The organism is Sphingomonas sp. GW821-FHT10F11 (assembly GCF_058809095.1).
The window spans coordinates 171213-228883 of record NZ_JBXASH010000005.1 but is presented as its reverse complement, the minus strand read 5'-3'; the positions used below and the strand labels follow the sequence as shown (position 1 = coordinate 228883).

At 65.0% G+C, this 57671-nt stretch carries 43 protein-coding genes, 1 tRNA gene and 2 pseudogenes (2 of these 46 cut by a window edge); 19 read left to right on the top strand and 27 right to left on the bottom strand.

What is annotated here, in order from left to right; all coding sequences use genetic code 11:
* From AC1RT8_RS16340 to AC1RT8_RS16330, 3 genes are all read left to right on the top strand, one after another.
* Positions 1-50, top strand: the end of a protein-coding gene (locus AC1RT8_RS16340) for a DSD1 family PLP-dependent enzyme (RefSeq protein WP_493076708.1). 1093 nt of this gene lie to the left of the window's left edge; the window shows 50 of its 1143 coding nt (coding positions 1094-1143); its start codon lies off the left edge, out of view; it ends in the stop codon at positions 48-50.
* Positions 51-194: 144 nt separating this feature from the next.
* Positions 195-1319, top strand: a complete 1125-nt coding sequence (locus tag AC1RT8_RS16335; protein ID WP_493076707.1) for a hypothetical protein — start codon at positions 195-197, stop codon at positions 1317-1319.
* Positions 1316-1951 carry a TetR/AcrR family transcriptional regulator gene (locus AC1RT8_RS16330; protein ID WP_493076706.1) on the top strand — a complete coding sequence of 212 codons (636 nt, stop codon included), beginning with the start codon at positions 1316-1318 and terminating at the stop codon, positions 1949-1951. The genes AC1RT8_RS16335 and AC1RT8_RS16330 overlap by 4 nt, the downstream gene beginning before the upstream one ends.
* Positions 1952-2154: 203 nt before the next feature.
* On the opposite strand, the gene rpoC is transcribed toward AC1RT8_RS16330, so the two are convergent.
* Together rpoC and rpoB are read right to left on the bottom strand one after the other, a co-directional pair.
* Positions 2155-6423: a DNA-directed RNA polymerase subunit beta' gene (gene rpoC, locus AC1RT8_RS16325; protein WP_493076705.1), complete on the bottom strand. Its 4269-nt coding sequence runs from the start codon at positions 6421-6423 to the stop codon at positions 2155-2157.
* Positions 6424-6500: 77 nt separating this feature from the next.
* Positions 6501-10652: a DNA-directed RNA polymerase subunit beta gene (gene rpoB, locus AC1RT8_RS16320; RefSeq protein ID WP_493076704.1), complete on the bottom strand. Its 4152-nt coding sequence runs from the start codon at positions 10650-10652 to the stop codon at positions 6501-6503.
* Positions 10653-10977: 325 nt separating this feature from the next.
* Here rpoB and AC1RT8_RS16315 point away from each other — a divergent pair, with 325 nt between their 5' ends.
* Positions 10978-12258 carry a hypothetical protein gene (locus AC1RT8_RS16315; RefSeq protein ID WP_493076703.1) on the top strand — a complete coding sequence of 427 codons (1281 nt, stop codon included), beginning with the start codon at positions 10978-10980 and terminating at the stop codon, positions 12256-12258.
* Positions 12259-12399: 141 nt separating this feature from the next.
* Positions 12400-13881, top strand: coding sequence for a hypothetical protein (locus AC1RT8_RS16310; protein ID WP_493076702.1), 1482 nt, complete (start codon positions 12400-12402; stop codon positions 13879-13881).
* A gap of 96 nt (positions 13882-13977) precedes the next feature.
* Here the strand turns inward: AC1RT8_RS16310 and AC1RT8_RS16305 are convergent, their stop codons facing one another.
* From AC1RT8_RS16305 to rplJ, 3 genes are all read right to left on the bottom strand, one after another.
* Entirely contained in the window at positions 13978-14943 is a 966-nt protein-coding gene (locus AC1RT8_RS16305) for a right-handed parallel beta-helix repeat-containing protein (protein ID WP_493076701.1), read from the bottom strand.
* A gap of 310 nt (positions 14944-15253) precedes the next feature.
* Entirely contained in the window at positions 15254-15634 is a 381-nt protein-coding gene (gene rplL, locus AC1RT8_RS16300) for a 50S ribosomal protein L7/L12 (RefSeq protein ID WP_493076700.1), read from the bottom strand.
* A gap of 66 nt (positions 15635-15700) precedes the next feature.
* On the bottom strand, positions 15701-16222 hold the full coding sequence (gene rplJ, locus AC1RT8_RS16295) for a 50S ribosomal protein L10 (RefSeq protein ID WP_493076699.1): 522 nt from the start codon (positions 16220-16222) through the stop codon (positions 15701-15703).
* Between the two features lie 439 nt (positions 16223-16661).
* Here rplJ and AC1RT8_RS16290 point away from each other — a divergent pair, with 439 nt between their 5' ends.
* A complete protein-coding gene (locus tag AC1RT8_RS16290; RefSeq protein WP_493076698.1) occupies positions 16662-19121 on the top strand; it encodes a PhoX family protein in 2460 nt (819 codons plus the stop codon).
* Between the two features lie 55 nt (positions 19122-19176).
* Here the strand turns inward: AC1RT8_RS16290 and AC1RT8_RS16285 are convergent, their stop codons facing one another.
* Complete coding sequence (locus AC1RT8_RS16285; protein ID WP_493076697.1) at positions 19177-20901, bottom strand: VanW family protein; 1725 nt, start codon at positions 20899-20901, stop codon at positions 19177-19179.
* Between the two features lie 145 nt (positions 20902-21046).
* Between AC1RT8_RS16285 and AC1RT8_RS16280 the strand changes: the two genes are divergently transcribed.
* Positions 21047-21550 (top strand): nuclear transport factor 2 family protein, encoded by a 504-nt coding sequence (locus AC1RT8_RS16280; RefSeq protein WP_493076696.1) that lies wholly within the window; start codon positions 21047-21049, stop codon positions 21548-21550.
* 54 nt (positions 21551-21604) lie between these two features.
* Here AC1RT8_RS16280 and rplA read toward each other — a convergent pair whose 3' ends face one another.
* The 4 genes from rplA to secE all read right to left on the bottom strand — a co-directional run bounded on the left by rplA (position 21605) and on the right by secE (position 23662).
* Complete coding sequence (gene rplA / locus AC1RT8_RS16275) at positions 21605-22303, bottom strand: 50S ribosomal protein L1 (RefSeq protein ID WP_493076695.1); 699 nt, start codon at positions 22301-22303, stop codon at positions 21605-21607.
* A 4-nt stretch (positions 22304-22307) separates the two neighbouring features.
* Positions 22308-22739 carry a 50S ribosomal protein L11 gene (gene rplK, locus AC1RT8_RS16270; RefSeq protein ID WP_493076694.1) on the bottom strand — a complete coding sequence of 144 codons (432 nt, stop codon included), beginning with the start codon at positions 22737-22739 and terminating at the stop codon, positions 22308-22310.
* Between the two features lie 174 nt (positions 22740-22913).
* A complete protein-coding gene (gene nusG / locus AC1RT8_RS16265) occupies positions 22914-23450 on the bottom strand; it encodes a transcription termination/antitermination protein NusG (protein WP_493076693.1) in 537 nt (178 codons plus the stop codon).
* Positions 23451-23464: 14 nt separating this feature from the next.
* The gene (gene secE, locus AC1RT8_RS16260) at positions 23465-23662 is read right to left on the bottom strand and encodes a preprotein translocase subunit SecE (protein WP_493076692.1); all 198 of its coding nucleotides are present in this window, start codon (positions 23660-23662) and stop codon (positions 23465-23467) included.
* Between the two features lie 288 nt (positions 23663-23950).
* Between secE and AC1RT8_RS16255 the strand changes: the two genes are divergently transcribed.
* Entirely contained in the window at positions 23951-25561 is a 1611-nt protein-coding gene (locus AC1RT8_RS16255) for an ATP-binding protein (protein WP_493076691.1), read from the top strand.
* Positions 25562-25581: 20 nt separating this feature from the next.
* Here the strand turns inward: AC1RT8_RS16255 and AC1RT8_RS16250 are convergent.
* Positions 25582-25658: transfer RNA gene (locus tag AC1RT8_RS16250), tRNA-Trp, on the bottom strand.
* A 45-nt stretch (positions 25659-25703) separates the two neighbouring features.
* A complete protein-coding gene (locus AC1RT8_RS16245) occupies positions 25704-28061 on the bottom strand; it encodes a putative bifunctional diguanylate cyclase/phosphodiesterase (RefSeq protein WP_493076690.1) in 2358 nt (785 codons plus the stop codon).
* A 331-nt stretch (positions 28062-28392) separates the two neighbouring features.
* On the opposite strand from AC1RT8_RS16245, the gene AC1RT8_RS16240 reads away from it, so the two are divergent.
* Positions 28393-31401 (top strand): TonB-dependent receptor plug domain-containing protein, encoded by a 3009-nt coding sequence (locus AC1RT8_RS16240; protein ID WP_493076689.1) that lies wholly within the window; start codon positions 28393-28395, stop codon positions 31399-31401.
* 1041 nt (positions 31402-32442) lie between these two features.
* Here the strand turns inward: AC1RT8_RS16240 and AC1RT8_RS16235 are convergent.
* Positions 32443-34212 (bottom strand): fatty acyl-AMP ligase, encoded by a 1770-nt coding sequence (locus tag AC1RT8_RS16235; RefSeq protein WP_493076688.1) that lies wholly within the window; start codon positions 34210-34212, stop codon positions 32443-32445.
* A 118-nt stretch (positions 34213-34330) separates the two neighbouring features.
* On the opposite strand from AC1RT8_RS16235, the gene AC1RT8_RS16230 reads away from it, so the two are divergent.
* From AC1RT8_RS16230 to AC1RT8_RS16210, 5 genes and pseudogenes are all read left to right on the top strand, one after another.
* Positions 34331-34870, top strand: a complete 540-nt coding sequence (locus tag AC1RT8_RS16230; RefSeq protein ID WP_493076687.1) for a regulatory protein RecX — start codon at positions 34331-34333, stop codon at positions 34868-34870.
* Positions 34871-34942: 72 nt separating this feature from the next.
* Positions 34943-35533 (top strand): cold-shock protein, encoded by a 591-nt coding sequence (locus tag AC1RT8_RS16225; RefSeq protein ID WP_493076686.1) that lies wholly within the window; start codon positions 34943-34945, stop codon positions 35531-35533.
* Between the two features lie 10 nt (positions 35534-35543).
* Positions 35544-36041 (top strand): DUF192 domain-containing protein, encoded by a 498-nt coding sequence (locus tag AC1RT8_RS16220; RefSeq protein ID WP_493076833.1) that lies wholly within the window; start codon positions 35544-35546, stop codon positions 36039-36041.
* A 60-nt stretch (positions 36042-36101) separates the two neighbouring features.
* Positions 36102-36491: an NADH:ubiquinone oxidoreductase subunit NDUFA12 gene (locus tag AC1RT8_RS16215; protein WP_493076685.1), complete on the top strand. Its 390-nt coding sequence runs from the start codon at positions 36102-36104 to the stop codon at positions 36489-36491.
* Positions 36491-36910 (top strand): annotated as a pseudogene (locus AC1RT8_RS16210) (DUF2155 domain-containing protein); the annotation flags it as partial. The gene AC1RT8_RS16215 and the pseudogene AC1RT8_RS16210, both read left to right, overlap by 1 nt.
* A 35-nt stretch (positions 36911-36945) precedes the next feature.
* Here AC1RT8_RS16210 and aat read toward each other — a convergent pair.
* The 7 genes from aat to AC1RT8_RS16175 form a co-directional block, all read right to left on the bottom strand.
* Positions 36946-37707, bottom strand: coding sequence for a leucyl/phenylalanyl-tRNA--protein transferase (aat, locus tag AC1RT8_RS16205; protein ID WP_493076684.1), 762 nt, complete (start codon positions 37705-37707; stop codon positions 36946-36948).
* Positions 37708-37717: 10 nt separating this feature from the next.
* The gene (locus AC1RT8_RS16200) at positions 37718-38431 is read right to left on the bottom strand and encodes a ParA family protein (RefSeq protein WP_493076683.1); all 714 of its coding nucleotides are present in this window, start codon (positions 38429-38431) and stop codon (positions 37718-37720) included.
* 105 nt (positions 38432-38536) lie between these two features.
* Positions 38537-38917 (bottom strand): hypothetical protein, encoded by a 381-nt coding sequence (locus tag AC1RT8_RS16195; RefSeq protein WP_493076832.1) that lies wholly within the window; start codon positions 38915-38917, stop codon positions 38537-38539.
* Positions 38918-39043: 126 nt separating this feature from the next.
* Positions 39044-40357 carry a Y-family DNA polymerase gene (locus AC1RT8_RS16190; protein WP_493076682.1) on the bottom strand — a complete coding sequence of 438 codons (1314 nt, stop codon included), beginning with the start codon at positions 40355-40357 and terminating at the stop codon, positions 39044-39046.
* 28 nt (positions 40358-40385) lie between these two features.
* Positions 40386-42029 (bottom strand): asparagine synthase-related protein, encoded by a 1644-nt coding sequence (locus AC1RT8_RS16185; RefSeq protein WP_493076681.1) that lies wholly within the window; start codon positions 42027-42029, stop codon positions 40386-40388.
* Between the two features lie 17 nt (positions 42030-42046).
* The gene (locus AC1RT8_RS16180; RefSeq protein ID WP_493076680.1) at positions 42047-42280 is read right to left on the bottom strand and encodes a hypothetical protein; all 234 of its coding nucleotides are present in this window, start codon (positions 42278-42280) and stop codon (positions 42047-42049) included.
* A 103-nt stretch (positions 42281-42383) separates the two neighbouring features.
* The gene (locus tag AC1RT8_RS16175) at positions 42384-42887 is read right to left on the bottom strand and encodes a DNA-deoxyinosine glycosylase (protein ID WP_493076679.1); all 504 of its coding nucleotides are present in this window, start codon (positions 42885-42887) and stop codon (positions 42384-42386) included.
* Positions 42888-43451: 564 nt separating this feature from the next.
* Between AC1RT8_RS16175 and AC1RT8_RS16170 the strand changes: the two genes are divergently transcribed.
* Both AC1RT8_RS16170 and AC1RT8_RS16165 read left to right on the top strand, forming a co-directional pair.
* Positions 43452-43832, top strand: coding sequence for a DUF7668 domain-containing protein (locus AC1RT8_RS16170; RefSeq protein WP_493076678.1), 381 nt, complete (start codon positions 43452-43454; stop codon positions 43830-43832).
* Between the two features lie 448 nt (positions 43833-44280).
* The gene (locus tag AC1RT8_RS16165) at positions 44281-45249 is read left to right on the top strand and encodes an alpha/beta fold hydrolase (RefSeq protein WP_493076677.1); all 969 of its coding nucleotides are present in this window, start codon (positions 44281-44283) and stop codon (positions 45247-45249) included.
* Between the two features lie 21 nt (positions 45250-45270).
* Here the strand turns inward: AC1RT8_RS16165 and AC1RT8_RS16160 are convergent, their stop codons facing one another.
* From AC1RT8_RS16160 to AC1RT8_RS16140, 5 genes are all read right to left on the bottom strand, one after another.
* Positions 45271-45663: a hypothetical protein gene (locus tag AC1RT8_RS16160; protein WP_493076676.1), complete on the bottom strand. Its 393-nt coding sequence runs from the start codon at positions 45661-45663 to the stop codon at positions 45271-45273.
* Positions 45663-46169: a DUF1993 domain-containing protein gene (locus tag AC1RT8_RS16155; RefSeq protein WP_493076675.1), complete on the bottom strand. Its 507-nt coding sequence runs from the start codon at positions 46167-46169 to the stop codon at positions 45663-45665. Before AC1RT8_RS16155 ends, AC1RT8_RS16160 begins: the two co-directional genes overlap by 1 nt.
* A gap of 140 nt (positions 46170-46309) precedes the next feature.
* Complete coding sequence (locus AC1RT8_RS16150) at positions 46310-47755, bottom strand: hypothetical protein (protein ID WP_493076674.1); 1446 nt, start codon at positions 47753-47755, stop codon at positions 46310-46312.
* The gene (locus tag AC1RT8_RS16145) at positions 47752-48921 is read right to left on the bottom strand and encodes an AAA family ATPase (protein WP_493076673.1); all 1170 of its coding nucleotides are present in this window, start codon (positions 48919-48921) and stop codon (positions 47752-47754) included. The genes AC1RT8_RS16150 and AC1RT8_RS16145 overlap by 4 nt, the downstream gene beginning before the upstream one ends.
* The gene (locus AC1RT8_RS16140) at positions 48921-50324 is read right to left on the bottom strand and encodes a protein kinase domain-containing protein (RefSeq protein ID WP_493076672.1); all 1404 of its coding nucleotides are present in this window, start codon (positions 50322-50324) and stop codon (positions 48921-48923) included. The genes AC1RT8_RS16145 and AC1RT8_RS16140 overlap by 1 nt, the downstream gene beginning before the upstream one ends.
* A gap of 375 nt (positions 50325-50699) precedes the next feature.
* Here AC1RT8_RS16140 and AC1RT8_RS16135 point away from each other — a divergent pair, with 375 nt between their 5' ends.
* The 3 genes and pseudogenes from AC1RT8_RS16135 to AC1RT8_RS16125 all read left to right on the top strand — a co-directional run bounded on the left by AC1RT8_RS16135 (position 50700) and on the right by AC1RT8_RS16125 (position 52408).
* Positions 50700-51317, top strand: a complete 618-nt coding sequence (locus AC1RT8_RS16135) for a hypothetical protein (protein ID WP_493076671.1) — start codon at positions 50700-50702, stop codon at positions 51315-51317.
* A gap of 2 nt (positions 51318-51319) precedes the next feature.
* Positions 51320-51490: pseudogene (locus AC1RT8_RS16130) on the top strand (helix-turn-helix domain-containing protein); the annotation flags it as partial.
* Positions 51491-51568: 78 nt separating this feature from the next.
* Positions 51569-52408, top strand: a complete 840-nt coding sequence (locus AC1RT8_RS16125; RefSeq protein ID WP_493076831.1) for an ImmA/IrrE family metallo-endopeptidase — start codon at positions 51569-51571, stop codon at positions 52406-52408.
* Between the two features lie 78 nt (positions 52409-52486).
* On the opposite strand, the gene AC1RT8_RS16120 is transcribed toward AC1RT8_RS16125, so the two are convergent.
* Positions 52487-55333, bottom strand: a complete 2847-nt coding sequence (locus AC1RT8_RS16120; RefSeq protein WP_493076670.1) for a TonB-dependent receptor domain-containing protein — start codon at positions 55331-55333, stop codon at positions 52487-52489.
* A 523-nt stretch (positions 55334-55856) separates the two neighbouring features.
* Positions 55857-57671: the end of a hypothetical protein gene (locus AC1RT8_RS16115; RefSeq protein ID WP_493076669.1), read on the bottom strand. The gene runs 6654 nt beyond the window's last position; 1815 of the gene's 8469 nt are visible here — the last part of the coding sequence; its start codon lies off the right edge, out of view; its stop codon occupies positions 55857-55859.

Below are 57671 nucleotides of genomic sequence, written 5' to 3'. Positions count from 1 at the left end.
ATACGTTGATGGAGATATGGCCGGTCAGCGCGAGGGGGCGGGCCAGGTGACTCCATAATGCTGCGACAGGGGTTTTCTTGTGTCCCCGCGAAGGCGGGAACCCAGTCTGGGCTCCCGCCTTCGCGGGAGCACAAGGAAGCAGATGGTGCCGCTTTGTGGATGTCTACGGCTCACTCGAACGGGATAAGCATCCGATGAATCTCTCCGCCGATCGCGTGCTGGCGATATTCGTCATCGGGGTGATCGGCGTGCTGATCCCGGGGCTTCAGCCGCAACTGCTCGGCGCGCTGGCGGCTGAGGGGCGGCTGTCGGTCGCGGCGCTCGGCATCCTTGCCACGGTCGAATTGCTGGCGATGGGGATCGCGGCCGGCGCCTCCGGCTTCGTCCTTCCAGTGACCCGGCTCCGTACGATTGCCGGCGCCGCCTTGCTGGTGACCGCTGGCGCCGACCTGCTGACCCCGTTGCTCGGCACCGGGTCGCTGTTCGGCGCCCGGATCATGGCCGGGCTGGGGGAGGGGGTGCTGATCTGGATCGCGATCGGCTTCATCATCCGCACCGATCGGCCCGAGCGCTGGTCGGGCATCTATCTGGCGGTGCAGACCCTGGCGCAGTTCGCCCTGGCCAGCGCGATCGGCTATGTCGCGGCGACCAGCGGCGGCGGGTTCACCACTCTTGGGGCCGTCACCCTGGCTGGCCTGCTGGCACTGCCCTGGCTGCCCCACGCCTATCCGCCCCTGGCGGCGAGCGACGACACGGGCGGTCTGCCGTCGCTGCCCGGCCTCGTCGCGTTGGGCGGTGTCGTGCTCTACCTCGCCTTCATCGTCGCGGTCTGGGTCTATATCGAGCCGCTCGGGCTCGAGCGGGGCGTCTCCCAGGCGACGATCCATCTCGTCGCGCCGCTTTCGCTCGGCATGCAGGTGCTGGGGGCGGGCGCCGCGACCCTGCTTGCCGGGCGCCTGCCGGCGCGGGGGACGATCATGGTGATCGGGTTGATCAATCTCGGCCTGCTGGCGATCATGGGAGCGCCGCCCTCGGCCGAAGCGTTCGTGGCGGCGACGGCGGCGTTCGGCTTCCTCTGGTTGTTCGCCCTGCCGTTCCAGATCCCGATCGCCATCGCCGCCGACCCCAGCCGGCGCTCGGCGCTGCTGATCGGCGGCGCTCAATTGACCGGATCGAGCCTCGGCCCCTTGTTCGCGGGCGTGCTGATCGGGGACGGGGATGTCGCGCATGTGTTGTGGTTCGGCGCGGTTTGCGCGATTGCCGGAATAACGGCGCTGATCGGCGCCGTTTTCATGCGGAGGACGATAGGAGAGCTGTGACGATATCCGGGCTCGCCAGCGAGAAGCGTCCGCGCCCCAAGCAGGAGCGCTCCCAGCAGACCTATGAGTTGCTGCTTGACGTCGCCGGGAATCTTCTTGCCGAGGTCGGCATCGATCGCATCTCGACCAACATGATCTGTTCGCGCGCAGGCCTGACGCCGCCGGCGCTCTATCGGTACTTCAAGGACAAGTACGATGTGCTGGAGGCGCTCGGCCTGCGCCTGATGGCACGGCAGAATATCGTGCTCGAGCAGTGGATCGCGCGCCATGTCGATAAGGGGATCGATGCGCTGCGCGGCGGTATCGAGGAATTGCTGCGCGAAACCGCCGCGGTGACGCAGAGCGAGCCGGGCGCGGTGTGGATCCTGCGCGCGCTGCACGCGTCGCCGCGGCTGGTGCATGTCCGGCTGGAATCGCACCGCTACGTCACCGACAAGCTGGTCGACGCCTATATGCGCTGGCTGCCCGACGCCGATCGTGAAGCGCTGTGGCAGGAAGTGCGGCTGTCGGTCGAACTCGGCTTCGCGGCGGACGAGATGCTGCAGGAAGAGACGCGGGTTTCGGCCGACGCGGTGTTCAGCCGGGTCGCGCGAATCCTGCAGGCGGATAGTGCGGTTCGGGCTGCGGACTAGGCATTTCTCCCCGTTCGTTTCGAGCGAAGTCGAGAAACCTTGCTTGGCGCCCGATCAATGTTTCTCGACTTCGCTCGAAACGAACGGATGGGGTGGCTCTGATTTTACGCTCGATGCGCTAGCGCGACCTCAACGCACAAAGAAAAACCGCCGCCCGGGCAACCCCGGACGGCGGTAATTCATGTCAGCGCTGAACGACTGGATCAGTTGTTCAGATACTCGCCGGCATCCTCGTCGGTGCCGGTGCCCGAGGTCGTGACCGACGCCAGGGCATCGCTGCCCGTGTCGTCGCGCACGTCGCGCTGCAACTCGGCCGCACGCTCTTCCGCCGCCGAATTCGGGGCGATGAGCACTTCCTGCAGACGACGCTGCTGGACGCGGAGCGCTGCGTCGCGGCTGGAGGCCGCGACCCGCAGGCGGTTCATGCCCGCGCCGGTACCCGCCGGGATCAGGCGGCCGACGATGACGTTTTCCTTCAGGCCGATCAGCGTGTCCTGCTTGCCCTGGACCGCCGCCTCGGTGAGGACGCGGGTGGTTTCCTGGAACGACGCCGCCGAGATGAAGCTGCGGGTCTGCAGCGACGCCTTGGTGATGCCGAGCAGAACCGGCTTGCCCTGTGCAGGGGTCTGGTTCTTGGCGATCTTCGAGTTGATGTCGTCCATCTCGTCGCGATCGACCTGCTCGCCGGCCAGCAGCGTGGTGTCGCCGCCATCGGTGATCTCGACCTTCTGCAGCATCTGGCGAACGATCACCTCGATGTGCTTGTCGTTGATCTTCACGCCCTGGAGACGATAGACCTCCTGGATCTCCGACACGAGATATTCAGCGAGCGGCTCGATGCCGAGCACCTCGAGAATGTCGTGCGGATCGGGCGAGCCGCCGATCAAATTGTCGCCACGCTTGACGTAATCGCCTTCCTGGACGTCGATCACCTTCGACTTCGGCACCAGATACTCAACGACCTCGCTGCCATCGTCCGGCTGGATACCGATCTTGCGCTTGGCCTTGTAGTCCTTGCCGAACACGACGCGGCCCGAGACCTTCGCGATGATCGCGTTTTCCTTGGGCTTGCGCGCCTCGAACAGCTCGGCGACGCGCGGCAGACCGCCGGTGATGTCGCGCGTCTTCGCGGCTTCGCGAGAGACACGCGCCAGAACGTCGCCGCCCTGGACCTGCGCACCGTCCTCGACCGAGAGCGTTGCGCCCGGTGCGAGCATGTAGCGGCCGGCCTCGCCCGAACCTTCGTCGAGCAGGGTAAGGCGCGGACGCAGATCCTCCTTCGACTTGGTCGCGGCACGATATTCGGTGACGACACGCTGCGAGATGCCGGTCGCTTCGTCTGCCTGCTCGGTCAGGGTCTTGCCCTCGACCAGGTCGACATACTTCACGATGCCGGGGTTTTCCGTGATCACCGGCATGGTGAACGGATCCCATTCCGCCATCCGGTCGCCCTTCGAGACGATATGGCCGTCGTCGAACATCACGTACGCGCCGTACGGGATGCGATGCACCGCACGCTCGCGGCCATCCATGTCGACGATCGCGACTTCGCCCGAACGGCTCAGCACGACGCGGCGGCCGCGCTGGTCCATGATGATGCGAAGGTCGCGATATTCCATCGTGCCGTCGGCAACCGCTTCGAGGTTCGACTGCTCGTTGAGCTGCGCCGCGCCGCCGATGTGGAAGGTACGCATCGTCAGCTGGGTGCCCGGCTCACCGATCGACTGAGCGGCGATGACGCCGACAGCCTCGCCGATGTTCACCGGGGTACCGCGGGCCAGATCGCGTCCGTAGCATTTGCCGCAGACACCGATCTTGGTCTCGCAGACCAGCGGCGAACGGATCTTCACCGCCTGGGTGCCGATCGCCTCGATCTGCACGATCATCGGCTCGTCGAGCAGGGTGCCCGAAGGGATGACGATCTCGCCGGTCTTGGTGTCGACGATGTCCTCCGCGGTCGTACGACCGAGGATGCGCTCGCCGAGCGACGCGATGGTCGAACCGCCCTGGACGATCGCGCGCATTTCCAGCGCACGCTCGGTGCCGCAATCATTCTCGATGATGACGCAATCCTGCGACACATCGACCAGACGGCGGGTCAGGTAGCCCGAGTTCGCGGTCTTCAACGCCGTATCCGCGAGACCCTTGCGGGCGCCGTGGGTGGAGTTGAAATATTCGAGGACGGTCAGGCCTTCCTTGAAGTTCGAGATGATCGGCGTTTCGATGATCTCGCCCGACGGCTTGGCCATCAGGCCACGCATACCGGCAAGCTGCTTGATCTGGGCCTGCGAACCGCGGGCACCGGAATGGGCCATCATGTAGATCGAGTTGATCGGGGCTTCGCGGCCGTTGGGCAGCTTCTTCACCGACTTGATCTCGTCCATCATGGCGTTCGCCACCTGGTCGCCGCAACGGCTCCAGGCGTCGATCACCTTGTTGTACTTCTCCTGCTGCGTGATCAGGCCGTCCTGATATTGCTGCTCGAAGTCCTTCACCAGGGCGCGGGTCTCGTCGACCAGCGGAACCTTGGCGTCCGGAATGATCATGTCGTCCTTGCCGAACGAGATGCCCGCCTTGAAGGCGTGCTTGAAGCCGAGTGCCATGATCGCGTCGGCGAACAGCACGGTCTCCTTCTGGCCGGTGTGACGATAGACCTCGTCGATCACGTCGCCCACATCCTTCTTGGTGAGGAGGCGGTTGACGGTGTCGAACGGCACCTTCGAGCTCTTCGGGAGGCACTCGCCGAGCAGCATGCGGCCCGGGGTGGTCTCGTAGCGCTTGAGATACTGGTTGCCGGCCTCGTCGGTCTGCGGAACGCGGCTGATGATCTTGGTGTGGAGCGTCACCGCACCGGCCTCGATCGCCTGATGGACCTCCTGCATGTCGGAGATCAGCATGCCCTGGCCGGGCTCGTCCTCCTTCATCATCGAGAGGTAATAGAGGCCCAGGACCATGTCCTGCGACGGCACGATGATCGGCTTGCCGTTCGCCGGCGACAGGATGTTGTTGGTCGACATCATCAGCACGCGCGCTTCCAGCTGGGCCTCGAGGCTCAGCGGGACGTGCACGGCCATCTGGTCACCGTCGAAGTCGGCGTTGAAGGCCGAGCAGACCAGCGGGTGAAGCTGGATCGCCTTGCCTTCGATCAGCACCGGCTCGAACGCCTGGATGCCGAGACGGTGAAGCGTCGGCGCGCGGTTGAGCATGACCGGGTGCTCGCGAATGACTTCGTCGAGGATGTCCCAGACTTCCTTGCGCTCCTTCTCGACCCACTTCTTGGCCTGCTTCAGGGTCATGGAGAGACCCTTGGCGTCCAGGCGGGCGTAGATGAACGGCTTGAACAGCTCGAGCGCCATCTTCTTCGGCAGGCCGCACTGATGCAATTTCAGCTCAGGTCCGGTCACGATGACCGAACGGCCCGAATAGTCGACTCGCTTGCCGAGCAGGTTCTGGCGGAAGCGGCCCTGCTTGCCCTTGAGCATGTCGGACAGCGACTTCAGCGGACGCTTGTTGGCGCCGGTGATCGTGCGGCCGCGGCGGCCGTTGTCGAACAGGGCGTCGACCGCCTCCTGCAGCATGCGCTTTTCGTTGCGGACGATGATGTCCGGCGCGCGCAGCTCCATCAGCCGCTTCAGGCGGTTGTTGCGGTTGATCACGCGGCGATACAGATCGTTCAGATCCGACGTTGCGAAGCGGCCGCCGTCCAGCGGCACCAGCGGGCGCAGCTCGGGCGGGATGACCGGGACGACCTCGAGGATCATCCATTCCGGGCGGTTGCCCGAATCGATGAAGCTCTCGACCACCTTCAGCCGCTTGATGATCTTCTTCGGCTTCAGCTCGGACTTGGTGACCGCCAGCTCTTCCAGCAGGTCCTTGCGCTCGCCCTCGAGATCGAGGCTCTCGAGCATGATGCGGACCGCTTCTGCGCCGATGCCGGCCGAGAACGCGTCCTCGCCATATTCATCCTGCGCGTCGAGCAATTCGTCCTCGGTGAGGAGCTGATACTTCTCGAGCGGGGTCAGGCCCGGCTCGATCACGATATAGGCCTCGAAGTACAGCACGCGCTCGAGCTGCTTGAGCTGCATGTCGAGCAGCAGGCCGATGCGCGACGGCAGCGACTTCAGGAACCAGATGTGCGCGACCGGGGCGGCCAGTTCGATATGGCCCATGCGCTCGCGGCGGACCTTCGAGACGGTGACCTCGACGCCACACTTCTCGCAGACAATGCCCTTGTACTTCATGCGCTTGTACTTGCCGCACAGGCACTCGTAGTCCTTGATCGGACCGAAGATGCGCGCGCAGAACAGGCCGTCACGCTCGGGCTTGAACGTACGATAGTTGATGGTTTCCGGCTTCTTGATCTCGCCGAACGACCAGGACCGGATGCGCTCGGGCGAGGCGATCCCGATCTGGATCTGGTCGAAGGTTTCCGGCTTGGCCACCGGATTGGCGAAGTTGGTCAGTTCGTTCATGTCTCAATTCCCTCCAGGGAAAAATATGCGGGGCGGGACTGGAAGAGCGCTGCCTTTGGGAGGCAGCGCTCGTTCCGTCATTCCGCCGCGATCGCGACGCCGTCCGAGTCGAACTGCTCGATGCTCTTCAGCTCGACGTTCAGGCCCAGCGACCGCATTTCCTTGACCAGCACGTTGAAGCTCTCCGGAATGCCGGCCTCGAACGTGTCGTCACCCTTGACGATCGCCTCATAGACCTTGGTGCGGCCGACCACGTCGTCGGACTTCACCGTGAGCATTTCCTGCAGCGTATAGGCAGCGCCGTACGCCTGGAGCGCCCAGACCTCCATCTCGCCGAAGCGCTGACCGCCGAACTGGGCCTTGCCGCCCAGCGGCTGCTGGGTGACGAGGCTGTACGGGCCGATCGACCGCGCGTGGATCTTGTCGTCCACAAGATGGTGCAGCTTCAGCATGTAGATGTAGCCCACCGTCACCTTGCGATCGAACTGATCGCCGGTGCGGCCGTCGAACAGGTCCGACTGACCCGAGGTGTCGAGCCCGGCGAGCGTGAGCATCGCCGAAACGTCGGCCTCGCGGGCGCCGTCGAACACCGGCGTCGCCATCGGCACGCCGCCGCGCAGATTCTGCGCCAGCTCGATGATCTCGTCGCTCGTCCGCGCATCGATCTCGGCATGGTATTGCTCGCCATAGACGGTCTTGAGGCGATCCTTGACCACATCGGGCATCTGGCCCGGCTTGGGATCGGGGTTCGCTTCGCGCCAATCCTCGAGCGCCTGGGCGATCTGACCGCCCAGGCCGCGCGCGGCCCAGCCGAGATGCGTCTCGAAGATCTGACCGACGTTCATGCGCGACGGCACGCCCAGCGGGTTGAGCACGAGATCGACCGGCGTCCCGTCGGCGAGGAACGGCATGTCCTCCGCCGGCAGGATGCGGCTGATCACGCCCTTGTTGCCGTGACGGCCGGCCATCTTGTCGCCCGGCTGCAGCTTGCGCTTCACCGCGACGAAGACCTTGACCATCTTGAGCACGCCCGGGGGCAACTCGTCGCCGCGCTCCAGCTTCTCGCGACGATCATGGAACTTGTCCGTGATCAGCTTCACCGCGTCGTCATACTGCGCCTTGACCGCTTCCAGATCGCTCTGGATCTTGTCGTCGGCGACGGCGAACTTCCACCACTCGTGGCGGTCGACGCTGTCGAGCAGGTCGGCGTCGATCTCGACGCCCTTCTTGAGGCCCTTCGGCGCCGCGGTCGCGGTCTGTCCGAGCAGCATCTCGCGAAGGCGCGACCAGGTCGCGCGGTTCACGATGGAGCGTTCGTCGTCCGAGTCCTTCTTCAGGCGCTCGATCTCCTCGCGCTCGATCGCCATCGCGCGCTCGTCCTTGTCGATGCCATGGCGGTTGAACACCCGGACCTCGACGACGGTGCCGGCAACGCCCGGCGGCAGGCGGAGCGACGTATCGCGCACGTCCGATGCCTTCTCGCCGAAGATGGCGCGGAGGAGCTTTTCCTCCGGCGTCATCGGCGATTCACCCTTGGGGGTGATCTTGCCGGCCAGGATGTCGCCCGGCTCCACTTCGGCGCCGATATAGACGATGCCCGCCTCGTCGAGGTTGCGGAGCGCCTCCTCGCCGACATTGGGGATGTCGCGCGTGATGTCTTCCGGCCCGAGCTTGGTATCGCGCGCCATGACTTCGAATTCCTCGATATGGATCGAGGTGAAGACGTCGTCCTTCACGATACGCTCGGAGATGAGGATCGAATCCTCATAATTATAGCCGTTCCAGGGCATGAACGCGACGAGCGCGTTGCGGCCCAGCGCCAGCTCGCCGAACTCGGTCGACGGGCCGTCGGCGATGATATCGCCCGCGCGGACCGCGTCGCCCACCTTCACCAGCGGACGCTGGTTGATGCAGGTGTTCTGGTTGGAACGCTGGAACTTCATCAGCGTGTAGATGTCGACGCCCGACTGGCCGGCCTCGACCTCGCCAGTGGCGCGAACCACGATGCGCGCCGCGTCGACCTGGTCGACCACGCCCGACCGCTTGGCCGAGATCGCCGCGCCCGAATCGCGCGCCACGGTCTCTTCCATGCCGGTGCCGACGAACGGCGCCTCGGCGCGCACCAGAGGCACGGCCTGACGCTGCATGTTCGAACCCATCAGTGCGCGGTTGGCGTCATCGTTTTCCAGGAACGGAATGAGCGATGCGGCGACCGAGACGAGCTGCTTCGGCGAGACGTCCATCAAGGTGATGTTGTCCGGGATCGCCATCAGGAATTCGCCTGCCTGACGCGACGAGACGAGGTCTTCGACGAAGCCCTTGCTCGCGTCGAGTTCGGCGTTGGCCTGAGCGATGGTGTGCTTGGCCTCTTCCATCGCCGACAGATAGACGACGTCGTCGGTGACCTTGTGGTCGACGACCTTGCGGTACGGCGTCTCGATGAAGCCGTATTTGTTGACTCGGCTGAAGCTGGCGAGCGAGTTGATCAGGCCGATGTTCGGACCTTCCGGCGTCTCGATCGGACAGATACGGCCATAATGCGTCGGGTGAACGTCGCGGACTTCGAAGCCGGCGCGCTCACGGGTGAGACCGCCCGGGCCAAGCGCCGAAACGCGACGCTTGTGCGTCACTTCGGAGAGCGGGTTGGTCTGATCCATGAACTGCGAGAGCTGCGACGACCCGAAGAACTCGCGCACCGCGGCGACCGCGGGCTTGGCGTTGATCAGGTCGTTCGGCATGACGGTCGACACGTCGACCGAGGACATGCGCTCCTTCACGGCGCGCTCCATGCGGAGCAGGCCGACGCGGTACTGGTTCTCGAGCAGCTCGCCCACCGAACGCACGCGGCGGTTGCCGAGATTGTCGATGTCGTCGATCTCGCCCTTGCCGTCCTTCAGGTCGACCAGAGTCTTCACGACCGCGAGGATATCCTCGGTGCGCAGCGTGGTAACCGTGTCCTCGGCATCGAGGTCGAGGCGCATGTTGAGCTTGACGCGGCCCACGGCCGACAGGTCGTAGCGGTCGGGATCGAAGAACAGGCCGCTGAACAGCGACTCTGCGGTCTCGAGCGTCGGCGGCTCGCCGGGGCGCATGACGCGGTAGATGTCGGACAGCGCCTGCTCGCGCTCCTCGGCCTTGTCGGCCTTGAGCGTGTTGCGGATCCACGGGCCGGTCGCGACATGATCGATGTCGAGCAGTTCGATCCGGTCGATGCCGGCCTTGTCGAGCAGCTCGAGATTCTCGGCCGTCACTTCGTCGCCGGCTTCGATATAGATCTCGCCGGTCGCTTCGTTGATCAGGTCATAGGCCGAATAGCGGCCGAAGATCTCTTCGGTCGGGATCAGCAGGTCGGTCAGGCCGTCCTTGGCCGCCTTGTTCGCGGCGCGCGGGGAGATCTTCTGGCCCGACGGGAACACGACTTCGCCGGTCTTCGCATCGATGATGTCGAACATCGGCTTCTGGCCGCGCCAGTTCTCGGCCTGGAAGGGGATGATCCAGCCGCCCTGGCCGCGGACGAAGGTCACGCGGTTGTAGAAATAGTTGAGGATTTCCTCGGAGTTCAGGCCGAGCGCGTACAGCAGCGCCGTGACCGGCAGCTTGCGCTTGCGGTCGATACGGACGTTGACGATGTCCTTGGCGTCGAACTCGAAATCGAGCCACGAGCCGCGATACGGGATCACGCGCGCCGCGAAGAGATACTTGCCCGATGCGTGCGTCTTGCCGCGGTCATGGTCGAACAGGACGCCCGGCGAACGGTGCATCTGCGAGACGATCACGCGCTCGGTGCCGTTGATGATGAAGGTGCCGTTCTGAGTCATGAGCGGCATGTCGCCCATGTAAACGTCCTGCTCCTTGATATCGAGGACCGACCGGGCCTCGGTATCGGCGTCCACCTCGAACACGATCAGGCGCAGCGTGACGCGCATTGGCGCCGCATAGGTGATGCCGCGCTGGCGGCACTCGTCGGTGTCGAACTTCGGCGGCTCGAGCTCATAGTTCACGAAGTCGAGCTCGGCGGTGCCGGCGAAATCGCGGATCGGGAAGACCGAACGCAGCGTCTTTTCGAGGCCCGACACATAGCCGATCGAGGGATCAGACCGCAGGAACTGTTCGTAGGATTCGCGCTGAACCTCGATCAGGTTCGGCATCTGCACCACTTCGTGGATGTTGCCGAACACCTTGCGGATGCGGCGCTTAAGCGTGCCGCCCTCGATTGCCTTGGTCGCCATGGAGTTTTTCGCCTTACAGCTAGTAATTTCTTGCCCGGAATCCACCGGGCGGGCACGCATAAAGACGCAAAAAGCCGCTCGTTTTCGGGTGTCGAAAACAGCAGCTCCTGGCGTCTTATGAACCCATAGCCCCCAATTCGATCGACATGCTGCGCGACGGCACGTCATTTCCCGAAAGCTGTGGTGAGGGACGCGATATAGGGAGCGTGTTGGAAACTGTCAAATGCCGCGCGCAAAATCGCTTCGTCGGCAGCCAGGAACGGCTCGGCGCGATTCTGGTATTCGGGCGGGTCCGATAGCGGGTTCCCTTCATTGAGTATGCGTCATGAAAAACAAACCCGCAACCCGCCGCGCGTTCGTCGCGCTTGTCCCCGCCGCCTTGCTGCTGGCCGTTCCGGGCCATGCACAAGAGGTCCAACCCGCCACGCCACCGGCCCCGCCGGTGCAGACCGTAGCGCCGCCGTTGTTCGTCCCGACGGTCACGCCGCCGGCCGCCACGGTGGCACCGCCGACGGTGGCGCCGACCGTCACCGCCGAGCCGGAAGCGGCGCCCGCATCGCGCGCCACGACCCGCACCACGCGGACGACTACCCGCTCGACCCGAATCGTCCGTACGCCGGCACCCGCGCCGGTCCGGGCAGCGCCCGCACCTGCGCCGGTCGCAGTCGCTCCGGCCGCCGCCCCGGTCGAGGTGACGCCCGCGCCGGTTACACCAGCGCCCGTCGAGGCGACCGCCCCGGCCCCCGCGCCCGCGCAGGAGGCCGTCACGCAGAGCACCGTCGCGACTGAAGGCGCGCCGATCTGGCCCTGGCTTGCCGCCGGCCTGGTCGCGCTGCTCGCCATTGCCGGCTTCCTCATGATGCGCCGTCGCCGCGCCGACGAAGAGGTCTATTATGAAGAGCCCTATGTGGAGACCATCGCCGAGGCCGCGCCGATCCGCAGCGAACCGGCGCCCTTCGCCCCCAACCCCGAGCCGCAGTTCCTGCGCACCGCGCCGCTCGCCCCAGCCTCTGTCGTGAGCGACGAGCCGGCACCGGTCGCCGCCGAGGAGGCGAGCCTGGCCAAGCCCGAGGCCGAAGAGGTCGCCTCGCTGACCGGGGCTGATGCGCCGGTCGCCGATCGCCCATGGCTCGAAATGTCGCTGCGCCCGGTGCGCGCCGGTACCAATGTCGACGAGGCGCTGGTCGAGATCGAGCTGACCGTCGGCAATTCGGGTTCGGTCGCCGCCAAGGATGTCCGCATCTCGACCTTCATGTTCGCGTCGGGCCCGGCCGGTGACGGCGATGTGGAGCGCATGCTGATCGAACGTGGCGACGACGGCGTGCCGCCGGTCACGATCCGTCCGGGCGAAGGCACGCGTGTCGATGCGACCCTGGCGCTGTCCAAGGCGGATCTGATCGAGAGCACCAATGGCTCGATCCTGCCGATCATCGTCGCGGATGCGCGCTATACGCTGCCGGACGGCAGCGAGGGACGCACCTCCGCTTCGTTCACGATCGGCGTGAGCGAGGAAGGTGGCCCGGCGATGGCGCCGATCCAGCTCAGCGAGCGTGCGATGCACGACGATGTCGAGGCGCGGCTGCACGGTGTTCCCGAGCACGCCTGACACCTGATTGAAGTGAATGCCGGGCCTGTCTTCCGAAGCCGGAAGGCAGGCCCGGTCGCATTCACCGAACGATTTGCCGCAGGGGAAGAAGCTGTCGTATCGCGTTCAGAAATGCCGCGCTAAGGCAGTGAAGTGGGGATAATGTCCAAGTTCGCCGCCCGCCATGTCCGGGCAATGACGCTTCCGTTGGTGGTTTCGGCTGGTGCGGTCGCGCCGGCCTGGGCGCAGAGCGCGCCGGCACCGACTCCGGCACCGACGCCAAATCTGATTCCGGGTCTCGAGAATTTCAGCTTGTCGCCGAACCCCGGGTCGACGGTGACCAGGCCGACGACACCGCCGCCGGTCGTCCGGACGGTGCCCTCTCCGACGCTGTCACCCGCGCCGACGCGCGCGCCAACCCCCACGCAGCCGACGGCGCCTCAACCGCGGGCGAGCGCGACGCCGGTGCCGCGGCCTACGCCGACACCGGCACCTGTCGCGCGGGCACCGGTGGCTGTCGCGACGCCGACGCCGGCGCCACTGCCGACACCAACCGCGAACGCGCCGGTCGCGGTGGAGCCAGTCGTACCCGCATCGGCGGTCCCGGCACCCGTTGCCAGTCCGGCGGCAACGCCGGCCGCCAGCACGGCGGTGGAGCAGGGGGGCTTTTCATGGCCGCTTCTCGGCGGCGCGGGAGCGATCGTCCTGTTGATCGGCGGGCTTGGCTTCTGGTTTCTACGTCGGCGCGAACCGTTCGAAGACGATGAAGAGTTCGTGGCCGAGAACGGAAAGCACGCCCATTTCGATCTGATCGCGGACCGCCCGGAACCACGCCCCGAACCCGCGTCTGCCGCTCGCCAGACGCCGTCGGCCGATTTTGCCCTTCCGTCAGCAACACCGGCGCCATCGCCACAGGCCCAGCCTGCGCTCGATTTCGGCACGCCGCCCAAGCGTGGGGCACATGCGATCTTCGACCTTGGGGCCGTGGCGCTGGAGTCACCCTCGCCGGCAGCTGCCATCGAGGAAGACGCGTCGCAGATTTCAGTGGAAGAGGAAGCTCCGGCTCCTGTGGAAGCGGTAATGCCGGCGCCGGGGCCAGTGCCGGTCGAAGCCGCGCCGCCGCCGGCTGCCGTCGCGACGCCTGTCCGGGCCACGCTCGATATCGAGATCTATGCCAAGCGCGCGGGCACCAATTTATTGAGTGCCGCGGTCGAGTATGACATCGTGGTGAGCAATATCGGCAATGCGATCGCCCAGGGCGTGCAGGTCGATGTGCGATTGCTCAGTGCCGGCGTCGAGCAGGATGGCTGGATCGGGACCCTTTTCTCAAGCCCGATCGAGCGGCCGATCACGCCCGCGTTCGACCTCCTGCCAAAGGGAGCGATCGAACTGAGCGGCATGGCGATGATGCCGAAGGAGATGGTCAGCGTGATGACGGTGCAGGACCGGAAGCTGTTCGTGCCGGTGCTGGCGATCAACCTCCTCTATGGCTGGGAAGGCGGTACCGGTCAGACCGCGACCTCCTATGTGGTCGGGATCGATCGTGGCGAGGGGGCGAAGCTGGCGCCGTTCAGGCTGGACAGCACGCCGCGCATGCATGAGGGCGTCAGTACCTTGCCCTATACCGTTTCGCTGCGGCGTTAGCGCCGCGCTATCGGGCCCGCTCGTTCCGAACGGAAGAATCGATCAAGGGAAAGTCCAGGCCGGAACGGGCGCACCCGTTCCGGCCTGGATCCGAGATTACTTCTGGGTAACGGTCGAGGTCGGAAGGCCCGGGCTGGCCGCATCCGGACCCAGCCGGTTGTTGCCGAACGACTGGACGGTGGCGACACCGGTGGTCTTGATGCCGAACACATTGTTGTACAGCCCGACGTTCGACAGGCGGATCGTCGTGCCGTTGGTCGCGAAGGCGCCGGTATCCAGGCTGCCCGCGATCGTCACGCCGTCCAGATTCGCCGTCGCCGCACCCGAAGCGGTCCATACGCCGCGACCGTTGTTCGAGAGGTTGCTGTTGACGATGGTCGCAGTGCCGCCCGCTTCGACCTTCACGCCGATCCCGGCCTGCGTAATCGTGACGTTGTTCAGGAACGCGGAAACCGCGACGCCGTCGACCGACTTCACGGTCACGCCGGTGTGGATCACGTTGACGATGTCCACGTCGGTCATGTGCAGGGTCGCGCCGACGCTCCCCGCCACAGGTTCGAAGCTGACCGCGGGGACCGATCCGGTGCCCTGGTTCATGATGCTGACATTCTGCAGCGTGAGCGATTTGCCGCCCAGGAAACGCACGCCATAAGTGCCGACGGTTGTGCCTGCACCATCGATGGTGAGGTTGCGCAGAGTCACCTTGATGGTCGGCGCGGTCGCCCCGTTCGGATCGTTGATGATGACGCCCGGGACGCCCGAATTCAGGATCCCGCCGGCCGAGCCGTCGGTGCCTTCGCTGCAATCGAGCGTGATCGACTTGGTGATGGTGACCGAGCCGAAGCCGCCCGGATCGAGGCAATCGATCTCGCCGCCGGCGGCGGTCTTGGAGATCGCGCCTGCCCAGGTCTTGCACGGTGCGGTGCGGCTGCACGGATTGACGTCGTCGCCGACGCCCGAAATCCAGGTGCGCGTCGCCTGCGCGCTGGCCGGCGTCGCGAAGCACAGGCCGAACAGCATCGCCGTCATGGCGACACCAAGCATCTTGATCAAACGTGTCATTAAAGAACCTCCCCCTATTACGCATTGTGCGTGACCAGGCCGGGGCGAAGTCGTTGCCCGATCCGGCACAAGGCACGAAGCGGGAGCGGCGGCCGAGCGACCTGTTGGAACGTGGTTTAGCGCACTTTAATCACCAGTTCCATTGCAAAGGATTCTAATTCTTTCAGTGATTTCCCAACATTGGGCAGTTGGGCGAGGCAGGCTTTGCAGGTTGATCTGGAGCAAGAAAAAGGGCGACTCCTTGCGGAGCCGCCCTTCTCTTGTCTCTGATTCCGAATTGCTCCGGAATGACTTGCGCCGAAGCGAAAGCTTACTTGACCTCGACGGTCGCGCCAGCGGCTTCGAGCTGAGCCTTGATCTTCGCGGCCTCGTCCTTCGAAACGCCTTCCTTGACGGCCTTGGGAGCCGACTCGACCAGCGTCTTGGCTTCGGTCAGGCCGAGCGCGGTGATCGCGCGGACCTCCTTGATGACGTTGATCTTCTTGCCACCGTCGCCGGTGAGGATCACGTCGAACTCGGTCTGCTCTTCAGCAGCCGGGGCAGCGGCACCACCACCAGCGGCCGGGCCGGCAACGGCAACGGCAGCGGCGGCGGAAACGCCCCACTTCTCTTCGAGCAGCTTGGAAAGGTCGGCCGCCTCGAGGACGGTCAGGGCGCTCAGCTGGTCAACCAGCGCGTTCAGGTCTGCCATGATATATTCTCCGTATGGGGGCACTTGCCCCAAGGTTCAGTTCAAAAAGTCTGTCGATGCCTGGCGTCAGGCAGCTTCCTTGTCCTTGTCGGCATAAGCCGCAAACACGCGCGCGAGCTGCGCCGCGGGAGCCTGGGTGACCGTCGCGAGCTTGGTTGCGGGTGCAACCAGGAGGCCCACGATCTTGGCACGCAGTTCATCCAGCGAGGGCAGCGATGCGAGCGCCTTCACGCCTTCGACGTTGAGGACGGTCGCGCCCATCGATCCGCCCACGATTTCGAACTTGTCGTTCGTCTTCGCGAAATCGACCGCAACCTTGGCTGCGGCGACGGGATCGATCGAGGTGGCAAGGCCTACCGGCCCGGTGAGCATGTCGCCCAGCGAGAGATAGTCGGTGCCGTCGAGCGCGATCTTGGCAAGCTTGTTCTTCGAGACCTTATAGGTCGCGCCGGCGTCGCGCATCTTGTTCCGCAGCACAGTGGACTGTGCGACGGTGAGTCCGAGGTTGCGGGTGACGACCACCACGCCGACCTCGGAAAAGGTGCGGTTCAGCTCGGCGACGAACTCGGCCTTTTGAGCACGATCCATGCCATTCTCCACGTTTTTGACCCGTCCGCCGGAACGGAAGGGTCGGTTAAAACCGGAGGCGCGACTAACCCGGGCCTCCGGGTTGTCCGTCGATTGGGGCATGGGAACTGGCCGCATGAGCGGCAGCAGACCGCCACGCTTGCGCGCGAGCGGAAAATTCCATTCCCCGTCTAGGCGGGAGATTAAGGCCGGAGGATTCCGGCCGCCCACTGTCTCGGACGGTAACTCGTCATGCGCGAACGCGTGGCAAGCGAAGGCGGGCTCCTAGCGGCATCGCCGCGAAAGTCAACAAAAGGTGTGATCTTCGCGCCCTGTATTGAAACCGACGCCGATCTGTCACGCGACCGTCAAGGAATATGCATCAGCCTGTCAGCTGCTCCGCACAAGAGGACGCGGCAGCGACTCCGAACCGGATCGCGATTCTCCTGGGGGTATCCACATGACAGACTCGACCAGCGTCACGTTCGGCTATGATGATGGCGACATCGATACCAATCGCACCGGCGGCGTGTCGCTGAACGACCTGGTCGAGCGGCGCTATTCGCGGCGCGATGCCCTGCGCGGTGGCGTGTCGGCGGCCGCCTTTGCCGTGTTCGGCGGCGCGGTGCTGGCGGCGTGCAGCGACAACGACATGGCAGCCGATCCCGCCCCCACGGTAACCGCGGGTTCGTCGGGCACGACCAGCTCGGGCCGGCTCGTCACCCTGACCGGCATCGCCGCCGACAATGGCGGGATCGCGTCGCAGAGCTTCACCCAGATTTCCGGCCCGGCTGTGACCCTGACCAATGCGGCCAGCGGCACCGCGACCTTCATCGCGCCGAGCGTGAGCGCCAGCACGCCGCTGGTGTTCCGCTATGCGGCGGTCGATTCGGCCGGTCAGACCTCGTCGGTGGAAACCACCGTCACCGTGACCCCCGCGACCCTGGGCTTCACCGCCGTCGCCAAGAACCGGCTCGACAAGGTCAGCGTGCCGGACGGCTATAGCGTGTCGATCCTCTACCGGCTGGGCGATCCCATCACGGCCAGCACCGCCGCGTACAAGAACGACGGCACCGACACCGATTTCGCCAACCGCGCTGGCGACCATGGCGACGCGCTCTACTGGTTCGGCCTCGCCGCATCGGGCTCGACCCGCGAGGACGGCAGCAGCACGCGCGGCCTGCTGGTGATGAACCATGAGAACATCAACCAGCCGTACCTTCACGTCGCTGGCGCCACGACCGTGGCGGGCGCACGGCCCGAGGCCGAAGCGCTCAAGGAAATGGAGTGCCATGGCCTGAGCATCATCGAGGTATCGAAGGCTGGCAGCACCTGGAGCTACAATCAGGCCGGCGCGCTCAACCGTCGCATCACCCCGCTCACGCCGACCGTGTTCAACGGCCCGGTGCGCGGCACCACCCATTTGCGCACGGTCTTCTCGCCGACCGGCGTCGCCGGCCGCGGCACGGTCAACAACTGCGCCAATGGCTATACGCCCTGGGGCACCGACCTGACCTGCGAAGAGAATTGGGCCGGCTATTTCCGCCGCCCGACCGGTGCCGACAATCCCCGCCGCACCCCCAAGGAAGTCACCGCCCTGACCCGCTATGCCGTCACCAGCGGCAGCGGCAATTTCGGTTGGGCGACCGTGGTTCCGGCCGATCCGACGAGCACCATCTATCGCCGCTGGGACGTGCAGGCGACCGGCGCCGACGCGCTCGCCGATTTCCGCAACGAGCACAACCAGTTCGGCTGGGTGGTCGAAATCGACCCGTACGACAAGACCGCCGCGCCGCGGAAACGCACCGCGCTCGGCCGCATGAACCATGAGGGCTGCTGGCCGTCCAACTTCGTCGCCGGCCGCAAGCCCGCTTTCTATATGGGCGACGATGCGGTGAACGAATATCTCTACAAGTTCGTCTCGGCGACCGCGTGGTCGGCGGCCGATGCCAGTGCGGCGGACCGCCTCGCGATCGGCGACAAATATCTGGACAATGGCACGCTCTATGTCGCCAAGTTCAATGCCGACGGCACCGGCCAGTGGCTGCCGCTGGTCCATGGCACCGGCCCGCTGACCTCCGGTGCGGCGCCTTATGCTTTCGCCGACCAGGCCGACGTGCTGACCCATGCGCGGCTCGCCGGCGACTCGCTGGGCGCGACCCGGATGGATCGTCCGGAATGGACCGCGGTCAATCCGGTGACGGGCGAGGTCTATCTGACCTTGACCAACAACTCGACGCGCACCCCGGCCAACACCGACGCGGCCAATCCGCGCGCCTATATCGATCCGCCGAGCAGCTCGGTGTCCAATCGCAATGGCCATATCATCCGGCTGCGCGAAACCGGCGACACCTCCGAGGCGCTCGCTTTCGCCTGGGACATCTATCTGTTCGGTGCCGGGTCGGATCTCGACGCGACCAACATCAACCTGTCGGGCCTGGATGCGACCAACGATCTTTCCAGCCCGGACGGCCTGTGGTTCGGCCGCCCGTCCAACGCATCGGGCCTCGTCACGCCGGTGCTGTGGATCCAGACCGACGACAGCGCCTATACCGACGTCACCAACTGCATGATGCTCGCGGCGATGCCGGGCACCGTGAACGATGGCGGAGTGAAGACGATCACCAACACCCCGACCGGCGGTGCGGGCATTATGCAGGCGACCCGTATCGGCAAGGCGCCCGGCACCAATCTGCGCCGCTTCCTGGTCGGTCCGCTCGAAGCGGAGATCACCGGCGTGGATTCGACGCCGGACGGCAAGACGCTGTTCGTCAACATCCAGCACCCGGGCGAGCTGGGCAACACCGGCAACATCACCAGCAACTGGCCGGCAAGCCAGACTGCGCCGGCCCCGGGCAACCGCCCGCGCTCGGCGACGGTGGTGATCACCAAGAACGACGGCGGCGTGGTCGCGCTGTAAGCGACTGCCGCAAGGAAGAAGGGGAGGGCCGGGGTAATTCCCGGCCCTTTTCATGTCAGGGAAGCAGCGCGATCAGCGCGGCGCGCAATGCCTGTGAATCGTTGGGCGCGACGATCGTCAGGCCGGGTTGCGCCGGCAGGCCGCAGGCCGGGGTCGCGATCACGGGCAGCCTCGCAGCCAGGGCACGGAGCAGCGTACGGGGCCGATGCTCGACAATGGCCGGGAGCACGACGCCCGCCAGGCTCGAATGCTCGCCCGGCGCCAGGCGACGAACGTCCAGGCCGGCCCAGAAATCCGGACCTTCTTCCGCGCCGCGTTCCACCAACAGCTCGATATCCAGGCCGGCCATGGCCTCGCGCATGGCGTGGGCGCCTTTGCGGGCGAGCGCGGGGCCGGCAAACAGGATGCTGTTACCGCCGCGGGTTCCCGCGAGCGGTGGGGCAGGGGCCCAGTCGATCAGGTCGACCCGGCCCGTGGGGAAGTGCGCCGCGACGGCACGGTGCGCAGTGACGAGGCGGCCCGCCGCGCCCAGCGCCTTGCGCTCGGCCGCGACGATCGATGGCGGCGCCCGAAAATCGCCCAGCGTGGTGCTGTCGGGATAGTGCGCGAGCGCGTCGTCGAGAGTCTGCTGGAGCGCCTCCATGGGGAGCCGGTCCATCAGCACCTCGAAGCTGCGGCCTTGCAAGGCGCCGAGTTGCCACAGATGCGGGAGCAGCGACTGGGTGACGACGAGATGGGTGTGGTCCGGCGACACGCGGCGGGCATGGGCCGCGGCGAGCCGGGCATCTGCTGCCAGCATCGTGCGCGCCAGCGGTGTCTTCGCGCGCGCCCTGAGCGCGACCGCACGGTGGAGGGCAGCGATATCGGCGGTACGCTCGGTGCCCAGGCGGGGCCATGCACCTGCTGCCTTGCCGAAGCGGCGGGTGGAAAGGTGGAGCATGTCGCCCGGCTTCGCGCGTTCCGCGTACAAGGCGATAAATTCGGGTGTCCCCGCGTCGACCAGCCAAGCGGTGGGCAGCGACGCCGCCTCGATATCGGGGTCGTGGCGGTGGCAGGCGATCTGGCCGCAGCTCAGGCAGTCATGCGCTGCGATGCCGGGAGCGAACTCAACCAGTGGCGGTTCGGCCTCTGCGCCGTAACCGCGAATAGTCAGTTCGAGTTCGTCGGCGGTCAGCCGCGCCTCGATCCGGAACGGTCGACGGCCGCGCAGGCGGAGATCGAGATAATTCCAGAACACCGTGGCATCGCGCCCCGCCGCCGCGCGCGATCCGGGCACGATACGCGTATGGGCATGGCGTTCGACCACCTCCAGCCCGGCCTGCAAGCCCGCCTCATAGAGTGCGTTGGAGAGTTGGCAGAGGCCGCCGCCGATCGTTGCGATCATGCAGCCCTCGCGCAGTTCCCGCCCGGCGACATAGCCGCGCCGCCGCGTCGGGCGGCCGACCTGCCGCCAGAAGCTCAGTGTCCGGCCGGCCTCGACCTCGATTCCGTCAAGGCCGCGCAGGGCGATGCGCAGATTCTGGATCTTGCCGGCATTGAGCGCGCGGTCCTTCTCACCGCCCGCATTGGTCCAGAGCGGCGTGCGGACGGTGGCGAGGATCGGCGCCTCGATCAGCGCCCGCGCGCGGGCGTGGCGTAGGGGAGCGAGGCCGGGGGTGGCGTCCCGGGCAGCACGGCGGGCGCGGAGCAAGGACGCCTTTGCGGCGAAGACCAGCGCGCTGACGCGGGTCGGCACGCCCGAACGGGGCATCGCCGCTGCCGTTGTGAGCCGGTCGCTCATCCTGTCCCTTCCCCGAAGAAGGGCAGGATTCCCGTTCCTGGCCTCCCCGTCAATCGCAAGCCGGATGTTAAACGCAAGAAGCGGGATGCCGCCTGCTCGGCACATCCTAATCCTGGAGGCCTTGGCCCTTAGCAGGAGAAGCATCATGACGACGTCGCCCATCGGTCCCCGCGAGGCGGTCATGGCGCTTTACCAATCCTATGCGACGCGAGACTCCGAGCGGATCGCGGCCTGCCTTACCGAAGACGTCGTCTGGGTCGCGCCGCCGGGCAATGCGACTCAGGTCGCGCTCGGGCTGGGCGATCCCGGTGACGCCGGGGCGCCGGACGGATCGAACAATCTCGGTCGCGACGCGATCGTCGATTTCATGGCGAATGATTTCGGCCGGCTGTTCGTCAGCGATGTCGCCAACGACTTCACCGGCCTGCATGTGGCGGGCGATCACGTCATTGCCGAGCACCGAATGTCGGCGACGCTCGCCAATGGCCGCTCCTATGTGAACGACTATTGCTTCGTCTTCCGGGTGGTCGACGGCAGGATCGCAGGCATCCGGGAATATATGGATACGCGCGGTGGCTGGGCTCAGATGTTCGGTGATGACGCCCCGGCGCCGATCGTGCCGCCGCGCCCGGCCGCGGCAGCCGCATAAGAAAAGGGCCGGGGTTTCCCCCGGCCCTTCGCTTTGTTTCGATCGAAGATCGGATCAGGCCGCGGTGACTTCCGCGGTGTCGACCTTGATGCCGGCGCCCATGGTCGAGCTGACGGCGATCTTGCGGACATATTTGCCCTTGGCGCCCGACGGCTTGGCCTTGACCACCGCATCGACCAGCGCGTCGAAGTTCGCGCGCAGGTCTTCAGCCGGGAAACTCGCCTTGCCGATGCCGGAATGGATGATGCCGGCCTTCTCGACGCGGTATTCGATCTGGCCGCCCTTGGCTGCCTTGACGGCTTCCGCGACGTTCATCGTGACCGTGCCCAGCTTCGGGTTCGGCATCATGCCCTTCGGGCCCAGGATCTTGCCCAGGCGGCCGACGATACCCATCATGTCCGGGGTCGCGATGCAGCGATCGAAATCGATCGTGCCACCCTGGACGATCTCCATGAGATCCTCGGCGCCGACGACGTCTGCGCCGGCCTCGCGGGCCTCGTCAGCCTTGGCGCCCTTGGCGAACACGCCGACGCGCACCGTCTTGCCGGTGCCCTTGGGCAGGGTGACGACGCCGCGGACCATCTGGTCGGCATGGCGGGGGTCGACGCCCAGGTTCAGCGCGACTTCTATCGTCTCGTCGAACTTGGAGGTCGCATTGGCACGCGCCAGCGCGATCGCTTCATCGACGCCGTGCAGCTTGTCGCGGTCGATCGCGGTAGCGAGAGCCTTCGCCTTCTTGGTCAGCTTTGCCATGTTCTCAGCCCTCCACCACTTCGAGGCCCATCGCGCGGGCGGAGCCTTCGATGATGCGGGTCGCCGCGTCGATATCGTTGGCGTTCAGGTCCTTCATCTTCGTCTCGGCGATCTGGCTCAGCACGGAGCGCTTGATCTTGCCGGCCGAAAGCTTGCCCGGCTCCTTCGAGCCCGACTTCAGGTTCGCTGCCTTCTTGATGAGATAGGACGCCGGCGGCGTCTTGGTCTCGAACGAGAAGCTGCGATCCGCATAGACGGTGATGACGGTGGGAAGGGGCGTGCCCTTTTCCTGCTCGCCGGTCTGCGCGTTGAACGCCTTGCAGAATTCCATGATGTTCACGCCGCGCTGACCAAGCGCCGGGCCGATCGGCGGCGACGGATTGGCGGCGCCGGCTGGCACCTGCAGCTTGATATAGCCGGTAATCTTTTTTGCCATGTCTCACTCTCTTTCAAGTTTAGCGGTCCAGACGGCTTTTGAGGGCCTCCCGCGGATACGCATTTTACAAACGCCCTCATCCGTCATGCCGGACTTGTTCCGGCATCCACCGGGCCGCAGGCGCGGACGGTGAAGTGGACCCCGGAACAAGTCCGGGGTGACGAAACCAAAAACTTACTTCGCGCGCTCGACCTGCTCGAACTCGAGCTCGACCGGAGTGGCGCGACCGAAGATCGACACCGACACCTTCACGCGGCTGCGATCGAAATCGAGCTCTTCGACGATGCCGTTGAAGCTCGCGAACGGGCCGTCTAGCACCTTCACCGAATCGCCGATCTCGTAATCGACCTTCATCTTCTGCTTCGGCGCCGCGGCTGCTTCCTCCTTCGAGTTGAGCATCCGGGCCGCTTCGGTCTCGCTGATCGGCTGGGGCTTGCCCATCGATCCCAGGAAACCGGTCACCTTCGGCGTGTTCTTCACCAGATGATAGACGTCGTCGTTCATGTTCAGCTTGGCCAGCACATAGCCCGGCATGAACTTGCGCTCGACCGACACCTTCTTGCCGCGGCGGGCTTCGGTGACGGTCTCGGTCGGGACCTCGATCTGTTCGACCAGGGCATCGAGACCCATGCGGGTTGCCTCGGCCATGATCGAGTCGCGGACCTTGCCCTCGAAGCCCGAATAAGCGTGAATGATGTACCAGCGCGCCATGTTTCTATCCAAAATCAGTTCGCGAGGCTCAGCAGCAACTTCACCACCGCCTCGAAGATCGTATCGATCCCGAAGAAGAAGATCGCCAGCAGCGTCGTCATGATCATGACCATCACGCCGGTCATGATCGTCTCGCGCCGCGTCGGCCAGACGACCTTCCTGGTCTCTGCCTGCACCTGCCGGATGAACTCTAACGGTGTCGTCTTCGCCACGCTGCTCAGCTCGCTTTTCAAAACGCACGAGATCGAGGCATGGAGCCGCTGCCCGGGTCCCAAGGAACCGGCGCCGTCCAATCCTCGATTTCGGATTGACCGCGCAGATAACCCCGACGCGCCCGGAAAGCAAGAGAAGAGGCCGGCGCGCCTGCGTGAGGGGTCAATCGGGCCGGTTCGGGCGGATCCGAACGAATCTGGCGCCATTCCAGCAATTTCCGGGTGGTAACTCGCGATGGACCGGAGGATAGTGCACAACCGGGCGCCAAAAACAAACGGGTGATCGTGATGGGTGATTGGCTTCGACCGTTTTTCGATGGGAGCTACGCACCCCATGGCTATTGCCTGTTGTGGGAACCATCGCTGATCCGCACCCATGTGATCGCCGATGCGCTGATCGCGGCGGCCTATTTCTCGATCCCGCTGGCGTTGCTGACCTTGATGCGCAAGCGCGAGGATATCCGCTACGGCTGGATGATCGTGCTGTTCGCGACCTTCATCCTCGCGTGCGGCGCCACCCATGTGATGTCGATCTGGACCTTGTGGCACGGCAATTACGGTGCCGAGGCCGTGTTGAAGGTGATCACCGCGATCGCCTCGGTCGCGACGGCGATCATGCTGTGGCCGCTCATCCCCAGGGCGGCGGCGCTGCCCTCGACCGCCGCGCTCGCCGCGACGAATGCCGAACTGGCCGAGGCGATCGCGACGCGCGACGCCGCGCTGAACGAGATGCGCGCCCAGATGGCGCAGCGCGAGCAGGCCGAGCGCGCCTTGTTGCAGGCGCAGAAGCTCGAGGCGCTCGGGCAGCTCACCGGCGGTATCGCCCACGACTTCAACAACCTGCTCCAGGCGATCACCGGCAATCTGGAGCTGATCGACATCCAGCCCGAAAATACCTCCGGCATCGCGCGGTGGAGCCGCAATGCGCGCCAGGCGGTCGAGCGCGGCAAGAAACTGACCGGGCAGTTGCTTGCCTTTTCGCGGGTCCAGAAGCTGGAGATAGTATCGTTCGGCCTGGCGCGGATGCTTGAGGAGACGCGCGACCTGATCGGCAAGTCGGTCGGGCCGCAGATCAAGGTCGACATGGAGGTGCCGGAAGAGGAATTGGGCGTCGTCGCCGACCGGCGCCAGCTCGAACTCGCCTTGCTCAACCTGACGATCAATGCGCGCGATGCCATGCCGGACGGCGGCGCCATCCGCATCGGCGCGAGCCCCGCATCGGGCAAGCCGCATCCCGATCTGCCCCCCGGCGACTATGTGACGATCACCGTCAGCGACGACGGCATCGGCATGAACCCCGAGGTCGCGGCGCGCGCGTTCGAGCCGTTTTTCAGCGCCAGGCACAATGGCCGCGGCACCGGGCTGGGCCTGAGCATGGTGTTTGGTGTCGTGTCGCAGGCCGGCGGCGTGGTCGAGATCGATTCGGCGGAGGGCGAGGGGACGACGGTACGCCTGTTCCTGCGCCGCGCCTTCGACATCGCGCCGGCGCACGAACGGGCGCCCGCCGCCGATATCGAGCTGGAGACGGTGCTGACCGGGTTGAACGTGCTCGTCATCGACGACGATCCGGACGTGCTGCACACCGTGGCCGCGACCCTGGAGGCGCGGGGGGCGACCACGGTCATGGCGGAGGACGGCAAGGCGGGCCTTGAGGCGGCGGGGAAGGATGGCTTCGATGTGACCCTGGTGGATTTCGCCATGCCCGGGCAGGATGGGGCGGAAGTCGCCGCCAGGTTGCGCAAGGCGCATCCCGAGCGGCCGGTGCTGATCATGACCGGCTTTTCGGAATCGGCGAAGCTGGATGCGGTGATCGAGCGCGGCGTCGGCTTGCTGCGCAAACCCTTTTCGAGCGACGCGCTGGTGCGTGCGATCGGCGAACTGCTGCCGGCGAAGGACTAGGATGGGATTAGGATGGAGAGTGGCAGGGGAGCTCGGACTCGAACCGAGGGCCTTCGGTTTTGGAGACCGACGCTCTAACCAACTGAGCTACACCCCTGTGCGGTTGCGGGCTTTAGCGTGAGGTTCGGCGGGGGGCAAGCGCTCAGGCGGCCGCGGCCTCGCCCCAATCGCGATTGGCGACCGCGCGGGCTTCCTCGACCGGCAGCGGACGGCCGAAATAATAGCCCTGGACCTTGGTGCAGCCGAGATCCTGCACCATGCGGTGCTCCTGTTCGGTCTCGACGCCTTCCGCCGTGGTCGCCATGCCCAGGCTCTGCGCCAGCGCGACGACGGCGCGGATGATCGCGATCGCCTCCGGCACGTTCTGCGAGGCGCCCTGCACGAAGCTGCGGTCGATCTTGATCGAGGAGAAGCGGGTGCGGCTGAGATAGCCGAGCGACGAATAACCCGTCCCGAAATCGTCGAGGCTGAGCTTCACGCCGAGATCCATGATGCGTTCAAGCACCTTGGTCGCGCCGGTGCCCTCGCGCATGAACACGCTCTCGGTCACTTCCAGCTCGAGCCGTTCAGGCGGCAGGCCGCTGTTCGCGAGCGCCGAGGCGACGGTCGAGACGAAAGCGGGGTTGTGGAGCTGGTCGGGCGAGACGTTGACCGCCACGCGCACGGGCGAGTTCCAGCGGGCCGCCTCCTCACAGGCGGTGCGCAGCACCCATTCGCCGATCGGCGCGATCAGCCGCGCTTCCTCGGCCAACGGGATGAACTTCACCGGCGAGATGTTGCCGAGCTGCGGATGAGTCCAGCGCAGCAGCGCCTCGAAGCCGGTCAGCGCGCCGGTCTGCGCGTCGACCACCGGCTGGTAGTTGAGATGCATCTCGTCATTCTGCACCGCCTTGCGCAGCGCCATTTCGAGCACGCGGCGCTCCTCCGCCTCGACGTGCAATTGCGGCTCGTATACGCGCACGACCCCGCCGCCGGCATCCTTGGCGCGGTAGAGCGCGAGATCGGCCGAGCGGATCAGCATCTCGGCGGTGCGGCCGTCGCGCGGGCCCGTCGCCACACCGACGCTGGCGCCGGTATAGAGCGTGTGCTGATCGAGTTCATAGGGACGCGACAGCGCCTCGATGATGGTCTGGGCCATCCGCTCCATCCGCGCCGAATCGCTGGCGTCGCGCACGACCACGGCGAATTCGTCGCCGCCCAGCCGCCCGATCACCTCATTGTCGGTCATTAACTGGCTCAGCCGCTCGGAAACCCGGCCGAGCAGGCGGTCGCCGATCGGATGGCCGAGCGTGTCGTTGACCGCCTTGAAGCGATCGAGATCGATCATCATGAAGGCGCAGCGGCTGCCCCATTTCTCCGCATCGGCCATGGCGAGCACGAGCGCCTCGTTGATCAGCAGCCGGTTGGGCAGGCCGGTCAGCGTGTCGAACCGCGCCATGCGGTTGATCTTGTCGGCCGAGGCGCGCTGTTCGGTGACGTCGGAGCCGACGCCGCGAAAGCCGACAAAGACGCCGCGATCGTCGAGCCGGGGATTGGCGGCGATCTCCCACCAGCGTTCCTCGCCATTGACCTCGACGGGGAGCAGGATGTCGCGAAAGCCCTCGCGGCCCTTCAGCTTCTCGGCCAGGGTGCGCAGGCCGGCGGAGAAATTGCCCGATTCCCATGCCGAGCCGGCCAGCACCTGAAGGAAGGGCATGCCATTGACCGACAAGGGGTCGAGCCCGACCGAATGGGCGAAGCGGGGCGAGGCGCGCACGATGCGGCGGTTGGCGTCGGTTTCCCACAGCCAGTCGGCGCTGTGTTCGGCGAATTCGCGCAGCAACAGGCTGACCGTCTCGTCGCGTTCGGCCAGCGCGATCTCGCCGGCGCGGATCACGACCAGCGCCTTGCCGCGTCCGAAACAGACCAGCATCAATAGTGCCGTAAAGACGATCGCGGTCGAGGCGAGCAGCGGCCCGCCGACGAAATAGAGCATCACCGTGATCGCGGCACCCAATATGCCGAGAAAGCTGAGCGTCGCCATCGGCAGCGCCGCCATGGCGACGGCCGATGCGGTCATCATCAGCGCGACGACGATCCAAAGGCCGAAGGCGATCGCGGGATCGGCCCTGACCCCGAAGGCCAGAGGCGGTACCGACCAGACAACGGCGAGCGCGATTCCCTCGAGCACGGTATCGCGGACATCGAGCAGGGTAGCAGTCTGCGCGGTGCGCTGCCGCGCGGCGAGGCGGCGGAAAGTGATGGCGGCGGCGACGGCGGCGACCACCGCGCCCCAGCTCGCCAGCGCCCAGAGCGGCGCGACCGGCTGAAGCACCAGGGCAACGAGCATCGCGCCGACGACATTGGCCGCGAGCAGGAACAAGGCGAGCTGACTGCCCGCATTGAGCTGGGCGGCGCGAATCGGCGCCCAGTCGGTGGTGTCTGCCGGATCGTACAGGCCGAGCAGTGCGCGGCCGTCGATGCGCGGATGGGCGAATTGGGAGGCGGGGCGAGTGCTCACACGCCCATCGCTACAGCAGCGCTGGTTAGCGGATGGTTAGGCGCGGGGCCGATTCGGGCGTTTTATTTTCGCCGGGCGGACAAAGGCTGAAAGCGCCGGCCAATGCTCCTGCCCGATCGCCGGCGTAGCGCTGTCGTAAAGGCCCGGCATGCCTGCGTCCGACATTGTGTTGCGCAATTGTAACACAGTCGCCGGAAAGTTCCGTGTCGGACCTTATCTGATTTACAAAAATGCTGCGGCGCGACACCTAGGCCTCATCGGGCGCCCAGACGCCCGGCTCGGCTCACACAGCCGATGCAACAATCACCGTGATCACCGGGGGACTCGATCAATGCGCTCATTTCATCGCCTTAACGCTACTCGCCTGTGCGCCAGCGCCGCGCCGCTCGCCCTTCTGTTCGGCTTGAGCAGCCCTGCCTTCGCGCAGGACGCGCAGGCGGGTGCCGCCGCCGCGCCGGCCGACCAGGCGGCCGAGGGCGAAGCGCCCGACATCGTGGTGACCGGCTCGCTGTTCCGCCGCACCGACACCGAGACCCCGTCGCCCGTCACCGTGCTGACCGCCGACAGCCTCGCCAAGGCGGGCATCACCACCGTGGCCGAAGCGATTCGTTCGGTTTCGGCCGACAGCGCCGGCTCGATCGGCGTCGGTTTCCAGAGCGGCTTCTCGGCCGGCGGCGTCGCCGTCTCGCTGCGTGGCCTCGGCGTCTCGTCGACCCTGGTGCTGGTCGACGGCCTGCGCTCGACCAATTTCCCGATCAGCGACGATGGCCATAACGCCTATGTCGATCTCAATTCGATTCCGTTCAGCCTGGTCGACCGCGTCGAAGTGCTGAAGGACGGTGCCTCGTCCACCTATGGTGCCGATGCGATCGGCGGCGTGGTCAATCTGATCATGAAGAAGCAGTTCACTGGCGTCGCCGGCACGGTCGAGGCCGGCGCCAGCGAGAAGGGCGACGCGGGGCGCCAGCGCGCCAACCTGACGGTCGGCTATGGCGACTATGACGAAAAAGGCTTCAACGTCTATCTGAACGGCGAATATCAGCAGGACGGCCGCGTTACCGCCCATAGCCGCGGTTTCCCGTACAACAATCGCGACCTGAGTTCGATCGGCGGCGCGGACAATAACGGCGCCGACGGTTCGCTGACCACGGCGACACCGAACGCCGTCGTCGTGCGCACGACCCAGACCAATCTGAACAATCCGCTGGCCGGCGGTACCGCGGTGCTGACCACCCAGTATCAGTCGCTCAACCTCAATTGCGCGTTCGGCACCTACACGCAGGTCAGCGCGAACGTGAACGGCACGGGCTGCAAGCATAATCTGGAAGACGAATATTTCCAGCTTGCCCCGCTGCAGCGCAAATATTCGATCAACGGCCGCATCAGCGTGCGTCTGGCCGACAATATCGAAGGCTATGTCACCGGCAGCTATTCGAACAGCTATGTCAGCATCCTCAATGCCCCGCGCGCGCTGCGCAATACGCAGCCTTATGGCGGCGCACCGGCGCTGGCATCGAGCAATCCTGGCATCGTCCTGCCGGTTTATATCTGCACCTCGGGCGTCGATTGCGCGACGCCGGGCGCCCCCGGGCGCGCGCTCAACCCGAACAATCCCTATGCGGCCGCCTTCGCCAATGATCCGACCAATGGCGCGGCCCGCATCTATTACCTGTTCGGCGACATCAAGGCTGGCAGCGACCGCACCAACGAAGTGTGGCGTTTCACCGCCGGCCTGAACGGCACGATCGGCGACGACTGGACCTGGAAGATCGACGGCGTCTATGCGCGCGACAATCTGGAGATCGTCCAGCACGGCTATCTGAACATTGCCAACACGCTGAAGGCGATCAACACCGGCGCCTATAATTTCGTCAATCCGTCGCTGAACTCGCAGGCGGTGCGCGACTTCGTTGCGCCGGACAAGATCACGCCGTCGCATTCGGAGATGTATTCGGTCGATGCCTCGATCACCAAGCAGCTGTTCGAGTTGCCCGGTGGCCCGCTCATGATCGCCATCGGTGGCCAGGTGCGCCACGAAGCGTTGGAGAACAACAACCAGAACGCCGCGCTCGACACCTATAGCCTGACGACCTCGTCGGCCTTTGGCGAACATACCGTGTCGGCCGGCTATTTCGAAATCTCGGCTCCGGTGCTCGATACGCTCGAGATCAACGGTTCGGGCCGCTATGACCATTATTCGGAAGGCTTTGGCCGCTTCTCGCCCAAGGTCGGCTTCAAGTTCACCCCGATCAAGCAGCTGGCGATCCGCGGCACCTATTCGCAGGGCTTCCGCGCACCGACCTTCGCCGAATCCGGTCCGCGCTCGCAATATGCCGGCTTCGTCACCACGACGCCATCGTGCCTCTTCATCCTGGCGCATAACGGCACCGGCAACACCACGACCTGCTCGGCCAATGGCAATCCCTACAATCTGGCCTATTCGGTTGGTCGCGGCTTCGTCGGCAATCCGAACCTGAAGCCGGAAACGTCGCGCAGCTTTACCGCCGGCGCGATTTTCGAGCCCGTTCCCTGGCTCAGCATGACGGTCGACTATTATAATGTGAAGAAGTCGAACCTGATTGCGAACGGTCCGGACGCGGGCAAGGCCATCACCGCCTATTACAGCCAGACGACGCTGGCAGCCGCCACGGCGGCTGTCGCGGCGGTGGGCCCGGGCTATTCGGTCAACACGATCGACGCCGTCGATCCGCAGGCTCCCAATGCGCTGCCGCGGCTGCTGATCATCAATGCGCCGTTCGTCAACGTGAACTATGATCTGACATCGGGCCTCGATTTCTCGGCGACCGCCCGTATCCCGCTGAGCGACGGCATCCGCTTCACCAGCCGGGTCGAGGCGACCTATGTCATCCAGTATGACCGTCACACCGCGTCGGGTGTGCAGCGGTTTGCCGGTACGCTTGGGCCGTACGATCTGTCCTCGGGCAACGGCACGCCCCGCGTTCGCGGCAACTGGCAGAACACGTTGGACTTCGGCCAGTTCTCGCTCAGCGCAACGGCCTATTATGTCGGCCGGATCAAGGAGGTCGCCACCGATCAGGGCAATCTGTCGCTGGCCTGCGCGGCGAACCTGTACAAGACGCCGACCGACGGCACCGGCAACAGCTTCTGCTACGTGAACAACTTCATCACCGTGGACATGAACGCGACGGTCAAGGTGAACGACCAGTTCAGCTTCTTCGCGAACGTCGGCAATGTGCTCGGTGCCCGCGCACCGATCGCGCCGGCCTCTTATGCGAGCTCGCCGAACTTCCTGACCACCTGGCACTATGCCGGTCTGATCGGGCGCACGTTCAAGGCAGGCGCAAGCTTCAAGTTCTGATCGTAAGATTGCCGAAAGACTGGGGCGGCTCCGCAAGGGGCCGCCCTTTTTTGTGCGAATGGATCAAATATGGCAAATATGCGGACACTATACTTGTTTCACTAGGGCCACCGCCTCCGGCACCTGCCATGCCGCCTTTTCAGGCCACTCACTCCGCGACGACTATACCTGTGACTCCATCAACACCGTCCCCACCACTGGGAAAGCTGTTGGATAGCCAGAGTGAACCGTGTCGGAAGCGAATATTCCATATGCATAATGAAGATACGCCGACGCCCGGATCGAACCTGCTTTATCGGTATCTCTGTGACGCGCGAAGAGCCACAACAAGCAGCGCGCAGGGGCAAGCCGAAATGGATCCGGGCCAAATGATGCCCGCGTCTTTCCCGGCCGTTTCCGGGTGTTACCGGTCCTTCGCTATACGCCCGCCTCTCGCATCTGGGCTCTGGCCGCCTGAAAGCTGACAGGCAGCAATCGGCCAGCTCTCGCCACTCAAATAGCGATGGCGCAGTGCGCCGGTCGAGTTCGGCGAATGCCCATGTCGAGGCTGCCTCGCAACCCCGATTCAACGCTGCTCCGCGACGGCATATCATGATCTCCCCGGCGGTATGTCCGGGTGAATCTGGAGCATCGGACGTGTCAGTACAGACTTGCGGCTTGCATCTATTCTTCAGTACGGCTGAAGCAATACTTAAGCGACTCTCACATTGCGCAAGATTTCGGAAAGTCGAGTCAACGGAATTTTTTGTTGCGCTCTACCACCGCTTCCAACGCGGCGATTTGCGGGCCGCTCGGTGCGAAAATAATGGCCCCATTGAGAAACACGTAAACCGACTCTCATATTCCAATCTTGACTGGTCGGTTTTCGCCGCTTCCAACACCGTGACTTCACTCTTGCCGCTGCCACCCGCCGGTCTGCGCCGATCGCCGCATCAGGCTGCCCACAACGGACGCACTCGCGCGCCGGCGATGCCCACGCAACCACATCGTCAGGTCGTCGCAAACCGTCGCGAAGCGCCCCCACGCGCCGCAACCATCGCGTTACGCCGCGATGTCGTAGGGCTTGATCTCGCCGTTGAGGTAGAGGTTGCGCGCCTTGGCGCGGCTCAGCTTGCCCGAGCTGGTGCGGGGCAGGGTGCGCGGCGGGATCAGCTCGATCACGCAGTTCATGCCCGTCACCGAGCGGACGCGCTCGCGGATTTCCTCGCGCAGGCGCACGCGCTCGGCATCGTCGGAGCTGCGGCACTGCACCAGCACGGCGGGGGTTTCCTCGCCGCCCGGCGTGGTGATGGCGAAGGCGGCGATGTCGCCGGCCTTGAACCCGGGCAGCTGCTCGACCGCCCATTCGATATCCTGCGGCCAATGGTTGCGGCCGTTGATGATGATCATGTCCTTCGCCCGGCCGACGATATAGACATAGCCGTCCGACATATATCCCATGTCGCCGGTGTCGAGCCAGCCGTCGACCATGCACGCCTCGGTCGAGGCCTGGTCGCGGAAATAGCCGACCATCACCGACGGACCCGAGCACCACAGCTTGCCGATCGCCCGCTCGGGGAGCGGCGTACCGTCCTCCTCGCGGATCTCGACCTTCATGTCGCGCACCGGCTTGCCGCAATTGACGATCGCACGGTAGCGCTGCGGCCGGTCCTGCCCCGCGGCGACGCCGGAGAGCTGGGTTTCCTCGACCAGCTCGACCCGGATGCCCTGGCCCGGCGGCATGATCGACACGGCCAAGGTGGCTTCGGCGAGACCATAGCTGGGCAGGAAGGCGGAGGCCTTGAAGCCGGCATCGGCGAACGCGTCGACGAAGCTCTGCATCACGTCGGGACGGATCATGTCGGCGCCATTGCCCGCCACGCGCCAGCGCGACAGGTCGAACCGGTCCGATGCCTTGGTCTGGCTCGACATGCGGCGGGCGCAGATGTCGTAACCGAAGGTCGGCGAATAGGAGAGGGTGGTGCCCTGGTTGCGGCTGATCATGTCGAGCCAGGCGAGCGGGCGCCGCGCGAAATCCTCGGTCTTGATATAATCGGTCGAAACCTGGTTCGCGACCGGCGACAGGAAGCAGCCGACCAGGCCCATGTCATGATACCAGGGCAGCCAGGAGACGCAGCGGTCGCTCGGCTGCAATTCCATGCCGTGCCCGTGCGCCGCGAGGTTGTTGAGCAGCGCGTGATGCGTGATCGCCACGCCGTGCGGGAAGCGGGTCGATCCGCTGGAATATTGCAGATAGGCGATGTCGTCGCCCTTGGCGGACGGCAAGGTGACGTCCGGCACAGGGCGAGCGACCAGCTCGGACCAGTCGACGCCCTCGGTCCCGACGAGGCGGGCCGCTTCGCCGGCCATCTGGGCCAGCTCGGGCGGATAGATCAGCATGGTCGGGTCGCAGCTGGCAAGCTGGACGCGGAGCTGCTCGATATAGGAGTCGCGGCCGCCGAACGAGGTGGGCAGCGGCAGCGGCACCGGCCAGGCACCGGCATAGACGACGCCGAAGAACAGGGCGGCGAAATCCGGGCTGGTTTCCGCGACCAGCGCGATGCGATCCTCTGGCTTGACGCCGGCCGCGATCAGCCGCCGGGCCATCGCCAGCGCATCCTCGCGCAGCTCGGCGAACGGATAGGGCCTGACGAGGCCACCACGGGCATCGTGGAAATTGAGTCCGCGCACGCCGCTCGCCGCGAAATCGAGCGCTTCCCCAAGCGTCTCGAAATCGGCGAAGCGTCGCTCGAGCGAATCTTCGGTGGGCGTCGATGTCACCGTGGCGCGCTCCGCCAACAGCTCTCCCGATCCCGGAACGTCACTAACCATTAGTTCTTGCGCCCTTGAATGCGGCCTTTCCCCAAAAGCCGCTTCTTATTGAAAGCCTGCATCTCTGCCGCTTCCTGACGTTCAAAATCCGTTCCGAGTGTGGCACAATGATGGCGTGATGCCGCATGCCCGCCCCAGCCGAGAGCGGCGCCCGCCCCCGCCGCTCGATGCGGCGGCGCTGGAACGGCTGGCCTTGCGTTATGTCGAACGCTTCGCGACGACCCGGGGGCGCCTCACATCCTATCTCGTGCGGAAAATCCGCGAACGGGGCTGGGAGGGCGACGCGGCCGACCCGGTCGCGCTCGCCGAAAAACTCGCCGAATTGGGCTATATCGACGACCGGGCGTTCGGCGAAGCGCGCGCCAGCGCGATGGCGCGGCGGGGCTTGGGCAAAAGGCGGGTGAGCGGCGTGCTGCGCCAGGCCGGGATCGAGGAGGAGGATGCCGAAGCGCTGGCCCCGGCCATCGAGGAGCGGCGCCTGGACGCGGCGCTGACCTTTGCCCGCAAGCGGCGGATCGGACCGTTTGCCACGGTCGCGCCGGATCGGCCGCAGCGCGAGAAGCAAATCGCGGCGATGATCCGCGGCGGGCATGATTTCACGCTGGCGCGCCGGATCGCCTCGATGGCGCCCGGCGAGGATACCGATCAGCTCGAGTGAGATCCGGTTGAATCGTCGTTTTTGTCCTGGCGACGATCCGTGCTAATAGGAGGTCCGGGGGATTAGTTGGTTATGCGTAACGATCCGCAACCGGCGTTCGGGGGCCGGACCTGGGATGAGACCATCGTCGAGCCGTCGCCGGTCGAAAAGCCGGGCGGGCTGTCGGTGTCTGGCACTCTCAAATGGTTCGACGTCACCCGCGGCTTCGGCTTCATCGTTGCTGATGATCCGTCGATCGGGGACGTGTTGATTCACTTTTCCGTGCTCCAGCCGCATGGTCGGCGCAGCCTGCCGGAAGGCGCGCGAGTCGATTGCCATGCGGTGCTGCGCGAGCGCGGCTTCCAGGCGAGCGAGATCGTCGCGATCGACCTGAGCAACGCGATCGAGCCGCCGATCCGGACGCGGCAGGGCGACGACCGGATCGATCCGGCGGTGCTGGTCGAGGATGCCGGGCCGTTCGAGCCGGTGACGGTAAAGTGGTTCAACCGCCTGAAAGGCTATGGATTCCTCGTGCGCAATGCGGATTCGGCCGATATATTCGTCCATATGGAAACGCTGCGGCGTGCCGGCATCGCTGAGGTCGAGCCCGATCGACGCCTGCGGGCGCGCATCGTCGAGGGCCGCAAGGGCCCGCTCGCGGTGGTGGTCGAAGAGGAAGGCTGATTCTGTCATGATGCTGAAGAATTTCGCGGCGGCGTTTGCGCTCGCCGCGCTGGCGCTCACCGCTTGCTCCAGCGACGGTGCGGCTGCCTCGTCCGCCGCGGGGGAGACCCCGGCGAAGACGATCGCGCTGACCGTCACCAGCTCAAACGGCGCCCACGACTTCACCGTCGAGACGGCGAAGACCGAAGAAGAGCAGCAACGCGGCCTCATGTTCCGCACCGGCATCGCGCCGAACGCGGGCATGCTGTTCGCGCCTTATCCGCCGGGTGGCGGCGGGCCGAAGGAAGCCAGCTTCTGGATGAAGAACACACCGAGCCCGCTCGACATCATCTTCATCCGCGCCGACGGCACGATCGCGACGATCGCCGAGAACACCGTGCCTTTCTCCGAGACGCCCATCCCCTCGGGCGAGCCGGTCGCGGCGGTGTTGGAGATCAATGGCGGCCGTTCGGCCGAACTCGGCATCGCCGAGGGCGACAAGGTGACCTGGACCGGCCACGGCAAGTGATGAAACGGATCGGTGCGAGGGCAGTTGCCCGCGTGGCGAGCAACGGGTAAGCGGCGGCGCATGGGTATCAACCTCAATCCATTCACTTGGTGGAACGGCGCCAGCTGGGGCACCATGATCGGCCTGCGCGGCAAGACTCAGGTCGGCGAAGACCATCTCGGCAACGTCTATTATGAGGGCGGCACCGACCCCAACGGCATCACCCGCCGCTGGGTGATCTATGCCGGCGCCAATGATTCGAGCCGCGTCTCGCCCGAATGGTTCGGCTGGCTGCATCATCAGGTCGACGACCTGCCCGATCGCTCGCTGCCCGCGCCGCGCGTCTGGGAGAAGCCGGCGGTGCCGAACATGACCGGCACCGCGCTCGCCTATCGCCCGCCCGGGGCGCTGGAAAAGGGCGGCCAGCGCGCCGCCGCCACCGGGGACTACGAAGCCTGGGCGCCCGAGTGATGCGGCGATTGCTGGGCGGCGCGGCGATCCTTGCGCTGCTCGCGACCGGCGCGTGCGACCGGAAGGCCGCAACGCCTGGCGCCAAGCAGGTGCCCAAGACGGCGCTCGACGAGGATCAGCCGCCATCCGATGTGGTCACCGTCGATGTGCCGAGCGGTGCCGACCCGTCGTTCGGCGCCACGCCGATGACGCAGCGCGTCGCGGTGATCGGCCTGCTCAACAAGCGCAACGGTGTCGCGCGCGAAGTGACGCTCAAGCCTGGCCAGGCGGCGCGGGTCGGCGACGTGATCATCCGCCTGCGCGCCTGCGAGCAGACCGCGCCGTGGGAGCAGGACCATTATACCGGTGCTTTCGTCCAGCTCGACGTCCAACAGCTCGACCGTACTTGGAAGCGGGCTTTCTCGGGCTGGCTGTACAAGGAACGCCCGGCACTGAACGTCGTCCAGCACCCGATCTACGACGTCTGGACCAAGAGCTGTGCGATGACCTTCCCGGTCGGCGGCCCCGATTCGGTGCCGGTCGGCGGTGGTGACGACACGCCGCGGTCGAGCGCGAAGAAGTCGCCCGCCGCGGCCGCGCCCGCCGCCGAAGCGCCGGCGCCGACCACACCGTCGACCGCCGAGGACAGCAACCCGACATAGGTGCTGCGCGGAATCTCGACCGCACCCAGCGAGGCGAGATGATCGGTCATGAACTGGCAGTCGAGCAGGGTGAAGCCGCCGACCCGTAGCCGAGCGACCAGCCAGGCGATCGCGACCTTCGACGCGTCGCGCGCGCGGCTGACCATGGACTCCCCAAAGAAGGCGCGGCCGAGCGCGATGCCGTAGAGCCCGCCGACGAGCTGGTCGCCGTTCCACACCTCGACCGAATGCGCGAAGCCCAGGCGATGGAGCTCGATCGAGGCCTGTTCGATCTGCGGGTTGATCCAGGTGTCGGGGCGATCCTCGGCCGACTCGGCGCAGAGCGCGATGACCTGTTCGAAGGCGGCGTCGGCGGTGACGCGGAAGCGGTCCGAGCCGATGGTCTTGCGCAGAGAGTGGGACAGATGGAAGCCGTCGAGCGGCAGGACCGCGCGGTATTTGGGTTCGACCCAATAGACCCCGTCAGCGTCGCGGGCATCGGCCATCGGGAAGACGCCGATCGCATAGGCGCCGAGCACCAGCTGCGGATCGAGCGGCGCGAACGCTGCCGCCGTATCGGGCGGCCCTGCTCTCATTGGGGGCCCTTCACTTGGCCAGCCGCCGTTCGATCGCCTGCCAGAGCTGAGCGAAGGCCTGGCCGCCTGGAGATTTGGCGCCGAACGCGCCGACCGGCGCGCGACGCACCGCCATCGACTCGACGATGCTGGCCATGGGCACCACCGGCCAGTCGGGGTTGCGCGCGATCGCCTCGGCATGAAGCTTGCGGCGACGGTCGACCATCGAATGGACTGGCAGGACCTGGGCCTTGGTGCCGAGATGCTTCACCACCTCGGCATAAGCGCGTTCGGACAAAGGCGAGGGGATGACGGGCACGACGATCAGGTCGGCGGCGCGCATCACCTGATCGCTCGTCTCGGTGAGGCCCGGGGGGCAATCGAGCAGGATGCGGTCATAGGATTTTCGTAAGCCGGTGAGCAGTTTTTGCAGGCGTTTCTTCTTGTCGAGTTCATGGAACAGATGGTCGAGCCCACGCAGTGACGAGTCGGCACTGATAAGGTCTAGCCGATCTATACCGGTGGTTTGAATCAAGCGCGACGGCTCGACGTCCTTCGAGAAGATCGACTGGGCCTGCTCCTTGGCCTTGTGGCCGGACAGGAGGAAGCTGCTCGCGGCCTGGGGGTCTAGGTCCCATAACAGGGTGCGGCGGGCGGAGAGGGTCGCGGCGCACCAGGCGAGGTTGACCGCCAGCGTGGTCTTTCCCACGCCGCCCTTGAGGCTGTAGATCGCGATGGTCGCCATGTGGACATGGTGCCCGAGCTGTTGGAGCCGCGCAACCGCCTGCCCCATGAAAAAGGCCGGCGGATCGCTCCGCCGGCCTGATGGGATGGGGATGGGGCCAGTGGCTTACTGGTGGCAGGTGGTCGAGCCCTTGCCCGGCGCGGTCAGGCTGATGCTCTTGGGCGAGCCGGTGAGCGAATAGCCCTCGGCGACCAGCGGATCGCCGGCCTTCTCGGCCTTCAGCGTCGTCGCAGGACCGTCCTTGGCCAGCTTGACCACGGCCATCTTGTCGCCTTCGAAGAAGGTGACATAGACGAGGCTGTTGTCCTTGCAGCGCATGGTCGCTTCCGCCTTCATTGCGGGCGGCAGCTCGACCGGCGCGCGATTGGCGATTTCGGCCGCCTGCGGATCCGGCGCGGTCAGGGTGACCGTCTCCGGCTTGTCGTTGTTACAGGCCGAAAGCGCGAAGAGCGCGACGGCGGCGAGGGGGAGGAGGCGGCTCGTCATATCGCGGGTGGCTTTGCTCACAGAAACGGCTCCGTCAATAGCTTATTGTGCAATGCGACGAGATGTCCCGACCCATTTCGGGCGGTCACAAAAATGTCATATCAAAAAGCATTGGCAAGTGTCGGACTATTCGTGGAACTCGCTCAATTCCGGGATTCTGCCGAACGCGATCTTGGTCCCGACCCGGTCCAATCTTCCGCCATGGAGCGGCCCCACGGAGACCGCGTTGCGGCCGAAGCGCTGGTTTATGCGGTCCATCGCCCGGCTGAGCGACAGGGTGCGAGTCTCGCGGGCCAGCGGGTCGTTTGGATCGAGCAGGGCGAACAGCGATTCCTGCTCGCCCGCGACCGGCTCGATCTCGGCCAAAGTGACGCCGACCATGCGGATCTGGAAGTCGCCCGGGCGGGTGCGGCCGACCGCGACCAGCCGCGGATAGAGCGCCTCGAGCCCGGCCAGCACCGCGAAACTGTCCTGCGTCGCCGGCAGCTTGATGCTGGCGCGCCAGGTCGACTTGTCGTCCTCGAACCGGGCGTGGAGCACGAGCAGGCGGCTGCGATAGGATTTGCGGCGCAGCCGGCTCGCCGCCTTCAGCGCCAAACGCCGCGCGGTGAGGCGGACCGGCTCGACCCCGCGCTTGCCGGGCGAGAGGACATGGCTGTGGCCGATCGAGCGGCTCTGCGTCGCTTTCTCGGGCAGGTCGACGCCGTGGAGCAGATACCAGAGGCGGTCGCCATTGGTGCCGCCCCAGGCGGTGCCGGCGTCGCGCGGGCGGCGCTCGCACAGCTGGCGGATATCGTTGATGCCGTCCTGCGCGAGGCGGCGTTCCATCTTCGCGCCGATGCCGGCGATGTCGCGCAGCGGCAGGTCGAACAGGCGCTGGGGCAGCTGATCGGCGGTGAGCACGACCAGGCCGTCGGGCTTCACCATGTCCGAGGCGAGCTTGGCGAGCAGGCGGTTGGGCGCGATGCCGACCGAGCTGGTCATGCATTCGCCGATATTCGCGCGGACGCCGGCCTTGATGCGGCGGGCGATCGCGACCGCTGCCTCCAGGCTGTTCTCATTGTCGAGCAGGCGGCAGGCGACCTCGTCGATCGAACAGACGCGGGTGACGGGGATGTGTTTCCAGATCTCCTCGATGATGGCGTCGTGGAACTCGACGTATTTCTCGTGCCGGGCGGGCGTGATGATGAGATCGCGGCAGAGGCGCTTGGCTTCCCAGACGGGCGTGCCGGTGGAGATGCCGTAGCGCTTCGCCTCGACCGAGGCGGCGATGGCGACGGTGGTGTCGCTGTTCACCGGCGCGACGAGCACGGGCTTGCCGCGTAGTTCGGGCTGGAGCTGTTGTTCGACGCTTGCGAAATAGCTGTTCAGGTCGAGGAACAGCCAGCGCAGCGGGCGTGGGGGCAGGAGGGGCGAGTCGTCCGGCACCCGATGGAACATAGCATGAACAAAGCGATCTGACCAGTCCTCAGCGCATCCGGGCCAGGCACAGTTCCAGGATGGCGGCGGCGTAAAAGGGCTCAGCTCCGTCGTTGTCGTCGCGCCCGCACCATTCTGCATAGTCGCGGCGGAGCCGGGCGCCATCGACGATGCCCTGTTCGGCAAGAGCGGAGTCAGCGAACAGGCGGTCGAGCAGCGGCCGGGCGCTGGTGCGCATGCCGCGCACGAGCGCCGGAGAGAGATCGTCCTGATAGGCCGGGCGAGTCACGCGCCGTGACACGCCAAGGCGCGCGAGCATGGCGCGTTCGATGGCGCGGTCGGCGCGCCAGATGGCGGGCAGGCGCGCGCAGAAGCGGACCAGTTCCGGCGTGCACAGCGGATGGACCGGCCAGATGCCGTGCCGCAGATAGCGTGCCGCGCTGAGCGCCGCGACATCGACCGACGATTCGCACATCGCGGCGGGTGGCGGCAGATCGGGCGGCTCCGCCAGGGTCGCGCTCGCGGCCGGCGTGAGGAAGGCGGGGCCTCCCGGCGGCGACAGGGACCAGGCAGGCCTCGGCTCATAGCCGAGCGCGTGCCGCTCGGCGGCGAACAGGCCGCACAGCTCGTCGCCGCCGAAACCGGTCAGCATGACGCGCGTGCCGTTCGCATAGGCACAGTCGAGCAGGCGATCCATGGCTTCGTAATAGCCCTCCTCCCAGGGCAGGACGGGCGCGGTCCCGTCCAGCCGGCGGCTGCCGGGGGCGAGCGGCAGGAAATCCGCCATGGGGATTTCGGTATCGTTCAGGCCCAGGGTGGCGACCAGATCGGCCCTGCGCGCGCGCTGGTCGGCGACGGCGCCCGGCGTGCCGGCGATGGCGAGGCCGTAGCTCGAGAGCGGCCCGTCCGAGTCCCGCGCGGCGATCGCCGCGACGAGGCTGGAATCGAGGCCGCCGCTCAGTTCGGCGCCGAGCGTCTTCCCTGCCAGCCGGGTCCAGCGGCGCATCGAGGAGCGCAGGATCCGCTCGAACCCGTCGAGCGGATCGGCACCGTCGCGAAGCGTGCCGGCGACCGGCCGCGGCCACGGCGCGGGATAGGCGATATCCAGCCGGTGATCGCCCTGCGGCGTGGGGCGCCAGGTCGCGACGGCGCGTTCGGTGAGTAGCAGCAGATCGCCGAACAGGGTCTGCCGCGCATAGGGCAGGTCATATTCGGCGAGCCAGCGCGCCGCGCGGGCCCGATCGAGGCTGGTGCGCTTCAGGCCCGGCAACAGCCGGTCGGCATCCCAATCGCCGTCCAGCCGCGCGGCCAGCTGGCCATCCGCTGCCCCGGCGACGAGATAGACCGGCGCCGTGCCCCAATGGCCGGCCTCGAGCCGGGCGGTGTCGCCATCGACGACCAGCAAATGCCATTGCAGCGGCCAGGCGCGAAGCTGCGCGGCCAGCCAGTCGAACCGGTCGGCGTCAAGCGCGGCGAGCGGCGCCGTTCCGGCCGGGATGTCGGCCTCCGGCCCGGTCAGGCCGGCGCATCGTTCCCGCATGCAGACGAGCAGCCGCGTGCCGTGGACCGCGACGACCTCTTCCAGGGCACCGTGGCGGTACGGATCGACCCGGCTCGACCCGCGGGCGACGCCGGTCGCCGTGCGATGCCAGCCGAGCTGGGCATCGCCCGCCCGCAGGTGAAGGGAAAGCACGCGCGGTCGCGGTCAGATCAGGCGCGACGGCGTTGGACGTCCTGGCCGGCGGTGCCCTTGCCACCACCGCCGCCACCGCCGCCACTGCCATCGTCGTCGGGCCTGGTGCGACGGCGCTGGACATCCTGGCCGGCAGTGCCCTTGGCCCTAATAGCGACCGTCAGCAGATCGCCGCCATTCGAATCGAACTCGGCGGGATGCTCGAACAGATCGTCGCCCGTCGGGATGTTGTTCTCGTCTTCGGTGTGCATGTCGGGCTTCCCTTGTCCGCGTGGGTGCGGAGGGAGGGCCTATCATGCCTCCAGCGGGCTGGCAGGATCATATGGCGCCGGAATCGGCGGCATCGGTGCGGGATCAGCGCAGGGCTTCGCGCAGCCGATCCCATGAAGGCTGCTTCGCGGCGAGGCCGATGGTGTGGAGCGGGCTGCTGGAGGGCAGGGCGATCAGCGCGATGCCGGGGGCGATGCCAGAGGATGGGCCGAGCTGTTTCGTGCCGTGGCGGAAGGAGGTGGCGCCGTTGAAGCCGATCGCGCGGAGATCGGGCAGGGTGGCGACCAGACCGGCGAGATCGTTGCCGACGAGGTCGCGGATCGCGGCGTCGCTGCTGCCGTCGCGGCGGGCGCTGGCGACGACATCCCACAGGCCAATACGGGCGGCGAGCAGGGCGGCGAGGCGGTCTTCATAGGCGAGCGCGGTCAGATCCCGGCCGATGACGCCGGACATGAGCTGCCAGAACTGGTTCTGCGGGTGCGCGTAATAACGCTGCGCGGCGAGCGAGCGGTCGCCGGGGAGGCTGCCGAGCACCAGCAGCCGGACCCGAGGGTCCACGACCGGGGGGAAGGAGCGTTTCGCGGTCATATCGGGCGTGCTTTACCGATTGCGGGGCGCTTGTCGAAGCGCCGCGTGGGAGGAAGGGCTGGACGATCCAAAGAGCGGCGGGGCATGATCCCTGTGTGACCTGGTATAGCGGCGCTCACGGGGAGGTTGAATCAACGGGCCGTTTTGCGCTCGCGGGGTGTTGGAGCGGCGCGAAAGTCATCGTGAAGTAATCGGGGGCATTATTGTGCGGAACTGCGGAAAAGGCGTGAATATTCGCTGATTTTTGCGACCCACCTGGGAGAGGGCGGAATCGCGGCGGTTCTTGGCGCTGTGTGCGTGAATATTGATGAACGGCGTTTGCGGGCGCGTGGAGACTGGCAGAATGTGCCGAATAGCGGTTTGGCATATTGCTCTATGCTGGCATTTTACTCGCCGAATTACGCGAGGGGTATCAGATTTTCATCATGCTTTTCTTCCGGCCGGAATCGAATAGTCCGGGCGCTTCCATTGGATAGCCGTCGCCCCGGCTCGATTGCGCAGGCCCGGCGATAGTGCGACTTCTCGCCCGCTTGGGATCACGCCCAAATTTCAAGGTGCAGACCGGTGATCGACCCTGTCCCCCTACGGAAAGACGAAGAGCGGGAATATCCGGTTCCGTCGTTGTGGAGACCCAAATTACGCGAGATCGTCGCGGCGCTTCACGGTCACAACTATACCCTGGAGGGCATCGCGGATGTCGAACTGCCAGGCGATGGGGGGGCGAAACTCATTGCAGAAATCATCCAGGACTATGGATGCACCATAACGCTTCTGCCCGATGAGAGCTGGGAAACATCGGTTTGTATGTGGCAAGTGAGCCACTGGGATGTGCTGGTGGACCTCTTCACCGTCGAAGAAGGTCGAAGCGACCTGGTTTTGCATGTTAACGTGTTCGAGAAAGCAGACCGGTTCGTATTCAAGGTGCACCTTGTCTATGTGCCATAGCGAGAGGCTGGATCGCTCAAGATGGCGACCGCCTTCCAGTAGCGTTGGCGATTTCTGATTCAGGGGTTCGCCAGCCAGCGTGCTCAAATTCCCTGTTATCCGATAACAGGGAATTCCTGCCCCGGATAACAGGGGAAAAAATATCCCGGAACAGGGAAATCGATCGGCTGACGGTGAGAAAGAGCGGGCGCGGCCAGATGTTCCGCGCATCGTCATGGTGCGCCGACCCTGGCTTTGTTTGAATCAATCCCGTCGACTGCTCGCGAGGTCACCCCCGGGTCCGGTCGGCGGACTCCGCGTCACGGTGCACCTGTCCGCCGCGCTACCGCGCCGGCAGATCATGCGATAACAATCACCGGGCCGGTCGGATCGCGTACGCGACGCCAGCGATCGGCACCGAGACCACCAGGCGATGTCTGCGACGTCGCTCGATGACGGGAGAGCCGACATGAAGCGAAGGGATTTCCTCTCGACCTGCGTTTCGGCCGCGGGGCTGCTGACTCTTCCGGCCTGCCGGACGATCGATAGCGGCCGGGGGGAAGCGCCGCGGCTGGACGCCGCGGCCTTCCATGCGTCGCGGCAGTTCGCCCCGACACGGTTCGGACGGATCGCCTGGGTGGAGCGTGGGCGCGGCCCGGCGGCGCTCTTCATCCATGGCTTCCCGTTGAGCGGCTTCCAGTGGCGCGGCGCGATGGAGCGGCTGTCGCGGCACCGACGCTGCATCGCCCCCGATCTGATCGGACTGGGCTATACCGATGCGCCCGATCAGCAGGATCTTTCGCCCCAGGTGCAGGCCGACATGCTCGCCGCGTTGCTCGATCGTCTCGCGGTTCCGACGGTCGATATCATTGCCAATGACAGTGGCGGCACCATCGCCCAGCTCTTCGTCGTGCAGCACCCCAAAAGGGTCCGCACGCTCATCCTGACCAATTGCGAGGTGAACGAGAACAGCCCGCCGCCGCAGATGCGCAACTCGATCCAGAAAGCGCGAGACGGCGTTTACGATCAGAAGATCGCGGCGCATCTTGACGATCGTGCGTATGCGCGGTCGCCGCAAGGCATTGGCGGGGGCGCCTATATGGACCCGGCCAGCTTCACCGACGAGGCGATCGATTATTATTTCAGCCCTTTGGTGGCGTCGCCGCTCCGCAGGAGCCAGTTGAATCGCTATCTGGCAGCGTTCGAACCCAACCCGCTTCTCGCGATAGAGCCGGCGCTTCGGCGGAGCACCACGCCGACCCGCATGGTATGGGGCAGTGCCGACCCGCTGTTCCCGGCGATCTGGGCCGAATGGCTCGACCGGGCCCTGCCAGCGTCCCGCGGCGTGCGCCTCGTCGAGAAGGGGAGGCTGTTCTGGCCGGAGGAGAGGCCCGACCTGCTCGCCGAAGAGGCCCGGGCGCTCTGGGGCGTTGGTTGACCGCGACCCGCCGAAACGGCGCTACGCCTTGGGCAAACAGGGCGCCCTGGCCGCGCGGAAGCGGATGCAGTCCCACTCCATGTCGTTCTGGCCGCTCGCGTTGCGGGTGTAGCGGACGGCGAGCGTGGCGGTTTGCGGATCGGTGAGGGGCGCCGCGCGGGCGGCGGCGGCGGGGTCCGTCCAGCCATAAATGGTGCAGCTTTGCCGGCTCTCGCAGTGCTTGCGGAGCGCGGCCTCGGTCTTCGGCACATCGGCGTTCGGGCCGATCACGACGGCGAAGGCATCTCCGCCGATCGGCGTGAACTCGATGCCCGTGGCGCCGGCGGTTTTGCCGCCACCGCCGCCGCAGCCTGAAAGGAGCAGGGCGGCGGCCAGCGCCGCGGCGCGGGGTGTCGTCGGCAGTAGCACCGGCATCAGCGCGCGCCGAGATAGTCCAGCTTGCCGATCTGTACGCCCTTGTGGCGCAGGATGGCGTAGGCGGTGGTGACGTGGAAATAGAAGTTCGGCAGGACGAAATTGGTCACATAATCGCGGCCGGTGAAGTCGATCGAGCCGCCGGGCGTGGTGAGGGTGACGGTGGCATCCTCCTTGCCGTCGATCGCCTCGCGCGGGACGGCCTTGAGGAAGGCGACCGTCTTCGCGATGCGGGCCTGCAGGTCGGCGAAGCTGACTTCCTCATCGGCCATGGGCAGGTTCTCGACCCCGCCGAGGCGGACGGCGGCGAGCTTCGCGGAATCGCTGGCGCGCTGCACCTGGCCGGTGAGCGGCGCCATATCCTCGATCAGCCGCGCGGTGAGCAGCTCTGCGGGATCCAGCCCCTTCTCGGCGGCGAAGGCCTCTCCCTTGGCGAGGAAGGCGGACATTGCGTGGAAGCCCCGGAGGAAGATCGGGACGGTGAGATCGTAGAGCTGAGTCGTCATGGGGCGCGGTGTAGCGGGGCGGGGGCGGGGCGTCGATGGGGGGAGGGCTCAATTGAACTGCACCGGGTTCCACGTCAGAGGCCATGATGATCTCGCGCTGACACGGAAAACCCCGTCGTTAAGAACAGCCCGAGGATCAGTCAGCGTGACTGACCGTCATCCTCATCTAGCGGCAGGCGCTGATCGTTGCCTTTCGTGCCCCGAGTGCGTTCGCCACGCCGCGTAGCGCTCGAAGGTGGAGATTTAAGGTTGGTGATCTCGTCGATGAGATAGGGTGCCAATGCGCGCGCCAGAATCCGCATAGGATCGCTGGGACGCGATCGTGCCGACTCCTCGCTTACGGCGCTAGCGGGCCGTGGCCTAACGTCGCTAACAAATTCGCCGAGAGGCATAGTGACGTTGACGCCCGGTAGTAGGCCGACAGTTAGAACCCGTGCCTGTTTTACTCGGAGATGAACCAATGGATCTTGCAACGCGCGATCGACGAGTACGATCGCCTCCGCTAAGGCGAAGTCGCACGAAGGTCCGTCATCTAAACGGAACGGTCGCCGGAGCTCACGTGCCACCAGCCGACCCAATCCATCAAAACCCGATGTCCAGGTTACCCGCTCGCCAACGCCGCCGATGACATAGGCCCAAGCCGTGATCTGTGGGTAGCGAGATGCAAGGCGCTCGGCCAAGCTCAGGCTAGGGGCGCCACCAGCGGCTATGGTAGCAAGGTACCCCGCGAAAAAGAACAACTGGTGTTTTAGGCGGCGATCTGTTGATGGAAGCGCATCAATGTCTCTAATTATGCGATCGAATTCCTTGACTCGGAGTTCAGCGGGCATCGTTTCCAGGGACCGCAACCGATCACTCTCGGGTAGATCCAAATGATCCAAAAGAAGGGGTAGCTCATTTTGCCCCCGTTCACGGGCTCGCTTCAGCGCCTTGAGGCTCTCACTGATTGCGCGCGTCTCCGGCGGCGGGGTTCGCGGTAAAGGGTTGGATAGCTCGGCAAGTATCTCAAATATTTCGGTTAAAGCGCTGCGAAGTTTTTGCGTCGGCGCATCTGCTGAACGGATCAACTTGTGACACAGATCGTAGCGCGCAAGTGTCGAGGAGACGCCTTCGCTCGGCCAAAGACCGCGCGCGCGCGCGAGCGCGTAGCTAGACGTCGCAAGACAGGGCGCAAGCTTAAGCTGCGCCAGTGGGCGATCGGAGAGCATCAATGCTTCCGCGATAGCTAGCCCGACCCATGCGGCTTCGAAACCTGCGAGGTCGGGGATTCTTACGCCATCGCGAAGCTGTAGGATCTGGTCCCAATCGAGTATGTGTGTCCAGGCCGACAGCGGAGAAAGATCGCTCCGCAACTGGGAGTATCGGCCAAAAAGACGTCGACTTGCCTCTGCTGAAACGACCAAACAGGCCGGTGGATCGAATCGGCTCTCGTCGCTTGAGACAACTACGCCGATCTCGTCCAATCGTTGCTTGGGCCGCTCCGATGACGGCCACGGATAGCCCACCGCGTGGACGTGGCCGCTCAGGACATCGTGTAGCTCCTCGTCGTCGGCAACGACAAAAGTCCAAGGGCTCATCGCGCTCACCAGTCCATCGCAGGCGGCGGGGTATAGGCTTTTGCCAAAGTGGCCGGCAGGTTCGTCTCGTAATACAAATCAAGCCTCGTTTTCGGTCTGGTCACAATGGTGTAGTACGTTTCAGTCGTGCGGTGGTGCTGCTGCTCGTCGCAGAACAGCCAGTGCGCGGCTCTAAACTCCAGTCCTTTACTGCCCTTCTCGGTTAAAATCACGATCGGCGTGTCGGCGTCGAAGGCGGGATTATAGCCGCGTTCGTTGTCAGAGCGGGCACGAATAATCTGCGCCTTCCCCCGCAATTCTCGGTCGCTTTCCAACGCAGCGAGGACCGCCTCACGGTCGTCACGCCGCGGAACAATGATTCCCAATCGGTCGCCTTGAGCGATCAACCCATCATATACACGGAGTTGGTCTTTCAATCGGGCGGCCGCATCCGCGATCTGCTCGTCTCGTGTCAGACTTCCATGTGCCTCGACGTGCCCAGGGCGTGGCCCGCTGTAATGCGATGTGGCGGCAAGGCCCTGTCCGCTGCTGGCAGTCTGAATACGATCGGCCATGTCGCATAATTCACGAGCGAGCCGATAATGAAATATGAGCGTCTCTTCGTTGAGAGCGGGTATCTGCGTACGAAGAGTGTTCAGTCCGGGAGCGTAGTCGTGAATACGCTGACGATCATCACCCACGAAAAACAGTGTCGGTGACCAAGCGCGCAAAAGATGAACCTCTTCTGGTAACAAATCTTGAGCTTCATCGACGAAAATAGTCTCGTATTGTGGTAACTTGCCTGCGGCCACTAGCTGAGTCGCCCGCTCAGCAATAAATGACTTGCGCTCGACAAATCCAAGGTGATTTGTATCGGGAACAGGATGTCCATGTTCCTTAAATAGCCCTCGAGTCCAAGACTCAATCGTCGAAACCAATGCCGGCGGGAAAATTTCACGTCTCTGGTCATCGTAGCAGCCAGTCTTGACGAACTCCGTAAGCGGGCGAGTAAATGAGAGTACTAGAACATTTGCTAGGCCTTGTGTGCGAGCGTATTGTGCCCGGCGGAGTAGGACATTTGTTTTTCCAGACCCGGGCGGCCCCAGGATCAGGTGGCTGTCATGGAGCGGCAAGTCCTCGATCATTCTGACCTGTTCTCGGTCGAGCTGATCTCTTCGTGCCCACCACAACGACATTATATTTCTCCTTGACCCACGCTCAATGCGGAGGATGACAACGGCCCAAGAGACGCGACAATTTGGCGGGTGAGCTCGTCTTCTGCACTGTCGGCGAGAGCAACATCTGGCAAAGGTAATTCGGCCGTACGCGCGTCCACGTCGAGCCAGATGGTGACGCTAGCCTGACTCCGAATGAGCGGCCGAGGATCAGCTGGTGTGAGGCTCAGGCGTGCCCGCAACTCTACTTTCCGAGCAACGTCGGTGCCAGCCATTTCCCAGCTCCATACGATTCGCCAGTCTAAGTCGCCCCCGTCCACCTGAGCTAAGTGAGTCGCTGTGAGGCCTCGATCGCTAAGAAAAGCAAGTACTTGGTCTTCAACCGCGCGAGCGAGATCGCGCGCAACTCCTGGCCGAACGCCTGGCGTGACATCGATAACTGGCCGCGTTGCAAACGAAAGGCCAATCGCGGCTAAACTAATGCTCTGGGCTTCGGAATCCGCTAGAAAGTCCTCTAAGCGGATAAGGCGTCGTCGACTCCAGTTTTTGTCTAGGGCTCGGCGTGCCAAAAGGACAAGATCAGCATCAACGTCGTCAGCTCGAACAACCGGATCAACAGTCGCTACGATCCATGCAAAGCGATACCGATTTTCGCTCGATGATGCGTATTCAGCGCTGAACATGGGCTCACGCATGATTAAATCATGGAGCAGGCCGCCAAGCTGATAAACGTCGACGCCATGCCATAGTTCCGGACTTGGGTCTTGTAATCGGAAGAGGTACTCGGGTGGCGTGTAGCGTGAGGTGGCCACAACCGGTAGCTGATTGTCGTGGTCAGTGCCCTGCCCGACCGGATCATTGATATCGCGTAACACCGATAAATCGAGCACCGTGACGCGCTCAAAGTCGTCACTGATGAAGATATTTGCGGATTTAATATCTCGATGGGACAAGCCCTGAGTTCGCAGAAATAGGACCGCTCGCGCGACTTGATCGATGATGACGCGGATGCTGGCACGTGGAACGTCCGCGAGCCGCTTCTCTAGCTCCTGCCCTTCCGCGCAGTCCATCAGGAGGAAGAGACGATCTTCGAACCGACCACCGTCGTGACATGCAACCAAATATGGACAACCGTGATCACCCAATGCGACTTGGCGAGCGATGCGTTGTTCCGTTTGGCGGCCGAGTTCTCCCTCGGAAAATCTCGGGTCGAGCAACTTCAAGGCTCGTGCGCCTTCCGGGCCTCGTACGAGGAAAACAGGCGCTGTTCCGCCTCTTCCAAGCATACTTTCGACTGCCCAGCCGTCGCCCGCCTCATCGCACCAGCGTCCAGCGTAGTTGAGCGCCTGCGCGTCCAGATCTTCGGACTTCAGAATCTTCTCCCTCATTGTCAGATCATTGTTCTTTGGAATGGGTATCGTCAACTCGAAGTTAATCTGTTCGACGCGAAATCATTGAAACTCAACCATTGAGTGTAGTTTCAGTGTGAACATGGCCGTACGGTCGAAACAAATGGAGAGTGAGATCGTGGAGACTTCTCAACCGCTAGGGAATGACGCGTTGAGGTGATGCGTCAGCATCGCGCGATCATATTCAAGAAAGTGCTACCTTCGGAAACAGGCAGCCGGGGACGGGTTTCGCATAGGCCGTGGCATCATCCCGGTCGTAGCGGTTGTCATAGGCAGATTACTTCAGGGCGTTGCGCCATCGCCGATTCAAAATAATTCTGACTCGCTGCATTGACACGTTAACTTTTTACGCCTCAAAAGAGATGGAGAAAGTTAACAAGGGGCTTATTTATGGCGGTGCTGGCCGAGGAATTAGAGGTGCTGTCAGCGCTTGATCGGCTCGGCGCACCGCGCGCCCACCTTATGGAGGTAGTTAGGGCATCTGTCGCGGGTCGGCGGAACGCCACAAAATTCCACCCGCTGAATGCCGCGGGCCAACTATCTTATCTCGAAGGCACGGCGCACCTTCGTCGCGCTTTCCTACCCCTTGGTTGGGAAATTTGCCGCCGTGAAAATATCGAGTCGATCTATAATTCCAGCACTGGAATCAAGATCGTGTATCAGAATGCAGATAGGGCCGGCGATCCAATTTTCGAACCCGTCGCGACGTCACGTAAAGGCGACGGCGCAGCGCGCGCCGTTGAAGCTGGCCAGGGTGAACTCTGGCCCGACATTCGAGCGCGCGAGCTACGCGAAATCAACGCAACCACCTGGTACCTGTTTGTTTATGCAGATGGAGCAGACGTCCGGGCCGAGCTGTCTTGCCCGGTCGCTATCAACGAATGCCAATTCGACGGTTTCCACGATAGGATTCTGCTGGTTCGGAAGGGCGAATGGGACGGCTTGGACCCGCTAGCGGATGACACTCCGCCGCTGGATTTTGAGGTTCCCGTCTCGCGCAAGGACTAATCGTGTCAGTATTCAACTATAGACGTTTGATCCTCGCCCGGAAAAGGCGAGGGCTTACAGCACGTGCGTTGGCAGCCGCAATCGGGGCCTCGCCAGTGACCATTTCGCGGCTTGAACATGGAGTGCATGAACCGGAGGACGAAACCGTAGCCGCTATCTGTCGGACACTCGATTTCCCTCGTGCGTTTTTTTTCGCGGATGACCTTGATGAACTCCCTGCGAACTCCGCTAGTTTCAGGAGTCTGAGTTCAATGACAGCACGTGAGCGAGATTCGGCACTTGCCGCAGGTTCCCTCGCCTACCTATTTCACGACTGGGTGGCTCAGCGATTCAATCTGCCTAGCGCCGAGCTTCCGAACATCGGCGCAGAAGCCGGCCCTGATGGCGCGGCGCAGGCGCTTCGCGAGCAATGGGCGTTGGGTCAGCAACCCATTCCCAACATGGTGAAGCTCCTTGAGGCCAAGGGCGTGCGCGTCTTTTCCCTCTGTGAAGAGACGAGAGCGGTTGATGCCTTTTCGTGTTGGCGTAGTGACACTCCCTTCGTGTTCCTCAACACCTTCAAGTCCGCCGAGCGTAGCAGGTTCGACGCGGCGCATGAGCTTGGGCATCTGATCATGCATCGGCATGGCGCACCTCAGGATAGCCGCGTTGCCGAGAGTGAGGCGAATCAGTTCGCCTCCAGCCTCTTGATGCCTGCCGATGACGTGTTGAGCCGGATGCGGTCGGTCACGTCGATTGATGAGTTGGTACGCGCCAAGAAACGATGGGGCGTGTCGGTCGGCGCATTGACCTATCGTCTCCATAGGTTGGGTCTAATAACCGACTGGCAGAATCGCAGCTTCAACATTGAGATTGCGAAGCGTGGCTATAGAACTTCGGAACCGGAAGGCATGGAACCGGAGCATTCAGTCCTCTGGCCAAAAGTCCTAGGTTCACTTTGGAGTGAGCGTGTTAGCCGTGATCACATTGCGGCAGAGTTACATCTGCCTACTCGGGAACTGGAGAGCGTGCTTTTTCAGTTGGCAACAACACCGATTCCGCCTGCGCCTCGTGGGTCGCGACGATCCTCTGATATTAGACTTGTAGGATGACTGCAGAACAGCGAGATATGCGCGGCGCGATCCTCAGTGGATGCCGCCGCGCATATCCCGCTATCCCAAACCTACCCCTCAGAGCCCAAACGAAATCCGCGCATACCCAAACTGCCCCGGCACATCATAAGTCGTCGGGTCGAAGTTCGCGCTGTCGCAGGTGAAGCAGGCCGGGGGATCCCGGTCGAACACATTGTTCACCCCAAGCGTCAGCCGCACGCGGTGGTCCATCCAGGCGGGCGAGAAATAGAGCTGCACGTCGCCGTAGAGCACCCGGCCCATGGTGTGCACGCCGTCCCGTTCCGCCACCTTGCTGATGTAGCGGCCGGTGAAGGACGCGCCGAAGCTCTGCGCCGACCAGTCGAGCGTCGCGTTGGCCTTGAAGCGAGGATAGGCCTGGTCGGGGCTGCCGCGCTCCGTGCCGGCGAACTCGAGCGTCGGGGCGCCGAGATCGGCGGGCGGCAGGACATTGTATTTCAGCAGCCAGGCGGCGTTGACCGACAGGCCCACCGTGCCGCCCGCGACGTCGCGCGAGCGGAAGTTGAACGAGGCGTCGATGCCGTCGGTCTCGATCGCGTTGAGGTTGAGCAGCCGGGCGCTGATGCCGGCGACCGAGCCGTTGGCCGTGCGGCGGATCGCCGCGCAGCTGATCGGATCCGCATTGAACGCGCAGCGCGTGAGCGTGAGCGTCGCGGGGACCGAGTCGATCGCGTTCTTCAGGCTGATCTTGTACCAGTTGACCTCGAGACTGAGCGCGCTCGAGAAGCCGCGCGCCCAGGCCGGGCTGTAGACTCCGCCCGCCGTCCAGGTCTTCGCCGTTTCCGGCTTCAGCGCGGTATTGCCCTGGGAGAAGACGCCGAGCTGCCCGCCGACCGGCTCGGCATAGCTGCCATTCGCCGGGACGCCGTTGGCAATGCAGTTCGCGCGGACGGTCGCGTTGGTCTGGAAGAAGCCGCCGGGCGCGCTGGTGCAGGGATCGTCGATGGTCGCGTCGAAGCGCGACGGGCCGGCATAGAGTTCGCCGATGCTCGGGGCGCGCAGGCTCTCCGCATAGCCGCCGCGCAGCAGCAGGTCGGCGACCGGTTTCCACAGGCCGGACGCGGTGTAGGTCGTGTTGCTGCCGAAGGACGAATAGTTGGAATGGCGGACCGCGCCGTCCAGCTCGAGCTTTTCGAAGAAGGGCTTGCCGCTGAGGAGCGGGATGCGGACCTCGCCATAGAATTCGTCGACGTTGAAGCCGCCGCGGGCCGGACTGGTCGGCACGTCGGCGCCTAGGCCGGCGACGATCAGCGGATCGGGATCGTAGCTCGCCTGCTGATCGCGATGCTCATAGCCGATCGCGACGCCGACCGGGCCGGCGGGCAGATCGAACAGGTCGCCCGACAGGTTGGCGGTGAAATCGGCGAGGCGCTGGTTGCTCTTGTCGCGTTCGTCGAAGGTCACATAATCGAGCATCGGCTGGGTGATCGAGCCGGCGCCGCCGAAGATGTTGAAGGGCACGCATTCCCCGGTGCAGGCCGAGACGGGGCCGAGCGCGCGGGCGAGCTTGGCCGCATTGAGGTTGCCGGTGAAGAGCTGGTGCGCGTCGTTATTGCCGTAGACGCCGTTCACGTCCCAGTACCAGCGGTGATCGCCGATATGGAAGGAGCCGTCGAAGCTGAGGGTGGCCGACATGGTGTCGACATTCTGGGTGAAGGTGCGCTGGCCGCCCTCGACGAAGCGGCGGCGGATGGTGGAGTAGTTGGCGGGGGTGCCGTCCGCGCCCGACGAGAGGGTGACGCCGAACGGGTTGTACGGGTTGGTGACGTCGACCGAGATGGTATCGAGCAGATTGCCGTTGCCTGCGTCGGGGCCGATGAACAGCGGGAGGAAGGCCGCCTTGGTGGTCGAATGGCGGTGGTTATAGACCAGCTTCACCCGCATGTTGATGTTGTCGGTCAGCTCCTGCTTGAAGTTGAAGAAGGCGCCGTAGCGTTCCGACGGGGTGAGCAGATAATTGTAGGGCGCGAAGTTGAAGCTGTCGTTGGCCGAGGAATAGTTGCGGAAATCGGCCGGGTAGACCGGACGGCCGGCGACCGGGGCGCGCAAAGTGAGGCTCTGGCCGAGCACGTCGAAGCGGCCATTGGGGATCGCGCTGGAGCAGCCGCCCGCGGCGCAGCTCGTCGCGCCGGGGGTGGGGAATTGCGAGATCGACCGGTCGGCGGTGCTGACCGCTTCCTGCTTCGAGTAGCTGGCGCCGAACACGACCGAGGTGCCGCTGTTCGGGGACTGGATGCCGTAGCTCGCCTCGAGATTCCAGGTGTGGCCGTCGCCCTGGCGGTAGGTGCCGAACTGGGCGGAGGCCTTGAGCCCGACCTGCCCCTGCTTGGTGATGATGTTGACGACGCCGGCGACCGCGTCCGATCCGTAGAGCGGGGAGGCGCCGGATTGCAGCACCTCGACTCGCTCGATCATGTTGGTGGGGATCTCGTTGAGATCGACCGAGGCGGGGATGCCGCCCGCGGCCGAGCCGTTAACGAAGCGCAGGCCGTCGACCAGCACGAGCGTGCGCTTGGCGGCGAGATAACGCAGGTCGATCTCGGCCGAGCCCGAGCTGACGCCGGTGCCGTCGGGCGGGCCGCCGATATTGCCGGCATTGTTGACCTTGGTGTTGAGGCCGCCCGCTGCGCTGGGCAGGCGTTGCAGCACGTCGCCGATGGAGGAGAGGCCGGTCTTGCCGATCGCGGCCTCGTCGACCGTGACGATCGGCTTGTCCTGGTCGAGCGGATTGCGGCGGATGCGCGAGCCGGTGACGACGATGTCGTCCTGCGCGGCGGCGGCACCGTCGGCCGGCGTATCCTGCGCTTGCGCCGGTACGGCCGAGAACCCTGCAATCAATGCCAGCGACGCTATGCCGGCAAGTTTCCCCAATTTGATATCGCGCATGATGTCATCTCCCTGAACCACGCCCCCCTGGATATCCCCCCTATTTTCTGCAGTGTCACAAAGGTGAAACGGCGCGGGGGATGCTGGCAAGGAAAGATGGCAGGATAGGCGGGTTCGTTGCGCGTTTGTTGCTGGAGCGTGCTTTGCGGGAGACACATCGCGCCGGTTTTGGTTGAGTTGCCGGCACCGCGATGTTTTCGCGAGATTTCTCCATCGCAACAAAGGGCGCGGGCGCTGACATCCGCAGGCGCATCAGGCGCGCCATGCCGGGCGCGGGCCATGGACGCTCGGAGACGATATGCGGGCACATCGGGATCGCGCTGCGTTATGCAGCGCCGGCATTCATCGCGCGGCTTCGGCGAGGGCCGTGCTGCAGTCGGGCATTTTCCAGACGCATTGCGTGGATTGCAACTGCACGTTGCGGCGGAACCTGATCACGCGGCGATGGTATTTCAGCGGGCAGCTGGGGTGACATCGGTGGACGATCGATCGCTCGATCGTCCACCGGCCCGCTCCCCCGGGGTCAGAAGTTGAACCGGATCCCCGCATTGGCGCTGAAGCTCTTGAGCTCGGAGCTGTCGTCGATAGTGCCGGCGACAAAGGCCGAGACGCGCCCGTTCCTGGCATGGCCCATCACGCCGAACGAGTAGCGCACCGCATCGTCCCAGGTCGCGGTGTCGAGCGCGAAGACAGTCGCCGGGGTGCCGAAGCTGAAGCTGCCCTGATCGCCGCGCGACCAGTTCTTCAGCGCCGAGGCGCTCAGGAAGGGCTCGACCACGACCTTCTCCTCGCTGCCGGCGCGGTAGGACACGCGGAGCCCGGCCTGGCCGACCTTGGTCTTGTCCTTGCCCGGCGTATAGGAGGTGATCGAGTCGATCGACAGGGGGTCGATCTCGCTGTCGGCATAGTTGAAGCCGACAAACGGCGTCGCCGCGAAGCCGAGCTTGCCGCCGATCCGGTAGGACGCGTGGACCGAGCCGGCGGTCGCGTCGCCGTCGAGCTTCTGCGGCGCGCCGGTGCCGAACAGCGAGGGCAGGACGACATCGTACTTCCGCCATTCGCGGCGGATCGTGCCGTCGAGCGTGAAGGCCCCGTTGCTGACCGCGAGATAGCCGCCGGCAAAGCTCGTATCGACCGCCACCCGTTCGGCGCCCGCCGAGGTGGCACCGTCATACCAGCCGCCAAGGAGGCCCACATGCAGGTTCCAGCCGCCGGCAAGGGTGAAGCCGAGGTCGGCGCCCATCTGGATCGCCTGATGTTCGGTGCGGATCCGGCTGGCCGAGCTGAGCACCACGCCGCCGCCGGTGATGGTCGAGGCGATGACCTGCTTGGTATGGCCGGTGGCGCCGCGCATCCACAGGCTGAACCGCTTGTCGCCCGGGGCCGCATCCGTCCGTGAGGTCACATAGGGGCTGATCGGCTCGTCGAGCAGCAGCGATGCGGCTTCGGCGACATAGCTCAGGCTGCCGAGCGACGTGGCGGACGGGTTGATCTGCTGGATCAGGCCGAACTGGGTGGTGCTGCCGGGTTTGCGTCCGAAGCTTTCGAGGACGAAGCCGGTGGTCGGGAACACCGTGTTCGAGGTGAAGGTGCCGACGGCCGCACCCGGCGTGACCGTCACCACCGGGAGGAAGCCGCCGGCGACGAAGCTGCGCGCGCCGACGCGGTTCATCGTCACATTGGTGTTGCCCGAGGCAGCGCCGCCGATGTTCAGGCGATCGGCCGTGGCGGTGACGGTGCTGTAGTCGGCGAAGAACTGGCCGCCGCCGCTATAGGCGCCGCCGACCGTGACCACGTTGCTCGTCAGGTTGTTCTGGGCGTTGATGATGCCGGTATTGGCCATCGTGCCGTTGGTGGTGAAGGTCCCGGCGCCGGCGAAGTTGATCCAGCCCGAATTATTGGTGTTGCCGAGGAAGGTGACACTGCCCCCGGCGCCGATATTGGCGGTGCCGGCGTTGACGAAGTTGGTCGAGGCGCTGGAGGCGCCGGACCCGAAGTTCGCCGTGGCGCCGAGCGCGTTGGTTATCGTCGACGTCGCGACGTTCGAGCCGATCACGTTGACCGCGCCGTTCAGCGTTCCGGTGTTGGTCAGCGTGAAGCTGCCGCCGGCGAGCGTGGCGATCACCGCGCTGCCGGTGCCGGTGAGCGTGCCGGCATTGACGATCGTTCCGCTGCCGGTGCCGGTCGCGGTCATCCTGATGCCGGCGGTGCCCGAGATCGTCCCGGCATTGGTGACCGCGAGCGCCGCGTTGACGCTGGCGAGGTCGATGCCGATGATGCCGGTGGTCGTGCCCGAACCGACCTGGTTGACGGTGAGGGCGCCGGCGGCACCAGCGCC

Bases quoted from the DNA above. Each gene is read 5' to 3' on its own strand.
- AC1RT8_RS16305 (WP_493076701.1), bottom strand. From the start codon at position 14,943: ATGACACGTTTGATCAAGATGCTTGGTGTCGCCATGACGGCGATGCTG.
- AC1RT8_RS16335 (WP_493076707.1), top strand. From the start codon at position 195: ATGAATCTCTCCGCCGATCGCGTGCTGGCGATATTCGTCATCGGGGTG.
- rplL (WP_493076700.1), bottom strand. From the start codon at position 15,634: ATGGCAGACCTGAACGCGCTGGTTGACCAGCTGAGCGCCCTGACCGTC.
- AC1RT8_RS16175 (WP_493076679.1), bottom strand. From the start codon at position 42,887: ATGACCGCGAAACGCTCCTTCCCCCCGGTCGTGGACCCTCGGGTCCGG.
- nusG (WP_493076693.1), bottom strand. From the start codon at position 23,450: ATGGCGCGCTGGTACATCATTCACGCTTATTCGGGCTTCGAGGGCAAG.
- AC1RT8_RS16195 (WP_493076832.1), bottom strand. From the start codon at position 38,917: ATGACGAGCCGCCTCCTCCCCCTCGCCGCCGTCGCGCTCTTCGCGCTT.
- AC1RT8_RS16310 (WP_493076702.1), top strand. From the start codon at position 12,400: ATGTCCAAGTTCGCCGCCCGCCATGTCCGGGCAATGACGCTTCCGTTG.
- AC1RT8_RS16165 (WP_493076677.1), top strand. From the start codon at position 44,281: ATGAAGCGAAGGGATTTCCTCTCGACCTGCGTTTCGGCCGCGGGGCTG.
- AC1RT8_RS16230 (WP_493076687.1), top strand. From the start codon at position 34,331: ATGCCGCATGCCCGCCCCAGCCGAGAGCGGCGCCCGCCCCCGCCGCTC.
- rplA (WP_493076695.1), bottom strand. From the start codon at position 22,303: ATGGCAAAGCTGACCAAGAAGGCGAAGGCTCTCGCTACCGCGATCGAC.
- AC1RT8_RS16155 (WP_493076675.1), bottom strand. From the start codon at position 46,169: ATGACGACTCAGCTCTACGATCTCACCGTCCCGATCTTCCTCCGGGGC.
- AC1RT8_RS16235 (WP_493076688.1), bottom strand. From the start codon at position 34,212: ATGGTTAGTGACGTTCCGGGATCGGGAGAGCTGTTGGCGGAGCGCGCC.
- rpoB (WP_493076704.1), bottom strand. From the start codon at position 10,652: ATGGCGACCAAGGCAATCGAGGGCGGCACGCTTAAGCGCCGCATCCGC.
- AC1RT8_RS16180 (WP_493076680.1), bottom strand. From the start codon at position 42,280: ATGCACACCGAAGACGAGAACAACATCCCGACGGGCGACGATCTGTTC.
- AC1RT8_RS16240 (WP_493076689.1), top strand. From the start codon at position 28,393: ATGCGCTCATTTCATCGCCTTAACGCTACTCGCCTGTGCGCCAGCGCC.
- AC1RT8_RS16135 (WP_493076671.1), top strand. From the start codon at position 50,700: ATGGCGGTGCTGGCCGAGGAATTAGAGGTGCTGTCAGCGCTTGATCGG.
- AC1RT8_RS16160 (WP_493076676.1), bottom strand. From the start codon at position 45,663: ATGCCGGTGCTACTGCCGACGACACCCCGCGCCGCGGCGCTGGCCGCC.
- rplJ (WP_493076699.1), bottom strand. From the start codon at position 16,222: ATGGATCGTGCTCAAAAGGCCGAGTTCGTCGCCGAGCTGAACCGCACC.
- rpoC (WP_493076705.1), bottom strand. From the start codon at position 6,423: ATGAACGAACTGACCAACTTCGCCAATCCGGTGGCCAAGCCGGAAACC.
- AC1RT8_RS16290 (WP_493076698.1), top strand. From the start codon at position 16,662: ATGACAGACTCGACCAGCGTCACGTTCGGCTATGATGATGGCGACATC.
- rplK (WP_493076694.1), bottom strand. From the start codon at position 22,739: ATGGCAAAAAAGATTACCGGCTATATCAAGCTGCAGGTGCCAGCCGGC.
- AC1RT8_RS16225 (WP_493076686.1), top strand. From the start codon at position 34,943: ATGCGTAACGATCCGCAACCGGCGTTCGGGGGCCGGACCTGGGATGAG.
- AC1RT8_RS16215 (WP_493076685.1), top strand. From the start codon at position 36,102: ATGGGTATCAACCTCAATCCATTCACTTGGTGGAACGGCGCCAGCTGG.
- AC1RT8_RS16285 (WP_493076697.1), bottom strand. From the start codon at position 20,901: ATGAGCGACCGGCTCACAACGGCAGCGGCGATGCCCCGTTCGGGCGTG.
- AC1RT8_RS16280 (WP_493076696.1), top strand. From the start codon at position 21,047: ATGACGACGTCGCCCATCGGTCCCCGCGAGGCGGTCATGGCGCTTTAC.
- AC1RT8_RS16190 (WP_493076682.1), bottom strand. From the start codon at position 40,357: ATGTTCCATCGGGTGCCGGACGACTCGCCCCTCCTGCCCCCACGCCCG.
- AC1RT8_RS16315 (WP_493076703.1), top strand. From the start codon at position 10,978: ATGAAAAACAAACCCGCAACCCGCCGCGCGTTCGTCGCGCTTGTCCCC.
- AC1RT8_RS16145 (WP_493076673.1), bottom strand. From the start codon at position 48,921: ATGTCGTTGTGGTGGGCACGAAGAGATCAGCTCGACCGAGAACAGGTC.
- AC1RT8_RS16125 (WP_493076831.1), top strand. From the start codon at position 51,569: ATGACAGCACGTGAGCGAGATTCGGCACTTGCCGCAGGTTCCCTCGCC.
- AC1RT8_RS16200 (WP_493076683.1), bottom strand. From the start codon at position 38,431: ATGGCGACCATCGCGATCTACAGCCTCAAGGGCGGCGTGGGAAAGACC.
- AC1RT8_RS16255 (WP_493076691.1), top strand. From the start codon at position 23,951: ATGGGTGATTGGCTTCGACCGTTTTTCGATGGGAGCTACGCACCCCAT.
- AC1RT8_RS16220 (WP_493076833.1), top strand. From the start codon at position 35,544: ATGCTGAAGAATTTCGCGGCGGCGTTTGCGCTCGCCGCGCTGGCGCTC.
- AC1RT8_RS16120 (WP_493076670.1), bottom strand. From the start codon at position 55,333: ATGCGCGATATCAAATTGGGGAAACTTGCCGGCATAGCGTCGCTGGCA.
- aat (WP_493076684.1), bottom strand. From the start codon at position 37,707: ATGAGAGCAGGGCCGCCCGATACGGCGGCAGCGTTCGCGCCGCTCGAT.